At 37.1% G+C, this 57,671-nt stretch carries 47 protein-coding genes and 1 tRNA gene; 29 read left to right on the top strand and 19 right to left on the bottom strand.

The genetic code is table 11. The features are described 5' to 3' along the window. Window positions 1–216 precede the first annotated feature (216 nt). The 4 genes from rpiB to ACFSQP_RS06670 are packed head-to-tail and all read left to right on the top strand — an operon-like array spanning window position 217 to window position 2,407. Entirely contained in the window at window positions 217–648 is a 432-nt protein-coding gene (gene rpiB / locus ACFSQP_RS06685; protein ID WP_376892658.1) for a ribose 5-phosphate isomerase B, read from the top strand. A gap of 3 nt (window positions 649–651) precedes the next feature. Next, the gene (locus tag ACFSQP_RS06680) at window positions 652–1,560 is read left to right on the top strand and encodes a cation diffusion facilitator family transporter (protein WP_376892656.1); all 909 of its coding nucleotides are present in this window, start codon (window positions 652–654) and stop codon (window positions 1,558–1,560) included. Window positions 1,561–1,564: 4 nt separating this feature from the next. Further along, window positions 1,565–1,960: a hypothetical protein gene (locus ACFSQP_RS06675; protein ID WP_376892654.1), complete on the top strand. Its 396-nt coding sequence runs from the start codon at window positions 1,565–1,567 to the stop codon at window positions 1,958–1,960. A 3-nt stretch (window positions 1,961–1,963) separates the two neighbouring features. Next, window positions 1,964–2,407 (top strand): GNAT family N-acetyltransferase, encoded by a 444-nt coding sequence (locus tag ACFSQP_RS06670; RefSeq protein ID WP_376892653.1) that lies wholly within the window; start codon window positions 1,964–1,966, stop codon window positions 2,405–2,407. Here ACFSQP_RS06670 and ACFSQP_RS06665 read toward each other — a convergent pair. The 6 genes from ACFSQP_RS06665 to ACFSQP_RS06640 all read right to left on the bottom strand — a co-directional run bounded on the left by ACFSQP_RS06665 (window position 2,404) and on the right by ACFSQP_RS06640 (window position 9,744). After that, window positions 2,404–3,252, bottom strand: a complete 849-nt coding sequence (locus ACFSQP_RS06665) for an OmpA family protein (RefSeq protein ID WP_376892652.1) — start codon at window positions 3,250–3,252, stop codon at window positions 2,404–2,406. The genes ACFSQP_RS06670 and ACFSQP_RS06665 overlap by 4 nt on opposite strands. A gap of 35 nt (window positions 3,253–3,287) precedes the next feature. Beyond that, window positions 3,288–4,922, bottom strand: a complete 1,635-nt coding sequence (locus tag ACFSQP_RS06660) for a S41 family peptidase (protein WP_376892650.1) — start codon at window positions 4,920–4,922, stop codon at window positions 3,288–3,290. Continuing rightward, a complete protein-coding gene (rnpA, locus tag ACFSQP_RS06655; protein ID WP_376892648.1) occupies window positions 4,906–5,307 on the bottom strand; it encodes a ribonuclease P protein component in 402 nt (133 codons plus the stop codon). Before rnpA ends, ACFSQP_RS06660 begins: the two co-directional genes overlap by 17 nt. 79 nt (window positions 5,308–5,386) lie before the next feature. Beyond that, window positions 5,387–7,189 carry a M1 family metallopeptidase gene (locus ACFSQP_RS06650; protein WP_376892647.1) on the bottom strand — a complete coding sequence of 601 codons (1,803 nt, stop codon included), beginning with the start codon at window positions 7,187–7,189 and terminating at the stop codon, window positions 5,387–5,389. Between the two features lie 69 nt (window positions 7,190–7,258). Continuing rightward, window positions 7,259–8,866 (bottom strand): S8 family peptidase, encoded by a 1,608-nt coding sequence (locus ACFSQP_RS06645; RefSeq protein WP_376892645.1) that lies wholly within the window; start codon window positions 8,864–8,866, stop codon window positions 7,259–7,261. A gap of 14 nt (window positions 8,867–8,880) precedes the next feature. Then, window positions 8,881–9,744, bottom strand: coding sequence for an MBL fold metallo-hydrolase (locus ACFSQP_RS06640; protein WP_376892643.1), 864 nt, complete (start codon window positions 9,742–9,744; stop codon window positions 8,881–8,883). Window positions 9,745–10,253: 509 nt separating this feature from the next. Here ACFSQP_RS06640 and ACFSQP_RS06635 point away from each other — a divergent pair. Beyond that, complete coding sequence (locus ACFSQP_RS06635; protein WP_376892641.1) at window positions 10,254–12,119, top strand: cation:proton antiporter; 1,866 nt, start codon at window positions 10,254–10,256, stop codon at window positions 12,117–12,119. Window positions 12,120–12,263: 144 nt separating this feature from the next. Here ACFSQP_RS06635 and lepA read toward each other — a convergent pair whose 3' ends face one another. Continuing rightward, a complete protein-coding gene (gene lepA, locus ACFSQP_RS06630; RefSeq protein WP_376892639.1) occupies window positions 12,264–14,060 on the bottom strand; it encodes a translation elongation factor 4 in 1,797 nt (598 codons plus the stop codon). A 155-nt stretch (window positions 14,061–14,215) separates the two neighbouring features. Here lepA and ACFSQP_RS06625 point away from each other — a divergent pair, with 155 nt between their 5' ends. Genes ACFSQP_RS06625 through argE form a run of 3 tightly spaced genes read left to right on the top strand, consistent with a single transcriptional unit; the run spans window position 14,216 to window position 19,220 of the window. Then, the gene (locus ACFSQP_RS06625; protein WP_376892637.1) at window positions 14,216–16,633 is read left to right on the top strand and encodes an outer membrane beta-barrel family protein; all 2,418 of its coding nucleotides are present in this window, start codon (window positions 14,216–14,218) and stop codon (window positions 16,631–16,633) included. Between the two features lie 8 nt (window positions 16,634–16,641). Further along, entirely contained in the window at window positions 16,642–18,045 is a 1,404-nt protein-coding gene (locus tag ACFSQP_RS06620; RefSeq protein WP_376892635.1) for a YfcC family protein, read from the top strand. Between the two features lie 8 nt (window positions 18,046–18,053). After that, window positions 18,054–19,220 carry an acetylornithine deacetylase gene (gene argE, locus ACFSQP_RS06615; RefSeq protein ID WP_376892633.1) on the top strand — a complete coding sequence of 389 codons (1,167 nt, stop codon included), beginning with the start codon at window positions 18,054–18,056 and terminating at the stop codon, window positions 19,218–19,220. 55 nt (window positions 19,221–19,275) lie between these two features. Here argE and ACFSQP_RS06610 read toward each other — a convergent pair whose 3' ends face one another. After that, window positions 19,276–20,379: a TolB family protein gene (locus ACFSQP_RS06610; protein WP_376892631.1), complete on the bottom strand. Its 1,104-nt coding sequence runs from the start codon at window positions 20,377–20,379 to the stop codon at window positions 19,276–19,278. Window positions 20,380–20,441: 62 nt separating this feature from the next. Here ACFSQP_RS06610 and ACFSQP_RS06605 point away from each other — a divergent pair, with 62 nt between their 5' ends. The 3 genes from ACFSQP_RS06605 to dusB are packed head-to-tail and all read left to right on the top strand — an operon-like array spanning window position 20,442 to window position 23,106. Further along, complete coding sequence (locus ACFSQP_RS06605) at window positions 20,442–21,665, top strand: M28 family peptidase (RefSeq protein ID WP_376892629.1); 1,224 nt, start codon at window positions 20,442–20,444, stop codon at window positions 21,663–21,665. 6 nt (window positions 21,666–21,671) lie between these two features. Continuing rightward, window positions 21,672–22,088: a DUF4345 domain-containing protein gene (locus ACFSQP_RS06600; protein WP_376892628.1), complete on the top strand. Its 417-nt coding sequence runs from the start codon at window positions 21,672–21,674 to the stop codon at window positions 22,086–22,088. A 22-nt stretch (window positions 22,089–22,110) separates the two neighbouring features. Beyond that, window positions 22,111–23,106 (top strand): tRNA dihydrouridine synthase DusB, encoded by a 996-nt coding sequence (gene dusB / locus ACFSQP_RS06595; protein WP_376892626.1) that lies wholly within the window; start codon window positions 22,111–22,113, stop codon window positions 23,104–23,106. Window positions 23,107–23,128: 22 nt separating this feature from the next. Here dusB and ACFSQP_RS06590 read toward each other — a convergent pair whose 3' ends face one another. Together ACFSQP_RS06590 and rbfA are read right to left on the bottom strand one after the other, a co-directional pair. Next, entirely contained in the window at window positions 23,129–24,337 is a 1,209-nt protein-coding gene (locus tag ACFSQP_RS06590; protein ID WP_376892624.1) for an ABC transporter permease, read from the bottom strand. A gap of 72 nt (window positions 24,338–24,409) precedes the next feature. After that, entirely contained in the window at window positions 24,410–24,805 is a 396-nt protein-coding gene (gene rbfA / locus ACFSQP_RS06585; protein ID WP_376892622.1) for a 30S ribosome-binding factor RbfA, read from the bottom strand. 93 nt (window positions 24,806–24,898) lie between these two features. On the opposite strand from rbfA, the gene mce reads away from it, so the two are divergent. From mce to ACFSQP_RS06570, 3 genes are all read left to right on the top strand, one after another. Further along, window positions 24,899–25,303 (top strand): methylmalonyl-CoA epimerase, encoded by a 405-nt coding sequence (gene mce / locus ACFSQP_RS06580; protein WP_376892620.1) that lies wholly within the window; start codon window positions 24,899–24,901, stop codon window positions 25,301–25,303. A gap of 83 nt (window positions 25,304–25,386) precedes the next feature. Continuing rightward, a tRNA-Ile gene (locus tag ACFSQP_RS06575) sits at window positions 25,387–25,460 on the top strand. 372 nt (window positions 25,461–25,832) lie between these two features. Beyond that, complete coding sequence (locus ACFSQP_RS06570) at window positions 25,833–27,134, top strand: GAF domain-containing sensor histidine kinase (protein ID WP_376892618.1); 1,302 nt, start codon at window positions 25,833–25,835, stop codon at window positions 27,132–27,134. Between the two features lie 117 nt (window positions 27,135–27,251). Here the strand turns inward: ACFSQP_RS06570 and ACFSQP_RS06565 are convergent, their stop codons facing one another. Further along, complete coding sequence (locus ACFSQP_RS06565) at window positions 27,252–27,770, bottom strand: hypothetical protein (protein WP_376892616.1); 519 nt, start codon at window positions 27,768–27,770, stop codon at window positions 27,252–27,254. A gap of 474 nt (window positions 27,771–28,244) precedes the next feature. Here ACFSQP_RS06565 and ACFSQP_RS06560 point away from each other — a divergent pair, with 474 nt between their 5' ends. The 4 genes from ACFSQP_RS06560 to ACFSQP_RS06545 all read left to right on the top strand — a co-directional run bounded on the left by ACFSQP_RS06560 (window position 28,245) and on the right by ACFSQP_RS06545 (window position 37,937). Beyond that, window positions 28,245–33,170: a translocation/assembly module TamB domain-containing protein gene (locus tag ACFSQP_RS06560; protein WP_376892614.1), complete on the top strand. Its 4,926-nt coding sequence runs from the start codon at window positions 28,245–28,247 to the stop codon at window positions 33,168–33,170. Between the two features lie 46 nt (window positions 33,171–33,216). Then, the gene (gene tamL, locus ACFSQP_RS06555) at window positions 33,217–35,520 is read left to right on the top strand and encodes a translocation and assembly module lipoprotein TamL (protein ID WP_376892612.1); all 2,304 of its coding nucleotides are present in this window, start codon (window positions 33,217–33,219) and stop codon (window positions 35,518–35,520) included. A gap of 124 nt (window positions 35,521–35,644) precedes the next feature. Further along, window positions 35,645–37,516 carry an OmpA family protein gene (locus tag ACFSQP_RS06550; RefSeq protein ID WP_376892610.1) on the top strand — a complete coding sequence of 624 codons (1,872 nt, stop codon included), beginning with the start codon at window positions 35,645–35,647 and terminating at the stop codon, window positions 37,514–37,516. A gap of 214 nt (window positions 37,517–37,730) precedes the next feature. Then, window positions 37,731–37,937, top strand: coding sequence for a hypothetical protein (locus ACFSQP_RS06545; protein WP_376892608.1), 207 nt, complete (start codon window positions 37,731–37,733; stop codon window positions 37,935–37,937). Here the strand turns inward: ACFSQP_RS06545 and ACFSQP_RS06540 are convergent, their stop codons facing one another. Then, window positions 37,938–38,528, bottom strand: a complete 591-nt coding sequence (locus ACFSQP_RS06540; protein ID WP_376892607.1) for a riboflavin synthase — start codon at window positions 38,526–38,528, stop codon at window positions 37,938–37,940. A 60-nt stretch (window positions 38,529–38,588) separates the two neighbouring features. On the opposite strand from ACFSQP_RS06540, the gene pdxA reads away from it, so the two are divergent. The 10 genes from pdxA (at window position 38,589) to ACFSQP_RS06490 (ending at window position 48,858) form a co-directional block, all read left to right on the top strand. Next, window positions 38,589–39,635 carry a 4-hydroxythreonine-4-phosphate dehydrogenase PdxA gene (gene pdxA / locus ACFSQP_RS06535; RefSeq protein WP_376892606.1) on the top strand — a complete coding sequence of 349 codons (1,047 nt, stop codon included), beginning with the start codon at window positions 38,589–38,591 and terminating at the stop codon, window positions 39,633–39,635. A gap of 72 nt (window positions 39,636–39,707) precedes the next feature. Beyond that, the gene (locus ACFSQP_RS06530) at window positions 39,708–40,247 is read left to right on the top strand and encodes a YceD family protein (RefSeq protein WP_376892605.1); all 540 of its coding nucleotides are present in this window, start codon (window positions 39,708–39,710) and stop codon (window positions 40,245–40,247) included. Window positions 40,248–40,255: 8 nt separating this feature from the next. Beyond that, window positions 40,256–40,459 carry a 50S ribosomal protein L32 gene (gene rpmF / locus ACFSQP_RS06525; RefSeq protein ID WP_376892604.1) on the top strand — a complete coding sequence of 68 codons (204 nt, stop codon included), beginning with the start codon at window positions 40,256–40,258 and terminating at the stop codon, window positions 40,457–40,459. Between the two features lie 179 nt (window positions 40,460–40,638). After that, on the top strand, window positions 40,639–41,634 hold the full coding sequence (locus ACFSQP_RS06520; protein ID WP_376892603.1) for a beta-ketoacyl-ACP synthase III: 996 nt from the start codon (window positions 40,639–40,641) through the stop codon (window positions 41,632–41,634). 31 nt (window positions 41,635–41,665) lie between these two features. Further along, complete coding sequence (gene accB, locus ACFSQP_RS06515) at window positions 41,666–42,157, top strand: acetyl-CoA carboxylase biotin carboxyl carrier protein (RefSeq protein ID WP_376892602.1); 492 nt, start codon at window positions 41,666–41,668, stop codon at window positions 42,155–42,157. A gap of 90 nt (window positions 42,158–42,247) precedes the next feature. Further along, the gene (accC, locus tag ACFSQP_RS06510) at window positions 42,248–43,600 is read left to right on the top strand and encodes an acetyl-CoA carboxylase biotin carboxylase subunit (RefSeq protein WP_376892601.1); all 1,353 of its coding nucleotides are present in this window, start codon (window positions 42,248–42,250) and stop codon (window positions 43,598–43,600) included. Window positions 43,601–43,830: 230 nt separating this feature from the next. Then, window positions 43,831–46,503 (top strand): zinc-dependent metalloprotease, encoded by a 2,673-nt coding sequence (locus ACFSQP_RS06505; RefSeq protein WP_376892600.1) that lies wholly within the window; start codon window positions 43,831–43,833, stop codon window positions 46,501–46,503. Window positions 46,504–46,575: 72 nt separating this feature from the next. After that, window positions 46,576–47,706, top strand: a complete 1,131-nt coding sequence (locus ACFSQP_RS06500) for an NAD(P)/FAD-dependent oxidoreductase (protein WP_376892599.1) — start codon at window positions 46,576–46,578, stop codon at window positions 47,704–47,706. 1 nt (window position 47,707) lies between these two features. Beyond that, window positions 47,708–48,394 (top strand): monofunctional biosynthetic peptidoglycan transglycosylase, encoded by a 687-nt coding sequence (gene mtgA, locus ACFSQP_RS06495; protein WP_376892598.1) that lies wholly within the window; start codon window positions 47,708–47,710, stop codon window positions 48,392–48,394. Next, window positions 48,343–48,858: a hypothetical protein gene (locus ACFSQP_RS06490; protein ID WP_376892597.1), complete on the top strand. Its 516-nt coding sequence runs from the start codon at window positions 48,343–48,345 to the stop codon at window positions 48,856–48,858. The genes mtgA and ACFSQP_RS06490 overlap by 52 nt, the downstream gene beginning before the upstream one ends. Here ACFSQP_RS06490 and ACFSQP_RS06485 read toward each other — a convergent pair. The 7 genes from ACFSQP_RS06485 to ACFSQP_RS06455 form a co-directional block, all read right to left on the bottom strand. Then, entirely contained in the window at window positions 48,848–49,762 is a 915-nt protein-coding gene (locus ACFSQP_RS06485) for an ABC transporter ATP-binding protein (protein WP_376892596.1), read from the bottom strand. The two genes, ACFSQP_RS06490 and ACFSQP_RS06485, sit on opposite strands and share 11 nt — an antisense overlap. A gap of 70 nt (window positions 49,763–49,832) precedes the next feature. Next, complete coding sequence (locus ACFSQP_RS06480) at window positions 49,833–51,890, bottom strand: FG-GAP-like repeat-containing protein (RefSeq protein WP_376892595.1); 2,058 nt, start codon at window positions 51,888–51,890, stop codon at window positions 49,833–49,835. 43 nt (window positions 51,891–51,933) lie between these two features. Continuing rightward, window positions 51,934–53,298, bottom strand: coding sequence for an SO2930 family diheme c-type cytochrome (locus ACFSQP_RS06475; RefSeq protein WP_376892594.1), 1,365 nt, complete (start codon window positions 53,296–53,298; stop codon window positions 51,934–51,936). A 90-nt stretch (window positions 53,299–53,388) separates the two neighbouring features. Then, complete coding sequence (locus ACFSQP_RS06470) at window positions 53,389–54,378, bottom strand: aspartate-semialdehyde dehydrogenase (RefSeq protein ID WP_376892593.1); 990 nt, start codon at window positions 54,376–54,378, stop codon at window positions 53,389–53,391. A 121-nt stretch (window positions 54,379–54,499) separates the two neighbouring features. Beyond that, the gene (gene mscL / locus ACFSQP_RS06465) at window positions 54,500–54,904 is read right to left on the bottom strand and encodes a large-conductance mechanosensitive channel protein MscL (RefSeq protein ID WP_376892592.1); all 405 of its coding nucleotides are present in this window, start codon (window positions 54,902–54,904) and stop codon (window positions 54,500–54,502) included. 74 nt (window positions 54,905–54,978) lie between these two features. Next, a complete protein-coding gene (alr, locus tag ACFSQP_RS06460; protein WP_376892591.1) occupies window positions 54,979–56,085 on the bottom strand; it encodes an alanine racemase in 1,107 nt (368 codons plus the stop codon). Continuing rightward, a complete protein-coding gene (locus tag ACFSQP_RS06455; protein ID WP_376892590.1) occupies window positions 56,069–56,725 on the bottom strand; it encodes a thymidine kinase in 657 nt (218 codons plus the stop codon). The genes alr and ACFSQP_RS06455 overlap by 17 nt, the downstream gene beginning before the upstream one ends. Before the next feature lie 103 nt (window positions 56,726–56,828). Between ACFSQP_RS06455 and ACFSQP_RS06450 the strand changes: the two genes are divergently transcribed. Continuing rightward, the gene (locus tag ACFSQP_RS06450) at window positions 56,829–57,563 is read left to right on the top strand and encodes a hypothetical protein (protein WP_376892589.1); all 735 of its coding nucleotides are present in this window, start codon (window positions 56,829–56,831) and stop codon (window positions 57,561–57,563) included. The last annotated feature ends 108 nt before the right edge of the window (window positions 57,564–57,671 follow it).

Raw genomic sequence — 57,671 nt, 5'->3', positions numbered from 1 at the left:
ATTTAGGCAGGAGGTGTTTGCTACTTGGTATTATGTTTAAATTGAATAAATAAGTTAGGTTTTAAAACAGTTGGTTATTTTAAAAGCATTTAGTTAACCAAACGAAGCATTTTTTAAACCAATTGGAATGACATATGGTAGCCGTTTCAAGTTAAAAACTTTTAAAAAGAACTGGTATTATTTTTTTACCTTTAACAGCATTAAAATATATTGAACATGAAACTATCTATTGGCAACGATCATGCTGGAACCGATTATAAATTTGCCATTCAAAAACATTTGGAAAAAAAGGGTTATCACGTAATTAACCACGGAACAAACACAACAGAAAGTGTAGATTATCCAGATTTTATACATCCTGTTGCCAACGATGTGGCGAGCAAGCAAGCAGATTTTGGTATTATTATTTGCGGGAGCGGAAATGGAGCAAACATGACTGCTAATAAGCATCAAGCAGTAAGATCTGCCCTTTGCTGGACTGCAGAGATAACAGCTTTAGCACGACAACATAACGATGCTAATATTTTAAGTATTCCAGCACGGTTTACATCGGTACAACAAGCTATTAATATGGTAGATACATTTCTAGAAACACCTTTTGAAGGTGGCAGACATCAAAATCGTGTAGCTAAAATTCCTAACTCATAAATTATGACGGCTGTGCGTGGTGGTAACCACTTACACCATTTAAAAAGTAGGCGGTTAGTTTACGCTATTTTTATAAATTTAGTTATTACCGTTGCGCAGGTAATTGGTGGCTTAATTTCTGGTAGTTTATCTTTATTAAGCGATGCGCTTCATAATTTTACCGATGTTATTTCGTTAATAATTAGTTATGTAGCCACTAAATTGGTTACAAAATGGGCCTCAAAAAATAAAACTTTTGGATTTAAACGTGCCGAAATTTTAGCGGCATTTATAAACGCAGCTAGCTTGGTGGTTATTGCTGTCCTTTTAATAATTGAAGCGGTAAAGCGTTTTTTTAATCCACAAATTATAAATTCGGAAGTAGTTATATGGTTGGCTATTGTGGCTATTATAGGAAACGGATTTTCCGTTTTATTATTAAAAAAAGATGCCCAATCAAATTTAAATATGGCCTCGGCATACAGTCATTTATTAACAGACCTGTTAGCAAGTGTTGCCGTATTAGTTGGTGGTTTGTTTATGGCTGTTTACCAGGTGTATTGGGTAGATAGTGTATTAACTTTTTTAATTGCCTTATATTTAATTGTTGTTGGGTTTAATTTATTAAAGCGTTCCACTACCATGCTTATGTTGTTTACACCTAGTCATATTAATATTGAAATGGTGGTTGCCATGGTAAACAACATACCAGATGTTAAAAAACTACATCATGTGCATATTTGGAGCTTAAATGAAAACGAAGTGCATTTAGAAGCGCATTTAGATGTTGTAAGAAACATGTCTGTAAGCGAATTTAATAACCTGTTAACAACCATTGAAACCCAACTTTTAAATGAATTTGGTATAAACCATGTTACCATTCAACCGGAATTTAATAAAATGGATTCCAAAGCCATTATTGTACAAGATTAAACAGATGAAACAGATTGTTATTTTATTTTTAGTAATGGGCTTAAGTGTATCCTGTTCCCATACTACCGAACAGCTTATAGACCAGGCATTTCCCAAACCAAAAACCTTACAAATTGGTATAAAAAATAATACACTATTTCCTTTTTTACGAACCGAAGTAACCACTACGGCAGGTACTATTGTGTTCCAACAAATTCCTGCAAACAGTTATTCGGAATTTTACGAGATTCCCGAGCTTTTTTCTGAAGCGCCCATTCAAGTTCAAATGCCAGATAACTACTATTCTTATGAGGTTTTAAATTACGATGTTTCAACACGCGTTACGGAGGGCATTTATTACTTTGAAGTATCTGTTAAATTACCAGAAAACACCTTGTTAATAACCCGAAAATCTTTATAACTAATGATAAGTATACAAATTAAATCCTTTAGTGAATTAACCTTGCATGAGTTATATACCATTTTACAACTGCGTGCAGAGGTGTTTGTTTTAGAACAAACCTGTTTATACCAAGATATAGACGGCCATGATGCGGATGGATTACATATTTTAGGTTTTAAAAATAATGAAATAGTGGCCTATGCACGGGCGTTTAAGTCTGGTATATATTTTAAAGAAGCCAGTATTGGAAGAGTTTTAGTTAAAAAAAGCGAACGAAAACACCATTATGGTTATGTTATTATGGAGGCTGCAATTGGCGTTTTAGAGAAAACCCATAAAGAGGCACAAATTAAAATTTCTGCTCAAACCTATTTACAGCATTTTTATGCTAAATTAGGATTTCGGGCTATTGGCACTAGTTATTTAGAAGATGGTATTCCACATATTGCTATGGTAAAACCTTAATTCTGGCCACCCACGTAGGTTAATAAAATTTCTACCCGACGGTCGTATTTAGCCTCGCCTCCTAACGGAAAACGGCCGCGCATACCAACATATTTCATGCGTTTTTTATCGATACCTTTTCGGGCTAAATAATTATAAATGTATTCGGCTCGGGCTACAGATAGGTTTTGCTTGTTGGTACGTCTATCCACCGCGTCGCGTTTTCTTTGTGTGCAGCAAACATGTCCTTGAATGGTAAAGTAAATATCATCGCGTTCCAGTAGGGTTTGGGCAATTTCTTCTAAAGTGGGTTTGGATTCTGGTAGCAGTATGCTGTAACCGGTTTTAAATAAAATATTTTCTAGTAAAAATTTATCGCCAGCCTTTACGTCGCCTTTTAGTGTTTCGGCAACTGTTTTTTTTTTTGGTTTTATTAATTCCGATTCTTTTCGCGGTGGTGAATAGGGTTTTACACGAATTTCTACTTTACGGTTTAAACCTCTAACTTTGGCAATACTTTCGCTTTCCATTACTTTTAAAAGCACTTCTCCTTTGCCATCTACATTACTAATTTTAGATTCGTCGAATTCGTTGTTTGAAAAAATAGCTTTTATAGAATTGGCACGGTATTGCGATAGTTTTAAATTATAGGAGTCGCTGCCCGTATCGTCTGTAAACCCATAGATTGAAATTTTTTCAATATCCATAGATTCTATTTCCGAAAGAAAGAGTAAAAGTCTGCTTTCTTCGGTGGGTAACACAACATATTCATCGGTTTCAAAAAATACAACATGTCGGAGCTCTTCCTCTTGTGAAAAAACCCAGTTTAAGCTAATAAAAAAAAGGATAAGAAATCTTGTTCTCATTATTTACAGGGCAAATGGTCTTCAATATATTAATTTTATTTTAAAAACCCATAATATGTGCCTGGTTTTGAAAGGATTTCTGCTGCTTTTTGAATTTCTTTATTGGTTTCTTTGTTGTAATTATATAAACCTTCTCGGTATACGTAGCGTTTTATAATTTCGTCTGTTAGTAGTGTTAAAATTTCGGTCTTATTATCCTCTATTGCCTGTTTTTTGGCAAGTTTAATACTATTTAATAGTGTATTATAATCGGCGCTAATGCGCGTATCTATTTGTTCTTTTTCGGCAGTTTTTAAGACCTTTTCTAACTCTTTTTCAGTTTCGGTGTGGTAACTAAAATTATGGGTGTTTAAATAGTTTTTAAAGTCTTCAAAATCGGCTTCAGTTAGTTTAAAATTCTGAATATTTAAATCAGGGTGTTTGTAGTAATACGAAGTGGCGTAATTAAAAATTAAAAAATCGTTTTGAATTGCTTTGGTTATCAAATTGTTTTTATTGGTGGCTAAAACGGCATCTGGTAACACGCCGCCCCCGTCAAAAACCTCGCGACCATTTTTTGTTTTGAAGGCGTTGTATTTAGTCTTATCTATACGTACGGCATTGCCTTTTTCGTCTCTATGCAAATAATCTAAAGCTTGTATGCAGCGTCCAGAGGGTGTATAGTAACGCGAAATAGTAATTTTAAGTTGTGTCCCGTAGGACAAAGGTTTAGGACGTTGTACCAGCCCTTTACCAAAGCTTCTGGCACCTACAATAACAGCCCGATCTAGATCTTGTAAAGCCCCAGCAACAATTTCGCTAGCCGAGGCGCTACTGCCATTTATAAGTATAACCAATGGTATGTTGGTGTCTACCGGTTCTTTTTGTGTATAGTATTCCCGATCGTATTTTTGAACTTTGGATTTTGTGGTAACCACTAACTGGCCTTTTGGTATAAATAGGTTAACCACATTTACAGCCTCAACTAATAAACCGCCAGGGTTGCCGCGCAAGTCTAATATAATATTTTCGGCGCCTTGTGCTTTTAAATCGCGTAGTGCATAACTGGTTTGCTGCGATGCTTTATTGTTAAATTTATCGAGTACAATATAGCCAGTTTTAGCGTTTACCATAGAAAAATAAGGAACCGCATCGATATCTATTTCGGAGCGGGTAATTTTGGTAGTATATTCTTTTCCTTGCCTTAAATAGGTAACGTTTACCTCCGATCCGGTGGTACCTTTAAGTAAGTTCCCGGCATCGTCCTTGTAATTAGAAATAAGGGTATTTTCAACTTTTATAATTTCATCGCCTGCTTTTAAACCCGCTTTATCCGCCGGATAATTTTTATAGGGTTCAATAATAACCAGCTTGTCTTTCATGGTGCGAACATTAGCGCCAATACCCGTGTAATCGCCTGTGCGTCTTATTTTTTCGGCCTCTACATCCTGTTCGTTGTAAAATTGTGTGTAGGGATCTAAATCTTTGAGCATACTTTTTATGGCGGTATCCATTAATTCGGCTGGATTGGTTTCGTCTACATAATTCATATTGACTTCTTTGTAGAGCGTTGTAAATATTTCAATTTGCTTGGCTATTTCAAAAAAATCGTTTTTAAAAGCGGATCCTGTTACAAAAACAATACCAACAAAAATGGGGATTAATAGCTGTTTTTTAAGTATTTTTTTCATCTGAAGTGGCTTTATGTGTGGCATTTATAAACTTGTTAAAAAGTTTGTTCATGGCTTGTTCCATTTGGAGGTACGTGGGCTTTTTGTTTCCAATGTACAAAATCATAAACGCATGAGGTGTTGTTAAGTTGTTAAAATACGTACTTTTATTTAAGCGGTAAGCTTCGCGCATGAGGCGTTTTATTCGGATGCGTTGCACGGCTTTTTTAAAGTATCTTTTAGATACGGAAACGCCTGTTTTTACAGGTGTATTGGCTTCGTTTAAACTAGTAGGTAAATACACCAAACGCAACGGATAGGCCGAAACGGTTTGCCCTTCTGTAAAGAGTTTATTAATTAGTTTTTTACTTTTTAATTTTTCGTGTTTATTAAAACGTCTATCCATGGGTATTTAAAGTTACAAAATAAGCATAAAAAAAGCTGCTTTCCATACAGAAGCAGCTTTTTAGTTTGGTATATGGCTGTTATTGTTCCATTTTATTATTGTCTCTGTTTACGTCTGCCATCCATTTATTGGGATCTATTTCAACAGATTTTATGTCTTTCGACACGTTAAAGGTGTAGGTAGGATAAGCCCATGCCCAATCGGAAATAATGGTTGCTTCGGTTGGTTTTTCACCGCGCATCATTTGTAAAGGGATGTAAAAATCTTCTGTACTCCCATCGGTATACGTTACTGTTAAATCTATTGGCATTGGCATAAGTGCTATTCGTTCCAGAGTAATGGTTTTGTTGTCGATACTTTTTACCGCATAATCTATGGTATTTGTAGTTTGTGCAAAATCTACTAAATACCAATTTAGTTGTAAATTACTTACTTTCTCTGCTGTACGGATAATATCCAGTGGTGTTGGGTGTTTAAATTTAAAATCGTTGTAGAATTTTTTAAGGGTTGTTTTTAAATTTTCTTCACCAATAATATAACCTAATTGGGATAAAAACACCGAGCCTTTGCTGTAAGCTGCAATACCGTAAGCCTGATTAAATTCGTAGCGATCGGAATGCGTAGTTAGGGGTTGTTCTTTACCAGATTTAGCTAGAAATATGTAGTTTCTGTAGGCGCCAGCGTTAGGCTGTTCTTTGCCTTCGTTCATAACTTCATTCATAGCGTAATCGCTAATATAGCTGGTAAAACCCTCGTCCATCCATTCGTGTTTAGATTCGTTGGTAGCTAGGATAAACTGAAACCATTTATGTGCTAGTTCGTGAGCGGTAACACCTACTAAACTTCCAAAGGATCGGTTGCCTGTTATAAGTGTTCCCATGCCGTATTCCATACCACCATCGCCGCCTTGCATAACGGAATACTGCTTGTACGGATAAGGACCTAAATGGCTGCTAAAATACTCCATTAAAGCCACGGTTTTAGGTTGTAGTTGTTTCCAAAATTCTAATTTTTCGGCATCTAGGTTTTTTTTGTAGTAAAAATGCAACATAGGTCCGTTTGGTACCTGCATGGTATCGTGAATATAATCTGGATCGGCAGCCCAAAAGAAATCGTGAACTTGTGGTGCTATGAAGTGAATGGTTTTTTTGTTTCCTTTAATTTTTACATCGGGTTGTTGGTAACCGGTTCCACCTACAACGTAATCTTTATCGATGGTAAGTTTTACGTCAAAATCGCCCCAAACGCCGTGAAACTCTCTACCTATATATGGATCGGCGTGCCAACCTTCAAAGTCGTATTCGGCTAATTTTGGGTACCACTGTGTCATGGATAAGGCAACACCTTCGGCACTATTGCGTCCGGAACGGCGAATTTGAACTGGTACTTGGGCATCAAAAACCATGTTAAAGGTTACCGATTCGCCTGGTTGAATAGGTGAAGCTAAATCTACTTCTAAAATAGTTCCTACGGTTTCATAGTGTAGTTTTTTCCCATTTTGCTTTAAAGACGTTACGTTTATATAGCCAATTTCGTCTGGTTTTAATTTACTAATCCGGTCGCCTACACGTCGGTCTGGATCGGCAATAGTGCGGGAGCGCACGTCCATTTCGCTTCCTGGTTGAAAGGCGTTAAAGTATAAATGGTAGAACACACGATTTAATACATCTGGTGAGTTATTGGTGTACACTAATGTTTGTTTTCCTTTGTATTGATAGGTGTTAACATCCATATCAATTTCCATTTTATAATCCACATGTTGTTGCCAGTAATACGGATTTGTAGTACTAGTAGTACTTGGGTTTTGTGCTGATAACGTATTGGTTACAAAGCAAGTAAGTAACAAGGTTATACAGCAAACTGAAAATACGTGTTTTTTCATGGTAGTAACATTTAAGTAAAAAAAATCTCATCGGATTAGCGATGAGATTTTTTTTGATTATTGTTTAAATTATTTCATTTGGCTAGCCATAATTAATGCATTGTAAGCATTGGCTATTTTACCTGATTTTGTTAACTCGCTAAATGGTCTTACATCTTCAGCGTTACCACCAACAATTACATCTGTTTTTATTGGTAGTCCAGAATCTAGAATGATTTGTTTAACCTGTGCGGCAGATAATTTTGGATAGTATGAGCGAATTAAAGCTGCAATACCGGCAACAGCTGGTGCTGCCATAGAGGTACCACCTTTGGTATCGTATTCGTTTTCTGGTGTTGCTGCGTATATTTTGGCACCTGGTGCAAAAATATCGACGTTTACTTTACCGTAGTTAGAAAAACCAGCAAGCATTCCTGCGCCGTATTCTGGTTCTAGAGCACCAACGGTAATAAAGGTGTTGGAAACTTCAGGACCTGTACCAATGGCATCGTTAGGGAAGACATCTTTTTTATCGATATCAATACCTTCATTTCCTGCTGCATTTATAAATAACACATCGTTATCGCTGGCGTATTTAATAGCATCGCGTACCCACTGGCTGTGTGGCGAATAGTATTTTCCAAAACTTCCATTAATAATGTGTGCACCGTTATCTACAGCATACCGAATAGCTAAAGCAATATCTTTATCGTACTCATCGCCATTTGGTACAGCACGCAAGCTCATAAGTTGTGCATTATTAGCAACACCGTTTGGTCCTAAACCATTGTTGCGCTCTGCTAAAATAATAGCAGCAACGTGGGTACCGTGGCTTTCCCCTTTTTCAGACGGCATTACGTTTCCATTGCCGTAACCTGTGTCTGTTAAATCGTCTGGATCATCGCCAGTTGTACGTCCTTTTAAGTCTTTGTTTAGGTTTACATTAACTTGGTCAGTAAAATAATCTACACCACGTTTTACAGCTTTTAATGCGGCTTCAGAGCTTTCTAAACCGTTGGCGTACATATTTTGTAACATGGCAGCGGCTTGTTTCACATCTGCTTGATCGGTTTCAATGGCAGCTACTTCTTCTTTAGTATAATCTTCTTTGCCTAAATGCTTGGCAATGGTTTCGTCTGAAGTTTTTACCATTTGGTAAATTTGCTCATAACGTTGTTTGTTAGCTAAAGCTTCTTGGTATTTTTCTTCGTATTCTGCCAGAGCAGCTTCGTATTGTGGATTGGATTTATCGCCTTTTACAATAATTCTAACAAATTCTAATTGCTCATCGTAGGCATCGCCTAAGAAGTTCCAACCGTGAATATCGTCAATATAGCCATTGTTATCATCGTCAATACCGTTTCCTGGAATTTCATCGGTGTTGGTCCATAATACATTTTGTAAATCTTGGTGTTCTATATCTATTCCAGAATCAATAACCGCTACTATAACGGTTTGTCCTTTTTTATCTTTAATTATTTCGGCGTAGGCTTTATCAACACTCATGCCAGGAATGGTATCTTTAATAAGATCCAAATGACCCCAATTTTGTTTTTCGGCTTCTGTTAAGTCACTAACCTTTAAAGGTATGGAATCAACGTTCTCTATAGGTGTGGATAGCACCTGCGAACCACTACCGCAGCTTGTCAATACGGCAGCAATACTTGCTGTAAATACGAACGATTTAATAAGTTTCATTGTAGTATAAATATTTAGTTAAAAATTTCATTGCAGGAAAACACGTTTTTTAAACGAACGCCTTTTTCTGTGTTTTGTACGGTTATAATTTCGTTATGAGCGTCGTGCTCCAAAAATAGGTAATAATTATTATCTGCTGCCATTTTTAGAAATTTTTCTTTTTCATCTAATGTCAGCAGTGGTCTTGTATCGTAACCCATTACAAAGGGTAACGGAAGGTGTCCTGCGGTTGGTAATAAGTCGGCCATAAAGCAAATGGTTTTTCCGTTGTACTGAATCATTGGAATCATTTGTTTGTCTGTATGTCCGTTGGCAAAAAAGATATCGAAACCTAATTTGGATTTTCTTAAAATATCGCCTTGAATAGGGAGTTCTGTAAACGTTAATTGCCCACTGGTTTTCATGGGCATAATATTTTCTTCTAAAAACGACGCTTTTTCACGTCTGTTGGGTTGTGTGGCCCAGTTCCAATGATCTAAATTGCTCCAAAAATGGGCGTTTTTAAATGCGGGTTCATAGCCTGTTCTATCTTTATTCCACTGGATACTGCCCCCACAATGATCAAAATGTAAGTGAGTCATAAACACATCGGTAATATCGTCTCGGTGAAAACCATTTGCTTTTAGCGATGCGTCAATGGAGTCATTTCCCCAGAGATAATAATAGCCAAAAAATTTATCGCTTTGCTTATTACCCATTCCTGTGTCTATTAAAATAAGTCTGTTACCATCTTCAATAAGCAAACACCGCGCCGCAATATCAATCATATTATTAGCGTCTGCCGGGTTGGTTTTTTGCCAAAGCGATTTGGGTACCACGCCAAACATGGCGCCACCATCTAGTTTAAAATTTCCGGAGTTTATAGGATATAGTTTCATATTGTATGCAAATTACAAATTCAGTCCATATTCCAATCAAATAGATACGGATATTAGAAATTTTTTAACATTTGTAATTTATTCTAAACTTAGGGCTCGGTAAGTGGTTGTTTTTGCCTGTTAAAAATGGGCGTTAATTGGATGGAAACTTCACGAAACAAGTATGTTAAACAACAAATTTAATATTTACAAGTGGTACTAACTTTTACAAATAGTCCTAATTGGTAAGCTTTTACATTACATAGCGAATAGAAACAAACTATTTTTAAAAGCGATGGTTACTGGTGGTTGCTTCCTTACAGCTAGTTAATTTTTTTTAATTTAGCGTGCATTACAAATATAAAAGTGGTTTAATTTTAAATTAGGTTAGCCACATGCGGGTGCTCTTAAAATAAAACACGGTTTAAAAGAAACTTACTTTGGTATTACAAAAATCTTAAACTTGTTTTTTGTAGGTTGCACAGAAAAGCTATTAATTTTTAATAGCTCATGTACAAACACAACATGTTATGATTGAATTAGCAGGAATTATTATACTAGGCATATTAGCACAATGGGTGGCATGGCGCCTAAAAATACCGGCCATACTCCCGCTTATTTTAATAGGCCTATTGGTGGGGCCTATTGCAGCCGAATTTTTATCGGCCGACGGCACGAAATGGATTGAACCTATTTGGAATGGCGAAAAAGGTCTTTTTCCAGGCGATGGCCTTTACTATTTTGTATCTCTGGCCATTAGTGTTATTTTATTTGAAGGCGGATTAACACTAAAACGGGACGAAATAAGAAATGTAGGCCCTGTTATTACCAAACTTATTACGCTAGGTTCTGTTATTACCTTTTTTGGAGCAGCAATTGCCGCACGATACATTTTTTATTTAAGTTGGGAGGTATGTTTTTTGTTTTCGGCTCTCATTATTGTTACTGGGCCAACGGTAATAACACCTATTTTAAGAAACATTCCGTTAAAACAGGATTTATCTGCTGTGTTAAAATGGGAAGGTATTTTAATAGATCCTATTGGTGCTTTGGTGGCTGTTTTGGTATTCGAGTTTATTAGTGTTGGCGGCGATAGTGGTTTTACACGAACGGCTTTTATGGAGTTTGGTAAAATTATTCTTTTTGGTACCACCTTCGGATTTACTTTTGCCCATGCTTTAAAATTTGTTATCAATAAAAATTTAATTCCGCATTACCTTTTAAATGTGGTGTCCTTATCTACTGTGCTACTGGTTTTTGTAGAATCGGATGTGTTTGCACACGAATCGGGTTTATTAGCTGTAGTTGTTATGGGTATGGTTTTAGGAAACAGTAAACTTCAAAACCGCAAAGAGTTATTATATTTTAAGGAATCCTTGAGTGTTTTACTTATTTCAATTCTTTTTATTCTTTTAGCCGCCAATATTAGTGTGGCAGACTTAATGCTTCTTTACAATTGGAATACGGTTGTGTTGTTTGCTATTGTGGTGTTTGTAATCAGACCGCTAGCGGTATTTTTAAGCACAACAGGCTCCAAGCTAAAAACGCCTGAAAAGTTGTTTATTAGTTGGGTAGGGCCACGCGGAATTGTAGCAGCAGGTATTGCGTCGCTTTTTGGAACAAAACTGATGAAGCAAGGCGTAGAAGGTGCCGAGTATATTACGCCTTTGGTGTTTATGATTGTGTTAGGAACCGTCCTCTTAAATGCTACTACGGCGCGTTTTGTAGCTAAATTACTGGGTGTATTTTTAACTAACAGTGAAGGTATTTTAATAATTGGTGCCTCAAAATTTGCCCGTGTTATTGGTCATTATTTAGAGCGTAATGGCAGGCATGTGGTGCTTATAGACAATAACCAGAGTAATATTAACAAGTGCAAAGAACTAGGGTTGGAGGCTTTAAATGTGAATATTTATTCCGAAAACTTAAGTGATAATATTGAGTTGAATGATGTGGGCTATGTTATGGCCATGACGGCAAATTCCGATATTAACAAATATGCTATTGATAAATTTACCAAAGAATTTGGCGAAAATGGTAGTTTTAGATTAGTAACTAATGAAGAAACTTTGAACGATGAAAAACGCCCTAACGAAGTGCTTTTTTCCAATACAGACGATTATAGCTCGCTAATTTCGGTTACCAATAAGCATCCATCTGTTCAGGAAATAGCTTTAGAAAGTCCAGCGCATTTTGAAAAACTTATTGAAATAACTAAAAACGATAAGGAAATTATTCCGTTGTTTTTAAAAGATGAGGATGGCGATTTAAGCATTATTTCTGCTAATAACAACCATGCAGACAGTATAAAATCTGGTTGGTTTTTGGTGTATTTAGGCAAGCCTTTTGATGTGGAAGATGTGGCCAAAGAAGTTCTAAAAAACACCCAAGCTTAAGCTAATTAGCAACTACAATAGCTTAAATTTTTAAGAGTAAAGCTACTACTTTATATATCTATGCCCACTTGTGTTTAAGTGGGCATAGGTGTTTTTTTACTGGTGTTACTGTATTAGGTTTTGGCGTTAAAGCAAGAGCTTGTTCTAGTCGTTTAATTTTAAAACGGCCATAAAGGCTTGCTGTGGAATTTCTACATTTCCAACTTGGCGCATTTTTTTCTTACCTTTTTTCTGCTTTTCTAATAATTTACGTTTTCTGGAAATATCGCCCCCATAACATTTAGCGGTTACATCTTTTCGGAGTGCTTTTATGGTTTCGCGGGCAATAATTTTGGCACCAATAGCAGCCTGAATAGGAATATCAAACTGTTGTCTTGGTATTAATTCGCGTAATTTTTCGGTAATTTTTTTACCAATGGTGTAGGCGTTATCGGCGTGAATTAATGCCGAAAGGGCATCAACAGGTTGCGCATTAAGTAAAATATCTACACGTACCAATTTAGAGGCCCGCATGCCAATAGGCGCATAATCGAAAGACGCATAGCCTTTAGATACCGTTTTTAAGCGGTCGTAAAAATCGAAAACTATTTCTGCCAAGGGCATATCAAAAGTGAGTTCTACACGCTCTGTAGTTAAATAGGTTTGGTTGGTAATAATACCGCGTTTGTCTATACACAACGACATAACATTGCCCACAAATTCGGATTTTGTAATAATGGTAGCCTTAATATAAGGCTCTTCCACTCGGTTTAAAGAAGATGGTTCTGGTAAATCGCTTGGATTGTTAACAATTACTGGTGTTTCCGGATGTTTGTTTGTAAATGCATGATAGGAAACGTTAGGGACGGTTGTTATAACCGTCATATCGAACTCGCGTTCTAAACGTTCTTGAATAATTTCTAAATGTAGCATGCCTAAAAAGCCACATCGAAAACCAAAACCTAAAGCAGCTGAACTTTCTGGTGTAAACACCAACGAGGCATCGTTAAGCTGGAGCTTTTCCATGGACGACCTTAAATCTTCATAGTCTTCTGTATCTACCGGATAAATACCAGCAAAAACCATTGGTTTAACATCTTCAAAGCCACTAATGGCGTTTACTGTAGGGTTTTTAGCATCGGTAATGGTATCACCTACTTTTACTTCTTTAGCTTCTTTAATACCGGTAATTAAATAACCTACATCGCCAGCTTTAATTTCCGTTCGTGGAAATTGTTTTAAGCGAAGGGTACCTACCTCATCGGCGTTATACGTTTTTCCGGTAGCAATAAATTTAATGTGTTGGCCTTTTTTTATGGAACCGTTAATTACGCGAAAATAGGTTTCAACGCCGCGAAACGGATTGTAAACAGAATCGAAAATAAGGGCTTGTAAAGGTTCGTTTACGTTTCCTGTTGGAGCAGGAACACGTTCTATAATGGCATTAAGGATTTCTTCTATACCAATGCCTGTTTTAGCACTAGCAGGAATAATATCGTCTGGATCGCAGCCAAGTAAATCGACTATATCATCTTTAACTTCTTCAGGATTAGCACTAGGCAAATCTATTTTATTTAAAACGGGAATAATTTCTAAATCGTTTTCTAATGCCAGGTATAAATTAGAAATAGTTTGGGCCTGAATACTTTGTGCCGCGTCTACAATAAGTAAGGCGCCTTCGCAAGCAGCAATGGACCGCGATACTTCGTAGGAAAAATCGACATGCCCCGGTGTGTCAATTAAGTTTAAAACGTAATTTTCACCTTTGTAAATATAATCCATTTGAATAGCGTGCGACTTAATGGTAATTCCGCGTTCGCGTTCCAAGTCCATGCTATCTAATAGTTGGTTTTGTTTCTCCCTATCGGTTACCGACCCAGTAAACTCTAACAGTCTGTCTGCCAGCGTACTTTTTCCGTGATCGATGTGTGCAATAATGCAAAAATTTCTGATGTGCTTCATATCCTGATGTCTAGCATAATAACTATAATGCAAATATAATTGTTTTCTAGCGCTTTAAATATTTCTAACAAATAATCTTAATTTTATTTATTTACGGGAAAACCGTAATTACGAGTAAAAAACAATCGATATATTGCAAAACAAAAATTTTATTCATGAATGTCAAGCATTTATACAGTCTAATTTGCTTCAGTTTATTGGTTTCAAACACCGTAGTATCTCAAAATTTTTCGGTATCCGGAAAACTCACAGATTTACAAAAAAATCCAATTGCCTACGCCAATATTGTATTGTTATCTACGCCAGATTCTTTGGCGGTTACCGGCACATCTTCTCTAGAAACAGGTCTTTTTTCTATTAAAAATATTGCACCAAACAACTATGTTTTAAAAATTAGTTTTGTGGGATTTAAAGATGTAATGCTTCCCATTTCTGTTACAAATTCAGAATTAACTTTAGAGGCTATAACCATGGAAGAAGTGGCAGAAGCCTTAAATGAGGTGGCTTTAATTGCTAAAAAACCCACCTTGAAAAAAGAAGTAGACAGGTTGGTTTTTAATGTTGCTAATACGGCCTTAAGTGAAGGAAACATGGCCGATGTTTTAAAAAATACGCCTAGCGTTTTAATTTTAAACAACAGTTTAACCGTTCGTAACGCAACACCAACCGTTTATATTAACGACCGAAAAATACACCTTACCGATGCCGAATTATTACAACTTTTAGAGGGCACACCAGCAAATTCTATAAAATCTGTTGAGGTCATTACCAATCCACCTGCAAAATACGATGCAGATGCCGGTGTGGTTTTAAATATAATTATGAGTAAAAATTTAGCAACGGGGTACAACGGTACTGTTTTTGGAAATTACACGCAAGGTACCTACGCACGTTACGATGCCGGAATTTCTAATTTTTATAAAACAAAAAAAATAAATCTGTTTGCTAGTTACAACTACCAAGATGCCAAAGTAGCACGGGCCAGTGATGAAAACGTGAATTTTAAAGATAATTTGGGTGTTACCGAACGCTTATTTTCAGATTTCGACCGCACGACATGGTCGCAAACCCATACCTTAAATACCAATTTAGATTATTTTATTAACGATACCCATACTATTGGGTTTTCGGCCAATTTATTGTACGTACCTGAATTTAAATACATAACAAAAGGATCTTCGGAGGTGTTTAATGCCACTTACAACAAGTTGTACGATTTTAATAATATTAACAACTCCAACGACGATAAATATAACTTGGGCTTCGATTTAGATTACGATATTAATTTTGAAAGCGGTAGTAGTTTATCATTTAACACCCACTTAACAACTTACGATTATCACCGCGACCAGCATGTGCGAAGTACTTATTTTAACAGCAACAATGCTTTCGATTTTCTTAATCTATTCAATACAACTTCCGACCAAAACACCTTAATAAACACAGGTCAAATGGATTATAGTTTGCCCTTAAGCGAAACAGCCTCCTTTGCAGCAGGAGCTAAAGTTTCGTTTATTAAAACAGATAGCAAGCTAAATCAGTTTAACCTTAATAGTGCTTTATCTGTTTTTGATAGTGCTAATTCCAATGCTTTTAAATACAATGAAAGTATTTACGCTGCTTATGCTAGTTTCGATAAATCTTGGGAAAAATGGCAATTAAGTTTTGGTTTGCGGGTAGAACAAACAGACACAAAAGGAAAAGATTTTAGCAGCAGTATTACCAATAAACAAGATTATTTTGACTGGTTTCCGACGGCCAATATAAGCTATCAGGTTTCAAAAAAAATTAATATTTACACCAATTTTAAGCGCAGTATAGAGCGTCCAGATTTTCAATCGCTTAACCCATTTAAGTTTTATTTAAACGACAATACTATTGTAACTGGAAACCCAAACTTACAACCCGCTATTACAAATCATGCTGTTATTGGCGTGTCTTTAAACGAAAGCTTTTTTGTTGAAGCCTATTATAAAGATATTGAATCCAGCTTTACAGAATTACCGTTGCAAGATAATGTAAACAACTTGCTTGTTTTTACACCTACTAATTTGGTTAAAACAGTCGATTTTGGCTTCGATTTTGTGGCAATTTTTGATGTGTTACCAAACTGGAATGTGTATGCGGTAACATCGTTTTTAAACTGGTCCGATAAGGCAACTATAAACAATATGCTTTTGGAGCGTGACACTTGGTCCAATTACTCCGTTTTAAGTAACGATTTTACGTTTTTAGAAGACAATAGTTTAACGGCTAATTTCTCGTTAGTTTATATAAGCGAATACCAGCAAGGTTTTCAAACCATAGACACCCGATTAATAAGCGATTTAACCCTAAAAAAAACCATTCTCAACAACAGGGGAGCCCTAACATTAGCTTTTGCCGATTTATTTAACACACAGGATTATACAGTAACATCGCGGTATTTAAATCAGGATAATTCTAGATTTTTAAATCAAGACAACAGGTATATTAAGCTTGGTTTTTCGTATAAATTTGGAAATACAGGATTAAACACCAACCAACGCACCAACGATTTAGATGAGCGTAACCGTTTGGAAAAAAGTAATTAAAAATAAATATGGGAAATTATAAGGTGCGCAAAAAAGCGTGGTATGCGCGTATCCCTCATGCGCTTACCATGTTATTTGCCATTATAATTATAGTTAGTGTACTAACTTATATACTACCAGCGGGCACTTACGATCGGGTAGTGGTGGATGGAAGAAAATCTGTAATACCCAATTCCTACCAAGCAATTCCAGCCACGCCTATTGGTATTTTAGACATGTTTAAAGCTATTCCGCTGGGTTTTAAAGCGGCAGTAGATATTATTTTTGTGGTATTTGCTGGCGCAATTATGTTTGGTTTTATGGAAAAGTCCAAAGCGGTTGAAAATGCGGTTGGTACTTTGGTTAAACATTTAGGCCTTAAAAACAAACAAATTATAATTGTACTTGTTACGTTTATTTATGGTTTTTTAGGTATTGCTGTAGGCTACGAAAATAATATTGCCATGATTCCAATTGCGGCTATATTGAGTTTGGCTTTGGGTGGCGATTTAATTTTAGCGGCAGGAATTTCCATAGGTGCCATGACAATTGGTTTTGGGTTATCACCTATAAACCCGTATACGGTAGGCACCGGACACAAATTAGCGGAGTTGCCTATGTTTTCTGGTGCTTTGTTACGTGCCGTACTGTGTTTTGTAGCCTTAAGTACTATGGCCTATTACAACGTAAGGTATTTTAAAAAAATAAGGAAATATCCCGAAAAAAGTTTGGGAAAAGAACTGGATATTACGGGTTTAGCGCTGTCTAAACCTATAAAAGCTTACCGTATTTCTGTTAATAACGGCTTGGTGTTAGCTGTTTTTTTTAGTGGTTTAGCTGTTATGTTATACGGCGTATTTCGTTTAAAATGGTATTTAAATGAATTGTCTGCCGTTTTTTTAATGATTGGTTTACTGTGTGGATTGGTATCTAAAATGAAAGCACAAATTATGAGCGAAACCGTTTTAAAAGCGGTGTCTGTAGCAGCACCTGGTGCTTTTATGGTAGGTTTTGCCGCTTCTATAAAAGTACTTATGGAAATGGGTCAGATTTCCGATACCATTTCGTACCATGTATCATTAGTATTACAAAACTTGCCTGTGTATGCTTCGGCCATAACCATGACATTATCACAAACGCTTATAAACTTTTTTATTCCATCTGGTAGTGGTCAAGCTTTAGCCACCCTACCAATTATGCTGCCTTTAGGCGAATCGGTGGGGTTAACAAAACAAATAACTATTTTAGCCTTTCAAATTGGCGATGGTTTGTCTAATTTAATCAATCCTACTTTAGGAGGTTTAATGGCTATGTTAAGTATGTGCCGTGTACCGCTGGATAGGTGGTTGCGTTTTATTTTTCCTATGTTTGTTTTGCTGCTTATTATGGCTTTTGTAACACTTATGGTGGCCGTAGCTATTAATTATAATTAAGTGTAATCATGACTGTTGAACAAATTTTATCAAAATTAGTAGCCTTTCCAGTTCTTGGAGGTCAAAGTAATTTAAGTATCATTCATTGGATAAAAAACTATATAGAATCCCATAGTATAACCACCACTTTAGTACCCAACCAAGCTGGAACTAAAGCGTCTTTACATTGTAGAATTGGTCCGCCAGTAAGCGGTGGCGTTATTTTATCGGGTCATACAGATGTGGTTCCCGTTGAAGGACAAGCATGGCAAACAAATCCTTTTGAACTAACGGATAAGGGTAATGGAAAACTATATGCAAGAGGAGCCTGCGATATGAAAGGCTTTATAGCATGCTGCTTGGCTACCCTCCCTGCTATGGTAGCAGCCAACCTAAAAAAACCAATTTATTTTGCCTTTTCCTATGACGAAGAGGTGGGGTGTTTAGCTGGCTCCGAATTGGCAACCGCTTTAAAAAGCCACTACACCGAAACACCTAAATATGCTATTATTGGCGAACCATCTATGATGGAACCCATTGTAGGACAAAAAGGAATTAATATTTTAAAAACCACTGTAAACGGCTCGGCTGGACATAGCAGCCGGATAAAACAAGAGGTAAGTGCTATTCATGAAACCATGCGTTTAATAGGGTGGTTGGAGCAAAAAATGAACCGGTTAATTAAGGATGGGCGTTTGGACAACCGCTTTCAACCGCCACATTCTTCCATCCATGTTGGTATGGTAAACGGTGGCATTGCGCCAAATATAATTGCAGATAACGCCTTTTTTTATTGGGATGTTCGTACCATCCCCATGGATAATATACAAACTATAGTTAGTGAGTTTGAAGCTTTTTGTCGCCAACGCGAAGAAGACATCAGACCCCAATTTCCAAATTTTAAAATAGAAACAAAAGAAAATCATCCGGCAGTACCGCATTTAGATACTAAAGCAGATGCCGATATTGTAACACTTTTAAAACGTATTTCTGGTAATTCTAAATTGAATACAGTAGCCTATGCAGCCGAAGCAGGGCAATTTGCAAATGAAGGTTTCCAAACCGCTATTTGCGGACCTGGATCTATAGAACAGGCCCACAGAGCTAATGAATTTATTACCAAAGATGAACTAAACAAAGGTGTTAGAATGTTAGAAAAACTAATTTCTGAACTATCTGACTCCAATTTTAAATAATTAAACATGGTATTCCGTTAGCTTTAATGGCTACAAATGCAGCATAGCTATCCTGTTAATCTTGCCATTCTGCAATAAACAAGTTGGTATCTCTTCCACCGCCATTATTTCTATTAGACGAGAAAATAAGTTTTTTACCATCGTTAGAAAATACGGGAAAGGCATCAAAGGTTTCGCTATGTGTTATACGCTTTAAATTTTTCCCATCAATATCAATCATATATAAATTAAACGGAAAACCGCGTTCGGACTCAAAATTAGAAGAGAATAAAACTTTCTCGCCGCTTGGGTGAAAAAACGGACTCCAATTGGCATTTCCTAAATTGGTTAGTTGGCGTAAATCGCTACCATCGGCATTACAAATATATAATTCCATTTCAGTTGGTTGCACCAAACCTTCAGCTAGTAAATCCTTGTATTCTTTAATTTCTTCCTCTGTTTTTGGCCTAGACGAACGGAAAATAAGTTTGGTACCATCTGGCGAGAAAAAGGCACCGCCATCATACCCTAGTTCAAAGGTAATTTGCTTCACATCACTTCCATCAATATTCATGGTGTATAATTCCAAATCGCCACTTCTATCAGAGGTAAATACAATTTTATCACCTTTTGGCGAAACCGTAGGCTCGGCATCATAGCCTTTTTCATTGGTTAATTGTGCGGTTATATTGCCTTCTAAATCGGCTACAAAAATATCGTAGGTATCATAAATTGGCCAAATATACTTGCCGTTTTTACGCAAGGGAGTTTCGGGGCATTCTTCCCCTCCTAAATGGGTGGATGCATAAATAATATGTTTGTTATCTGGTAAAAAATAGGCACAGGTTGTACGGCCTTTTCCAGTACTTACCATTGGAGGTATATTGTCCTTAAAAATTTCATCAGCGTTCATTAAAAACATCTGATCGCATTTTACATCCCAAGCTGTATTATTGGATTGAAATACCAATTGCTTATCATCAAAACTCCAATAGGCTTCGGCATTATCGCCACCAAAGGTTATTTGTTTTAGGCTTTTAAAGTGTTTTTCCTCTGGATAAATTAAAGAATCTACCCAGGTTGTTGCGCCAGACTCTGCGTCGGGATTGGTATGTTTGTCCGATTTACAGGAAACGGATAATAGGACAACCAACAGGCTGCTATAAATTAAAGGTTTCATTATAAGTTGTTATTAAAAAGTGACAATAATTACGTAATTTGCTCAAAAATAACATTATTAATATGAAGAAAATAGCCTTAATTATACTTTTTATTTCATTTATAGCGTGTAAACAAGAGGACACTTACAAAAACAAAATAAAAGAGGATGTAGCATTTTTGTCCGATGACGCTTTGGAAGGCCGAAAAACAGGGACACAAGGCGAAAAAAAGGCTGCTGCTTATATAGTTGAGCGTTTTAAAGAACTGGGTATAGCTGGAAAAGGTACCGATAACTACTACCAAAGTTTTACGTTTACCCCAAAAACCAATCCGCATGAATCTGTTTCCTATACTACAAACAATCAGGATAGTACCATAACAGGTATAAACGTATTAGCTTATATAGATAATCAGGCTGCCAATACTGTAATAATTGGCGCTCATTACGACCATTTGGGCTATGGTGGCGAGGGGTCTTTGTATAAGGGCGAAAAGGCCATACACAATGGCGCAGACGATAATGCTAGCGGTGTAGCGGTAATGCTGGATTTAGCAGCAAAATTAAAAGGTGTTAATACAGCCAATAATTATTTATTTATGGCTTTTTCTGGTGAAGAAATGGGCTTATTGGGTTCTAATTACTTTGCTAAAAACCCAACTATTGATAGTAAAGCCGTAAGTTATATGATAAATATGGATATGGTTGGTCGCTTAAAACAGGATAGCACGTTGGCTGTTTATGGCACCGGAACCTCACCTGTGTTTAAACAGGTTTTAAGCGCACATAACGATAAATTTAAGTTGGTTGAAAACGAATCTGGTGTGGGCCCAAGCGATCATACGTCGTTTTATTTAATTGATATTCCTGTTTTGCACTTTTTTACTGGCCAGCATGAGGATTACCACAAACCTAGTGATGATGCAGACAAGCTAAATTATACGGGCATGGAAACTATTTCATCTTATATTTTTGATGTTATTTCCGATTTGGATGATAATGGAAAATTAGCTTTCCGAAAAACTAAAAACGAAAGCGAAGAATCGCCGCGGTTTCGCGTTGGTTTAGGCGTTGTTCCAGATTATTTATACGATGGGGAGGGCATGCGAATTGATGGCGTAAGCGAAGATAAACCCGCACAAAAAGCTGGTTTGGAAAAAGGTGATGTGGTGGTTAAACTTGGTGATAGTACCGTTACGAATATGATGAGTTATATGCGCGCTTTGTCGGTTTTTGATACTGGCGATAGTACAAAAGTTACGGTAAAAAGAAACGGCAAACCTTTGGAAGTAACTATTAACTTTTAATATGTTATGCCTATAAATAAACAGGAATTTACAAGCAAAATACATTTAATTATATCGGTTTGTATCGTGCTGCCTGTGGCGTTGGTTTACGGATTTAAACCTGCTTTATTATTTAATATTCATATAAACACCACAGACGCACACCATTTTTTTAAAGCTGTTATGGGGCTGTACATAGGGTTTTCTGTACTTTGGTTGCTTGGTATTTTTAACAAAACCTATTTAAAAATGGCTTTAGTATCCAATTGTATATTTATGTTTGGAATAGGTTTTGGGCGTCTTTTGGGGTATATTCTAGAGGGTACACCCACGGTAATTTATCAAATTGGTTTGGTAGGCGAGTTGCTTCTAGCCTGTTATGGTTTTTGGGTACTACAAAGGCATACAGTTAAAAAAGAGATTTCTAATAATAAAAAATCGTAATTTTGCGCAAAATAAAAAGCAATTGGTTAAAATAGGTAACATAGAACTTCCTGACTTTCCGCTACTATTAGCACCTATGGAAGATGTAAGCGACCCGCCATTTCGCGCTTTATGCAAAGAGCAAGGCGCTGATGTGGTATACACAGAATTTATTTCCAGCGAAGGTTTAATTCGCGATGCGGCCAAAAGCGTTATGAAATTAGATATTTACGAACGCGAGCGGCCAGTAGGTATTCAAATATTTGGTGCCAATTTGGAGAGCATGTTGCAAACCATTGATATTGTTGAAAAATCCAATCCCGATATTATAGATATTAATTTTGGGTGTCCTGTAAAAAAAGTGGTAAGCAAAGGTGCTGGCGCTGGTATATTGAAAGATATCTGCCTAATGGAACAACTAACCGCCGAAATGGTTAAACGTACCAATTTACCGGTTACTGTAAAAACACGTTTGGGCTGGGACCATGACTCTATTCGTATTTTAGAAGTAGCCGAAAGACTTCAGGATGTGGGCTGTAAAGCCATTTCTATTCATGGCAGAACGCGGGCCCAAATGTATAAAGGTGAAGCAGATTGGCGCCCCATTGCCGAAGTTAAAAACAACCCCCGAATGCATATCCCTGTTTTTGGTAACGGCGATGTAGATACGCCCGAACGTGCTATGGAAATGCGCGATGTGTACGGACTAGATGGCTGTATGATTGGTCGGGCTACCATTGGAAACCCTTGGTTTTTTAAACAAGTAAAACATTTTTTTAAAACAGGAGAACATCTAGACCCCATTTCATTGGAGGAGCGGGTAGAAGCAGCCAGACGCCACTTGCAAATGGCTATTGATTGGAAAGGTGAAAAATTAGGTGTTTTTGAAACACGCCGGCATTATACAAACTATTTTAAGGGTATTCCCAACTTTAAAGAGTACCGTATGAAAATGGTTACCAGCGATAGCGCAGTAGATGTATTTGCAGCTTTTGATGAGGTTTTAGATAAATTTTCTGATTACCAATTTGCACAATAACTGCTTGGCTTTTTAGGTAATTTTAAGCAGTTTGAATTAACTTTTTGCTAATACGTGTTGATGCTACTTTAGAAGCTAAAATACCTAAAACCGAAATGGTTATAAAAACAATTAAAAAGTTTTCGATATTTAAGCCCATAGGGTAGGGTAGCGTTGGTGTAATTTTTATAAACCCAAAACTTATTTGTAATTGCACCAATACATAACCAATAACTAAACCCACAAAACCACCAAAAACAGTCATTAAGGACCCTTGAAGAAAAAAAATGGTTCTTATATCTTTTACCGTAGCACCTAAATTATAAAGGGTAAATAGATTCTTTTTTTTATCTAGAATAATCATAATAATGGTGCCAACAACGTTAAACAAAGCAATTATTAATATTAAAGTAAAAATAAGGTAAACGGCTAGGTATTCGGTATTTAGCATTTTATACAGCGCATCGTTAAGTTGTTCTCGGTTTTTTAAGACTACTTTGTCTCCTAGTATAGCAGTAATTGCTTCCCTAACGGTTTCTTCCGAGGCATCGTTACTTATCTTAAACTCTAATGCTGTTACCTCCTGACTCTGAAAATTTAATAAATGTCTGGCCATGGCAATAGGTGCATAAACATACTTATTGTTGGCTGTTTCGTTAACATCAAAAATACCTACGTTTATAGCTTTTAAACTGGTAAAGGCCTGCTTTATGTTGGTAATTTGCCCTTTGCCAGGTTTGGGTACAAATAATTCAACAGCCTTCCCATAGTCCATTACCCCAATATTTAGTCTGTTGGCAATACCCCAACCTGTAACAATTTGGTTGCTATTGTTTGAAAACCAACTACCTAACGGAATAACAGAATCAATGGCTGTAACCGCAACATAATTGGTATCTACGCCTTTTATAAAACCGTTGGGATAATTTTTATCATCAAAAGCTATAAAAACACGCTCTTCAACTATTTGTGCAAACGAAACAATATCTGGATGTTTATTCAGGGCGTTTATATCTTCGGTGGTTAGCATAAACGATTTCCCAACTGCAGCTTCTGCCTTTAAATCAGGATCTATTATAGAGGTAAATTTCAGTGTAAAATCCTTCAAGCCAGCAAAACCGGACAAAACAATAAATAAGGATAAAGCCCCCAATACAACACTTGCAGCGGCAATACCGGTAATAACATTAATAGCGTTGTTACTGCTTTTTGAAAGTAAATACCGCTTGGCTATGTAAAGGGAAAAATTCATAATTTACCTAGCTAATAGGCTCATATAATTTCGGATAAGACTTATGTGTGTTCAGTGCGTGTTGTAATTTCCTTACGATTTTTTTCGCTTCTCCAGTAAATTTGGATCTTGAATAGGATTTTCTGTTCTTTTCAACGATTTTTCAATACCGTCAATATATTCTAATGAGTCGTCTATAAAAAATTCTAATTGCGGCATACGTCGTAATTGGTGTCGGGTACGCTGGGCCAGTTCGTGTTTAATAAGTGGCGCATTGGAACGAATGCCTACCAATAACTCCTTACCTTTATTGTTAGGAAAAATGCTTAAATATACTTTTGCAACAAGCAAATCTGCTGTAACTTTTACTTTCGAAACGGATATTAAAACACCTTGCATGCCACCATATATAGCTGCTTTTTGTAGTATTTCAACCAAATCGCGTTGTAAAACCGATCCTATTTTTTTTTGTCTTTGAGTTTCTTCCATGGTACAAAAATACGCATATTTAAAGATTATTGTATTTTTGAAGGTACTAAAATATGTTTAATTAAAACAGACGAAACCTTTTAAAAGTTATATATGAACAAAATAGAACACATTGGTATTGCGGTAAAAAATTTGGCAGATGCCAATAACCTATTTAAAAAACTCTTTAATGCACCGCATTATAAAATTGAAACAGTGGCAAGCGAAGGCGTAAATACATCATTCTTTAAGGTGGGTAGCAATAAGGTGGAGTTACTGGAAGCTACCAACCCCGAAAGTCCCATTGCAAAATTTATTGAAAAGCGCGGCGAAGGCATTCACCACATAGCTTTTGATGTTGATGATATTGCATCGGAACTTGTACGACTGGAACAAGAAGGCTTTACCGTATTAAATAAAACGCCTAAAAAAGGAGCCGATAATAAAATGGTGGCGTTTTTACATCCAAAATCTACAAATGGAGTACTTATTGAGTTGTGTCAAGATATAAAGGAATAAAAATACTTTGAGAGTAAAAAAATATGTAGTAATATTGCACTCTCTTTACAAAAAGAGGGTAATGAATTAGCCTAGCGCTAATGGGTCCTATAACTCAGTTGGTTAGAGTATCTGACTCATAATCAGAAAGTCCCTGGTTCGAGCCCAGGTGGGACCACTTTTAAAATCAAGCACTTACAAATTTATTGTAGGTGCTTTTTTATTTTGCCTAAAACATATTGCTAATAAATAGTAAATTTGAAGTGTGTAATTAAAATTATCACAAAGTGCCGTACTATGTTTTTTGCCCCAAACCTATGTTAGCAACTGTAATTATTGGTAAAAATGTATTTTAATGTATTGGTAATGTAATATTTATTAAATATGTGGTATTTAAACCGTTTACGCATCCAATTACATTTTTTTTTGAGTATATTCTGCAGGGCTTAATAACTACCAGTGCGTTTATAAACGCTTGTTTAGTGCAAGAAATGCCTGCGCAGATAGTTATTAGCACGAAAAAAACTATTAAAATGGATCCATTTAGTATATGAAACAGGAAGAGAAAGATAGAATTATTGAGAGGCAGCTGCGTTTTCAAGATTTATTAATTAGTATTTCTACCAAGTATATTAATTCAGATTTATCGGATATCGATACCATTATAAATGCGTCTTTAAAAAAAATTGGGCAATTTGTTGGTTCAGATAGAAGTTATATTTTTTCATACGATTTTAATACCAATACCACCTCCAACACATACGAGTGGTGTGCAGAAGGTGTATCGTCGGAGATGCACAACTTACAAAATGTTCCCATAGATTACATTCCACAGTGGTTGGAAGCGCATAAAAAAGGTGAAGCGTTTTACATTGAAAATGTTAGTTTATTGCCCAAAGACGGTCCACATGGTTTACGCGGTATTTTAGAACCACAGGGCGTAAAAAGTTTATTAGCTATTCCGAAGTTTAAAAACAACCAGCTTATTGGTTTTGTGGGTTTTGATGCTGTAAAAACCTTAAAACCTTATACTGAAAACGAAAAAAACATCCTCTTTGTTTTTGCCAATATGCTGGTTAATGTTATGCAACGAAAGGAACACGAGGACCAAATAAAAGCTCAAGAAAAGAAAAAAGAAGAACTACTAATCCATTTATCGCGCCAAAATGAACAACTTAACGAGTACGCACACGCGGTTTCGCACGATTTAAAGGCGCCCTTGGTAAGTATTCATACCTTGATTACGTGGTTTATGGACGACAAAAAGGCCCAATTAAATAAAACCGATTTGGAACAGCTAAATCTGGTGTTATTTAATGTGGAAAAAATGGATTTCTTAATAGAAGGTATTCTGGATTATTCCACTATCGACAGACTGGAAACACCAGACACAAAAATTAATACCAATGCCATTGTAAACGAAATTGTAAAAACACTTTTAATACCCCGCCACATACAAATTAAAATACAAGAAAATTTACCTAATATTTATGCCAACACATGGCGCATTAAACAGGTATTTCAGAACTTAATTCACAATGCTTTAAAATATTCCGATAAAGAAAAGGGTATAATTGAAATAGGCTGTGTTGAAAAAAAAGACCATTACGAGTTTTTTGTAAAGGATAATGGCATTGGAATACATGCACAGTATTTCGATAAAATATTTAAAGTGTTTACCAAACTGGAAAGCAAAAGTACCTCTTCTGGCATTGGGCTTTCTATTGTTAAAAAAATAATTACCTACTATCAGGGTGAAATTTGGCTAGAAAGTCAAGAAGGTGTTGGTACTACTTTTTATTTTACATTCCTAAAGAATAACCAATTGCCCAGTGTGCCTAATAAATTGTAAACAAAAGAACTAGCTGTTTACACGTTTTTTTAAAGCTACAATACCAGAAGGTTTTGTTGGCTAATTAGGCAAAACGTTTAGCAATTAGCCTCATAAATGCTTGTAAATAAATAAGCCTTATGTAGTGTCTCGAAATCCTTTTACAAAACCTACGCTAAAATCTATACACCATGCTAGGGTTAAAAACAACATCCAAACTATAAAAACAGTTAATCGCCAAAACAACTTAAGAATACCAATAGCTGCCAAGGTTCCCATATAAATAAGCTGTAGTGTAGCAGCATTTTTTCCACGAATCTGTACACCTGCTAATTTAAAACTAGAATAATTGGGCTTTAGTAAGTTATAAGAACCTCGGTTGTTTTTTATAGAAGTGCTCATGCCACTTTTCGATATGTTAAAGCGAAAAGGGCCGCTAGCATACCTACCTATAAACTGAAAGTTTCCACGCTGAAAACCCATACGCGCACCTTTAAACAAGCGCTTATGTAGGCGCACGCCATGATTGGTGTTTATTGTGGCTGCATACCCTTTACCCGAAAAAGTTTTGGTTGCCGATAGGCCTCCAGTCCTAGAAACACGTACATGTTTTCCTTTGTATTCTATTCGTTTTTGAGGTTTTTTTGAAGCGGACATGGGGCTGAAACGTATTTAAAAAATTTGTTTAAACTTACAGCTATTAAACAAGAGGCCTCTTAAAATACTATTTTTTGTGTCCAATACCAAATACCTTGGTAAAACAAGGTTTTTTGCTGGACACCTTCTTTATAAAACACCAAATTTCGCGTTGGCAATTATGCGCTAACCGTTGGGCAATTTTCTAGACAAAAGACATAAATAATACCTGTGATGTTAATAGTTTTAATTACTTTACTGTATGAATTATTTATATATTTATTAAAGTGCATAAACAAGCTTTAAAATAATAAATTTGTATTTCGAAAATCCTTTTTTTAATACAAGGAACACCACAACATGCCACAGAAATCAGTAAATAAAACCCTTGGGTTAACAATTCTTAAAATAGTCGGCCGGATTGTTTTAGCTCTTCTTTTACTGTTTTTTTTAATAATTCTTTTCGTTCGTAGTCCGTGGGGGCAAAATATAATAGTGAACAAAGCGGTTACCTTTATAGCCAATAAAACGGAAACAAAGCTAGCTGTTGAAAAACTATTTATAACATTCGATGGCGATGTGCAACTGGATAATTTATATCTAGAAGACAAGCAAGGCGATACCTTAATTTACTCTAAATCCTTGGAAGTAAACGTGCCCATTTGGGCGCTTGTTAGAGGAAACGGAATAGGGGTAGATGCTTTAAAGTGGGACGGGTTGCGCGCCAATATTATTCGGAAAGATACTGTTAACGGATTTAACTTTCAGTTTTTAATTAATGCTTTTTCAACGCCTAGTGCCAACACACCTCAACAAGCAACAGCTAACGCCAAACCTCTAAACCTAATTTTAGGTTCTATGCGTTTTAAACATTTTGATGTGGTTTACAACGATGCCGTAACCGGAATAAATAGCCGAATAAAATTTGATGAACTGGTTGCCAATATGGAGGAAACCAACCTAGAGTCGCTAACCTTTCAGGCGTCTAAACTAGCGTTAACCAATAGTCAGATTACATTTTTAGAAACCCATAAAACAGTACCCAACACCAACGAAACGAGTGCGTTACCACTGTTAGGTGTAAAAAAACTGACACTTAACCATGTTTCGGCTTTTTACAAAAGCATTCCAAATGGTATAGATGTAAATGCGAATATTAGTCGGTTTTCTGCCAAAATACCTTCAATAAACTTAACCAATCGGCAGTTTCTTTTGGATGCGGTTCAGCTTAACAATTCAAAAATAACGCTTAATACGCAATTGGCGGCTAATGAATTAGGTAAAGAGACCCAAACACAAACCGATGCTTCTTTATGGCCAAACATGCAGTTGGAGGTAGGTCGCTTACAGTTGGAAAACAATAGTTTTAAATTTACAACAAATAATCAGGTTCCTAAAGCAGGTGTTTTTAACCCGCTTGCATTGGATTTTTCAGATATTCAGCTCAACGCACAATCTATTTTGCTCCAAGATAAAAAGGCGCAATTACAGCTTAATCAGGCTTCTTTTAACGAAATATCGGGACTTAAATTAAAAAATCTGATAGCCCATTTACAGGTTTCCGACACGGATTTAAACCTTGAAAAACTGGAACTTGCTTTAAATAAAAATTTATTAGAAGGAAATGTACAAGTGCATTATCCTGCTTTACAAACAGCAGTTTCAAGTCCAGAACAGGCTCAAATTGTAGCAAATTTTCCAACATGGCGCATAGCGCTTCAAGATTTGTTTTTACTGCAGCCAAGCTTACAACAAAATACCTATCTAAATCAATTGAGCAAGCATAACATTAGCGGTAAAATAAAAGTAAAGGGAAACCTAGCAGATATAACATTTAAAACGTTTCTCCTAAACTGGCATGAAACTAATGTGGCAGCAACAGGTACTTTAAAAAACATAACCAATCCAGACCAACTAGCTTTTAATATTACCGCGTTTTCGGCAGAAACAAAACGGGATGATGTAACACCGTTTATAAATTCGGATAGTCTAGAAATTTATTTACCCAACCAAATACGTGTTAAAGGCGATGTAGTTGGTAATTTAAATAGGATGGCGGGCCAAGTGCATTTAACAAGCTCGCAGGGCAGTGCTTCTGTAAAAGGGCGGTTTGAAAACACAGATGTTTTAGCCTTTAATGCCCAAGTATCTGTAGCGGATTTCGACCTGAACAGTTTATTGCAAAACAAGGATCTAGGGCGTTTAAATATGCATGCAGAAGCCCAAGGAACTGGTGCCAATATAAATAGTTTGGATGCCAAACTTACCGCAACAATAGATAGTTTTAACTATAAAAACTATCCTATAAAAAATGTAGTTTTAAATGGCGCTGTTAAAAACGGCACGGGGCAAATTACATCTAACTACCAGGATAAAAATTTAAATGCCGAATTAGTAACTACAGTTGTTTTAGATTCGGTGGCTCCTCAAGCCACAGCCCAAGTTAAAATTATTGGCGCCGATTTACAAGCACTCGGAATTCTAAATCGGGATATAAAAACGGCCATGGATATTCAAGCAGATTTTTCAGGTAATACCAAACATTTTAATCTGGAAACGGTTATAAACGACGGCATTTTTGTTTACGATAATAAAAGCTATTTATTAGGTAAACTCACTGCATCTGCCTACGTTAGGCCAGATACCACGGCCGTAACACTTAACAACAAAATGGCAGATATGGTATTGCAATCTAATGCCTATCCAGAGGATATTTTGGCGGCGTTAAGGCATCATGTTTCGGGGTATTTTTTTAATCGCTATAAGTCGGATAGAGACAGTTTGGCTAGCCCCGTAAATTTAAAGTTGCAGGGTAAAATAAGCAAATCGCCTATTTTAAACGAAGTGTTTTTTGTTAATTTAGTAGATTTAGACACCATAGATGTTGCTGTAAACTTTAATGAAGCAGCCCGAAAATTAGATGCCTCCGTTACCGTACCTTATATAAACTACAACAATCTGGAAGTTGATAATTTGGCGTTTACCATGAACTCCAATTCAGATGCTTTTAATTTTAATCTTGGCTTTAACGAGGTTACAGCAGGACCGTTAAATATTCAAAAAACACTATTTTCTGGAAACCAAACCAGTTCGGGTTTAATGTTGGAGTTTACAGCTTATCAAAACAAGGCAATATTAACACAGGTGTTTAGTAAAATAACAGGAACCCCAGATGCCTTTAAGTTTCAGGTGCAACCAGATAATTTAATTATTAATAAAACACAGTGGCAGGTTCCCGATAGCAATGAAATGCTTGTGTACGATGACAAATTGGCGTTTAATGATTTCAAGTTTACAAAAGGTAATCAGGCATTCGAAATAACCGATAAACTACCCAATAACAATAAAGATCATATTGCGGTAAACTTTAAAAACTTTAAACTTCACGAATTTTTAAGCTATTTAAATGCAGAAGAAAAGTTAGCCTCGGGTAGCTTAAATGGCGACTTAATTTTGGAGGAGCCTTTTGAGGATACCGGCATATTGGCAGATTTAAATATAGCCGACTTTCATATTGTAGATGTTAATGTTGGGGGTTTAACAGTAAACGCCAAATCTTTAGGTGGCGAACGTTACGATTTTCACGCACACCTAAAAGGCGGAGAAATAGATTTAGACCTGTCTGGCGATTACTTGGCAACGCCGGTAGGCGCAAATTTAGACCTAAATTTGGATATTAATAGGTTTAACATGACAGCTTTAACTGCTTTTACCGATGGCGAACTAACCGAAACCTCTGGTTATTTTTCGGGTCGTTTTGATGTGTCTGGCACCACCAGAGACCCCGAGTTTACCGGCAATATTCAATTTAATAAAGCCCAGTTTAAAGTGGCCAAGTTTAATGCTGCTTTTAGTTTAAAAGAAGAAACCATTACCGTTAATAACGCCGGAATTACTATGGATAATTTTACCATAACCGATGCTAATGGCAATCTGTTTAAAATGACTGGAAAAATTGGTACCCAATCCTATGTTAATCCAAGTTTTAATTTAAACGTAACTGCAAACGACTTTCAGGTACTAAATGCCACCAAAGAAGATAACGATTTTCTGTACGGTAAGGCTGGTTTTAACGGGACGGCTCAAATAACTGGAAACTTACTGGTGCCAAAAATAAAAATGAATATGGAAGTTACACCCAATACCAACGTAACCTATGTGTTGCCTTCTGCAGCCTTAAATGTAGAGGAACGCGATGGTGTTGTGGAATTTGTTAACCGAAATAACCCCAATGCTATTTTAACCCGAACTAAAGAGCGCACAGCCACAGTAAAAGGACTCGATATTGCAGCGCAAATAAAGGTAAATAAAGAAACGGCCGTTACCTTAATTTTAGATAAAGAAACAGGCGATAATTTTAAGGTTTCTGGAGCAGGCGATTTTAATGTAAGCATGAATCCTAACGGAAACTTAAGACTGTCGGGAATTTATGAAGTAGCTTCTGGACACTACGAATTAAATTTATACAAAATTGTAAACCGAAAATTTAGCTTGGTTCCCGGTAGCCGAGTTTCTTGGTCTGGCGACCCTTTTGATGCAAAACTAGATGTAAAAGCAAAATACGAGGTTGAAACATCGGCCTCATCGTTAATGGCACCGGTTTACTCCGGAAGCGACCCAGCTATTAAAGGAAAATTTCGCCAAGTGTTACCATTTTATGTGTATCTAAATATTAATGGCCAACTACTGGAGCCCGAAATAGCCTTTAGTTTGGACATGCCCGAAGAAAAACAAGGCGCCGTTGGTGGACAGGTTTTTGGTCGTATTCAACAACTAAATAATCAGGAGGACGAATTAAACAGACAGGTGTTTTCCCTACTAGTTTTAAACCGGTTTTATCCAGATCCAGGCAGCGATGGCAGTTCTGGCGGTGTGGCTTCTATTGCCAGAAATAACTTAAACGATGCCGTTGCAGATCAGTTAAATATGTTTTCAGATAAATTATTGGGTAGCACAGGTTTCGAACTGGATTTTGGCTTAAATAGTTATACGGATTACCAAGGTAATTCGCCCAAGCAGCGGACTCAATTGGATATTGCTGCACAAAAAAAATTGTTCGACGACAGGCTCATTGTGCGCGTTGGTAGCGAGGTAGATATTGAAGGAAGCAGTTCTACCGGCGAAGACGCACCTATTATTGGCAATGTAAGTATCGAGTACTTATTAACAGAAAGTGGCCGATACCGCTTAAGGGGTTTTAGTAGAAATGAATTTGAAAATGTAATAGACGGCCAAACGGTAGTAAGTGGAATTGCCCTAATATTTACGCAGGAATTTAACAAATATAACGAACTTTGGGATGCGCTTTTTAAATCTGAAACCAAATCTGAAAAAGAGGCCAAAGAACAAAAAGAACAAAAAAAACAAGCAGCAAAAACAAAAGCTAACAACGCTAAAACCAACACCGAGTCTCGTAACTAAAGTAACCGTAACATTGGGTATTATTGCGTAAATAACAAGACTGAATATGAAGGGCCTAACCTGTAAAACTAGAAACTTGAAAACCAATCCAACGCAACTAATTATATATTGGTTCCTTTTAGGAAGTTTTTACTCATGCAGTATTACAAAATATATTCCAGAGAATGAACGGCTTTACACAGGCGCTAACCTAACCATCCAGTCGGAGGCGAGTATTGAAAACAAAGCCGATTTAAAAACCGATTTACAGGCTGTTTTAAAACCTCAACCAAATTCAAAAATTTTAGGTATGCACCTGGGGCTGTACTACTACTATAAAAATCAAACCGAAAAACCCGGATTTATAAACAAATGGTTATACAAAAAAATAGGCGAAGAACCCATTTACCAATCGGATGTAGAAACCTACGAGGTGGAAGATTTATTGCTAAACAGACTGGAAAATAAAGGTTTCTTTTATGGTCGCGCAACTGCTGTTTTTGAAGAAACAGATAAAAAAGCGGCGGTAACCTACAACATAAATGTGCCCAAACCTTACAGAATGGAGCAGTATAAACTAGATACCATGCCCACAAGTATTGGGAAAAGTATTGAAGCCTTAATGCCGGAAACTGTTTTTGAAAAAAATATGCGTTTCGATTTAAATAGGATGAAACAGGAACGAAATCGCATAGATAAAGGTTTAAAACAAAAAGGATATTACAACTTTAATGATAGCTTTTTAATATTTCAGGCAGATACTAACAATTACACTAACAAACAATTCGATTTATTTCTGAAACTAAAAAACGATGTACCTCAAAAAAGCATCATTCCATATAAGCTATCAACAATAAATATTTATCCAACCTACCGCGTATCAGATTCGGTATCGGCGCAAACTACCAGCTACAACAATAAGCAGTATATTCAAGAAGAAGAATTTTTTAAACCGGCCTATCTAGACCCGTTTATTACCCTAGAAACAAACCAGTTTTTTAATCCAGCCGACTCCCGAAATACAGCCAGGCGCTTATCTACAATTGGGGCGTATAAATATGTAAACATTCAGTACCAAGAACTAGATAGCTTAGCCGCCGATGGTTCAGGACTATTGGAAGCCAATATATTTTTATCGCCATTAAATAAGCGAGCCTTAAGAGCCGAACTGCAGGTGGTAACCAAATCTAATAATTTTGCAGGACCCGCCTTTAGTTTAACCTTAAGCAACAGAAACCTATTTGGCGGCGGCGAAACTTTTAATATTACGCCCAAAATAGGATACGAAAAACAGCTAGGAGGCAAACAAAATTCAGGAAACAGCAGTTTGGAGCTAGGCATACAAAACGAATTAATTTTTCCGAGAGTGCTGTTTCCAATTAAAATTAACGACGATTTTTTTAAGTATTCCATTCCTAAAACAAAAACCTCCTTAAGTGTCGATTACTTAAAGCGAAGCAATTTATACACGCTGTTGTCAGGAACAGCTTTATTTGGTTACTTATGGGATGCCAATAGGTATGTAACACACGAAATTAATCCTATTTCTTTAAACTACACCGAGTTATTAAATAATACACCCGAGTTTGAGGCTATTTTAGAAAATGATCCCTTTTTAAGACGCAGTTTCGACCAACAGTTTATTGCGGGTTTAACCTATGGTTTTACCTACAATGAAATGATTGACACCCAAAAAAAGCATCAGTTATTTTTTAATTTCACATTAGATTTGGCTGGAAGCACCATTGGCCTATTTGGTAAAGACCAAGGGCCAGAAAAGCCCAAAACCTTTTTAGGTTTTGAATATGCACAGTACGCCAAAGCAGATATAGATTTTCATTACCATTTTAATTTTGGCAACGAAAAAGTTATCGCAGCACGTTTATTTGGCGGTTATGGTTTGGCTTTCGGAAATTCGGATGTGGTTCCATTTGTAAAACAGTATTATTCTGGCGGTCCTTACAGTGTTCGTGCTTTTAATATTAGGTCCTTGGGGCCAGGTACTTACAATTCGGACACCTCCCAAAATAGCGTCTTTTTCGATAAAACAGGAAATATTAGGCTAGAGGCTAATTTAGAATACCGATTTCCTATTATATCTTTTCTTAAAGGGGCTGTTTTTGCAGATGCTGGTAATATTTGGAATTCCAAAGAAAACCCTATTTATAATGGTGCCGATAAGTTTGATGGCAATTTTTTATCCGAATTGGGTATGGGAGCGGGAATAGGTTTGCGTGTGGATATTCAAAGTTTTGTTATTCGGTTCGATTTGGCAGCACCGTTTCACGACCCAGCTCTTCCTAAAGGAAAACGATTTGATTTTGATGTTAGTGAACCAATTCTAAATTTTGCTATTGGGTATCCATTTTAGTTCTATTAATTGAAATATAATAGTAAATTGTAGCTTTAATTTTAGAAACAAAAAAATAGTTGGTATGTAAACCGTTGCCTAAATGTAACATCCAATCTAATTTGTTCGAAAAAAACACACACTAATGAAAAATCTATTTACCGCATTAAGTATCATACTAGTCATTACTGGAGGCTTTTCGCAAAATGAAAAATCGGAACAAGCAGACAAGTTATTTCAATCCTATCAATATGTAGATGCTATAGATGCCTATTTAAAGCTAGTAAAAAATAACGAAGCAGATACCTATGTGTATAACCAATTGGCAGATAGTTATTATTATGTTTTTAATATGGACGAAGCGGTAAAATGGTATGCTAAAGCTATAAAAAACACGCAAAACGCTGAAACGTATTACCGCTACGCGCAAGCTTTAAGAACGCAAGGCGCTTACGAAGAGGCTAACAAGCAAATGGCGGTTTTTGCACAACAAAACCCAACAGATCCCCGGGCAATAGCTTATTTAGAAAATCCAAACAATACACCCAAACTTGCCGATAGTTCTAAATTGTTTGAAGTTACCGAAACAACAGTTAATAGTCCCAACCAAACCGATTTTGGTCCGGTGCTTTCCAATACCAATATACTGTACTTTACCAGCACCCGTAACACGCGCAAAAAAGAGGACCAATGGACTAATACACCATACTTAGACATGTATCAATCGCAACGCGATGCCAACGGACAATGGTCTGAACCAGAACCTGTAAATGCGTTAAACACACCTTACCACGACGGACCTTTAACGATAAGTGAAGACGGCACGGTTATGATTTTTTCCAGAGATGGGCACAGCGAAAAATCGTTTAAAAAGCTGGAAAATAAAAACATAAAACTAGCACAACAAGGTTTATACAAAGCAACATTAGTAAATGGTAAATGGACTAATATTGAGGCATTGCCCTTTAATAGTAACGACTATTCAGTAACGCATCCTAGTTTAAGTAGCGACGGAAAAACCTTGTATTTTGCATCCAATATGCCAGGCGGATTGGGCGATACCGATATTTGGAAAGTAAGCATAAACGGCAATAATTATGGTGAACCAATTAATTTGGGAAAACAGGTAAATACAGCCGGTAAAGAAGGGTTTCCGTTTATAAGTAACAACCATATTTTATATTTCGCTTCCAGCGGAAGAGCTGGGTACGGCGGTTTAGATGTGTTTAAAACAGACCTAAACACAACTGAAAAAGCGGTTAATTTAGGCACCGGCATTAACACTGAAAAGGACGATTTTTCATTCAGTTTTAATACCAAATACCATGTTGGTTTCTTGGCTTCAAACAGGTCTGGTGTTGATAATATTTATATGGCTACACCAATTTGTCAGTTTAAAACCATTGTTATGGTTACAGATGCCACTACCAACCAACCAATTAAAGGCGCTGTCGTGTCTGTTTTAGATCGGCAACAAAATACCATAGCGAAACAAAAAACAAAAGCCAAGGGGGAAATTGATTTTGATGTAACATGCAATCCCGATTATATTATAAACGTGGCAAAAGCAAAATACAATACAGCTTCCGTACAAGTGGGTACCCCCGAAAACAATAAAACAGTGGTTCAGGTAGCGCTTATGCCAATAAGCACGTTAATAACAGACACTGAAGTAAAGCTAAATAATATATTCTTCGAATTCGACAAAAGTAATATTACCCAGCAGGGCGCCCTTGAACTAAATAAATTAGTAGCTGTAATGAAGGACTATCCAGATATGCAAATTTTAATCCGATCGCATACAGATTCTAAAGGAAATGCAGATTATAATTTAAAATTATCCGACAGGCGTGCCCAAGCTACCATGCAATATGTAATTTCTAAAGGTATCAATAAAGACAGGTTGGCTGCAGTAGGTTTGGGAAGTAGCGAGCCAAAAGTTAATTGTGCTCCCAATTGTACAGATGTGGAAGATGCGCAAAATAGGCGTTCGGAGTTTTTAATTGTTAAAAAGTAGCGTTAAGCATGCTTTTAGTTTACAATGTGGCGGTTTTAGCAATTAAATATAAGGAAATGGTAGTTTAATAAGATTAGTAAAATAGGTAGTTTAAAAAAGTGGTTATCGTTTTTTAAATATAATTTATGTATTTTGTCGAAAAAATATGCTTTTCACGGATGATTTTTAAAAATTTATATCGTTTAGACCATCTTTTTCTTACTTTTGTTTCAGCATGACAGTATTAACTTACAAATTATTGGCCTTACTTAATGTTATCTTATTAAGTATGGCTTATTTTATTCAAGATCCGCCACAGCCGCAACCTCCAGGACCGCCGCCACCTCCGGGATTACCCATAGATGGTGGTGTTATTATTGGGTTACTATTTGGACTCGTTTTTGGGGTGTCGCGCCTTGTAAAGGCTGGTAAAAAAGACTAGCTAGTTTTGCTGTTCAAATAGGCGTTTTACATATTTGCCAATAACATCAAATTCTAAATTAACCACGGTTCCCACTTTAAACGTATTAAAGTTTGTATGTTCGTACGTATAGGGAATTATTGCAACACTAAAACTATTTTTTTTGGAGTTAACAACCGTTAGGCTAACACCATTAATGGTTACAGAACCTTTTTCTATGGTTATATTGTTTAGTGTAGCGTCGTATTCAAAACTAAAAATCCAACTACCTTCCGTTTCTTCAACATGTGTGCATACAGCTGTTTGGTCTACATGACCCTGCACCATATGGCCATCTAGTCGGGCACCAAGTTTCATGGCGCGTTCTAAATTTACGTTATCGCCTACTTGCAATGCTGAAATATTGGTTTTTTTTATAGTTTCATCAATAGCTGTTACGGTGTAATCATTACCGTTTATAGCCACAACAGTTAAACAAATACCATTATGAGCCACACTCTGGTCTATTTTTAGCTCCGGTGTAATTTTAGCTTTAACAGTAATGTGTAAATTTTGCGCTTCTTTTTCTAGTTTTTGTATAGTGCCAATATCTTCTATGATGCCAGTAAACATAAGTACGGATTATTTGGTTAAATTTGCAATGCAAAATTACAAACAAAAGTTAGTTAATACATGAGGAAAGCAGAAAATGTTATTGTTGGTATCTCCATAGGAGATTTGAATGGTGTGGGTGGCGAAATAATTTTGAAAACATTGGAAGATGATAGAATACTGGAGCTTTTTACGCCCGTAATTTTTGCCTCGGCTAAAACCATTACGTTTTTAAAAAATCATTTTAATTTAACGCTTAATTTTAACGGTATTTCCAATGCTAATCAAATTATTACGGGCAAAATTAACGTGGTTAATGTTTGGAACGATCGGGTAAATATACATTTTGGCGAGGAAGATCCTGCTATTGGGCAATACGCTATTAAATCCTTATTTGCAGCAACCAAAGCGCTAAAGGAAGATGCTATAGATGTGCTAGTAACGGCGCCTATTAACAAACACACCATCCAGTCCGATGATTTTAAATTTCCAGGTCATACAGATTATTTGGCACAAGAGTTAGGTGGGCACAGTCTTATGTTTATGGTTAATAACACCTTGCGTATTGGTTTACTAACAGACCATGTGCCTGTTAAGGATGTAGCCAGTTGCATTACGCCAGAGCTTATTAAGGATAAAGTACAAACGGTTTATAAAAGTTTGCAACAAGATTTTAATATTAGACGTCCTAAAATTGCTATGCTTGGCATAAATCCGCATACAGGCGACCATGGCGTAATAGGTACCGAAGACGATACCATTATGCGCCCAACCTTGCAAGCCATAAACGACACCGGTAAATTGGTGTACGGACCCTACGCAGCCGATAGTTTTTTTGGATCGGGAAATTACAAAAATTTTGACGCTATTATTGCTGCCTACCACGACCAAGGTTTAATACCTTTTAAAACCCTGTCCTTTGGCAATGGGGTAAATTATACAGCTGGTTTATCTAAAATTAGAACATCGCCAGATCATGGTACCGCATTTGAAATAGCTGGTAAGGGGCAAGCAGATAATAACTCCTTTAAAGAAGCTATTTTTTTAGCTTTAAAATTGTATCAAAATAGAATGGAGTATGCGGAATTAACTAAAAACCCACTAGTTACACCACAAAAAAAGATATAAACAAAAAAATGTTTATAAGTGTTATAAGCTAAATAATTTTTATATATTTGCAGGCTCAAAATAGATGTGATAATGAGGGAATTGAAAACATTTACCATACCATTTGTAGGGTTGAAGTTAGGAAAGCATCAGTTTGAGTATAAAATAGACAAAGCGTTCTTTGATTTTTTTGACTATCAAGACTTTGAAACTGTAGATGTGTTGGTTAACCTAGAGTTAAACAAAAAAACAACACTGTTAGAGTTGCATTTTCAAATTTCTGGCCACGTAGGCGTTTCTTGCGATGTAACCAACGAGCCTTACAACCAACCGTTAGAAAACACTTTCGATTTGGTGGTAAAGTTTGGCGAAGCCTACAACGACGAAGAAATAGATTTGCTTGTAATACCACACGGCGAATATGAAATTAACGTGCAACAGTATATATATGAAACCATTATACTAGCTGTGCCAACAAAATTAACGCATCCTGGTTTAGAAGACGGTACGTTGCAGTCCGAAATTCTTGATAAGTTAGAAGAATTAAGTCCAAAAGAAAACAAAGAAAAAAAAGATAACGAGGAAATAGACCCCCGTTGGAATACACTAAAGAAACTATTAACGGATAAATAACAATAACAATGGCACATCCTAAAAGAAAAATCTCAAGAACTAGAAGAGATAAAAGAAGAACCCATTACAAAGCAGTTGCACCACAAATAGCAACGTGTCCAACAACGGGTGAGGCGCACTTATACCACAGAGCGCACTGGTTTGAGGGTAAACTATACTACAGAGGTCAAGTTCTAATTGATAACTCGGTTGCAGAAGAAAACGCAGCATAATTACTATGCATGCATACAAGAAAACGCTCATTATTGAGCGTTTTTTTTATGATAAATTTTTATAGAAGCCAAAAACCACTTAATTTGCATTAAATTACACCTAATAAGGCAGGCTGTCTGTTATATAATTTTTCAGAATAAGTTGGTTTTAATGGGTTTAGCTAAATAATTTAGACGGTATGAGTAAAATCTCAGCAGCCATTACGGCTGTAGGCGCTTATGTGCCAGAATATGTGTTAACAAATCAAATTCTAGAAACATTAGTTGACACAAATGATGAATGGATTACCTCAAGAACAGGTATTAAAGAACGAAGAATTTTAAAAGAAGAAGGGCTGGGAACTTCTTTTTTAGCTATAAATGCAGCTAAAAATCTTCTGGAAAAAACAGGTTTGGATCCTAAAGAAATAGATTTAGTTATTGTTGCCACTGCCACACCAGATATGAAAGCAGCTGCAACCGCCGCATATACAGCAACCCAAATAGGCGCTGTAAATGCCTTTTCATACGATTTGGAAGCAGCCTGCTCTAGCTTTTTGTTTGGCATGTCCACCGCAGCAAGCTATATAGAGTCTGGACGTTACAAAAAAGTACTACTAATAGGAGCCGACAAAAACTCCTCGATGATAGATTATACAGACCGTGCAACCTGTATTATTTTTGGAGACGGCGCCGGTGCCGTGCTATTTGAACCAAACACGGAAAATCTTGGTTTACAGGACGAATATTTAAGAAGCGACGGTATAGGCAGAGAATACCTGCGGGCCACGCATGGCGGGTCCTGCTATCCGGTTACACCAGAAGCCATAAAAGAAGGCAAACAATATATTTTCCAAGACGGTAAAACAGTATTCAAAAATGCGGTATTTAATATGGCCGATGTGGTTGTAAAAATCATGGAGCGCAACAACCTAACCAACGATACCATATCTTGGATGGCGGCGCATCAGGCAAATAAACGCATTGTAGATGCTACCGCAAACAGAATTAACCTTGACGAACACAAGGTAATGATGAACATAGAAAAATATGGTAATACAACTTCGGCTACGCTACCATTATTGTTAAACGATTACGAATCGCAATTAAAAAAAGGCGATAACATTATATTTGCTGCTTTTGGTGGCGGATTCACTTGGGGCTCCATTTACTTAAAATGGGCCTATAACGCTTAATTAATAAATTAAAACTAAAATCTAAAGACTTATGGATTTAAAAGATATTCAAAATTTAATAAAATTTGTAGCAAAGTCAGGTGCTAGTGAGGTAAAATTAGAAACCGACGACGTTAAGATTACGATTAAAACGGGTAGCGACGAAAAATCGGAAACAACTACTTACGTACAACAAATACCTGTTGGAGCTCCCGTAGCTCAAGCCCCAGCAGCACCTGCTCCAGCACCTGCTGCGCCGGCGCCTGCAGCACCTGCCGCCGAAACAACAGCGGAAGATTCTAAATACATTACCGTAAAATCGCCAATTATTGGAACGCTTTACAGAAAACCAGCACCAGATAAACCAGTGTTTGTGGAAGTAGGCCAAACTATTAAAGAAGGCGACGTGCTGTGTATAATAGAAGCCATGAAACTGTTTAATGAAATTGAATCGGAGGTATCTGGTAAAATAGTAAAAGTATTAGTAGACGATTCATCGCCAGTTGAATTCGATCAACCATTGTTTTTAGTCGATCCATCATAATCTAAAGTTTAAAGTTTAACTCTAAAGTTCTTCAAAGGTTTACAAGAACTTTAAACACATAAACCCAAGACTTATAAACGCTATAGAATTATGTTTAAAAAAATATTAGTTGCCAACAGGGGCGAAATAGCCTTACGTGTTATTAGAACCTGTAAAGAAATGGGCATAAAAACGGTGGCTGTTTACTCCACAGCAGATGCCGAGAGTTTACACGTAAAATTTGCAGACGAAGCCGTTTGTATTGGTCCGCCGCCAAGTTCGGAATCGTATTTAAAAATGTCCAATATTATTGCGGCTGCAGAAATTACCAATGCAGATGCCATACACCCGGGCTACGGATTTCTTTCGGAAAATGCTAAATTTTCAAAAATTTGCGAAGAGCACGATATTAAGTTTATTGGCGCCTCCGCAGAAATGATAAACCGCATGGGCGACAAGTCCAATGCAAAAGCTACCATGCTAGAAGCTGGCGTACCATGTGTACCAGGTAGTGAAGGTATTATTGAAGACTACGAAACCTGCGAAAAACTAGCCGAAGATATTGGCTATCCAGTTATGCTAAAGGCATCGGCTGGTGGCGGTGGAAAAGGTATGCGTGCCGTTTGGAAAAAAGAGGACCTAAAGGATGCCTGGGAATCTGCCAGACAAGAATCTAAAGCAGCTTTTGGAAATAATGATATGTACATGGAAAAACTCATTGAAGAGCCAAGGCATATTGAAATTCAAGTGGTGGGCGATTCTACTGGAAAAGCGTGTCATTTATCTGAACGCGACTGCTCTGTTCAGCGCCGCCATCAAAAATTAACCGAAGAGGTGCCGTCACCATTCATGACCAACGCCTTGCGTAAAAAAATGGGTGACGCTGCAGTTAAAGCAGCAGAATACATTAAATATGAAGGCGCTGGTACTGTAGAGTTTTTGGTAGATAAACACCGAAACTTTTACTTCATGGAAATGAATACCCGTATCCAGGTAGAACATCCTATTACAGAACAGGTAATTGATTTCGATTTGATAAGAGAGCAAATTTTAGTGGCAGCTGGTGTTCCTATTTCAGGTAAAAATTACACACCTAAATTACACTCTATAGAATGCCGAATTAATGCCGAAGATCCTTATAACGATTTTAGGCCGTCGCCGGGGCGCATAACAACACTGCATGCACCAGGTGGACACGGTGTTCGGTTGGATACCCACGTGTACGCCGGTTATGTTATTCCGCCCTATTACGATTCCATGATTGCCAAGTTAATTACCACAGCGCAAACACGAGAAGAGGCCATTAATAAAATGAAGCGCGCCTTAGATGAGTTTGTTATTGAAGGTATAAAAACCACAATTCCATTTCACAGACAATTAATGGATCATCCAGATTATCTAGCCGGAAATTACACCACAAAATTTATGGAAGACTTTGTTATGGAAAAAATACATGACAAATAATAGTTACAAAAAGCTCTGAAAACATATTCAGAGCTTTTTTTTTAACATTCTTTATCTGGGTTGTATTAAAAACAACAAGCCTTGCAACTTTAAACGCGGATTATATGTGGCTCATAAAAACAGTAATTTTTCGAGCTATTTGTTAAAATTCATAAGATATTCTTCAAGCTGTGACTTATATCTATTTAATATGTTATTTTAGCCATATTAAAATATTAAAGTTACTATCTATGAAAAAAATTGTACGCAACGTATTAGCAGCTGCAATGCTTGTGTTTTGCTTAACAGGCTACAGTCAATCTCCACATTTTAAAGAGGTTTCTGCAAGCCAAACTAAGGGTTTTGCAATTAATTCATCTTACACGTTCGAGTTAAATGAATTAATGAACTACTTAGGTAACGCTAAACCACGAGGAACGGCAGACGCAACAACTCAAAATTTGGTTTTAGAATTACCAGATTTAAATGGAAAAATGGAACGTTTTGCTATTCAGGAAGCTTCAGTAATGGCACCAGCATTACAAGCGCAATATCCAGAAATTCGTTCTTATGTAGGATATGGTATAGATACACCATCTTCGTATTTAAGATTTAGTATCTCTCCTTACAAAGGCATGTATGGTATCGTGCTTTCCGGTGAAGAAGGAAAAGGGATAGTTATCGAGCCAGTTCAAGATAATGTTTCAGCAATAGTTATTAGTAAAAAAGAAGGGTCAAATTCAAAAACACAAAGTTTTGAGTGTACGACACCCGATTTGTTAACTGAAGAGGTTTTAGACGATATTGCTAGTGTTTCTAGAACGAGTACAAACGGCATTTTACATACCTTCGATTTGGCCATGTCTGTAACAGGTGAATATGCTACTTTCCACGGTGGAACCTTACCATTGGTAAACGCAGCAATTGTAAACACCATGACAGCTGTAAACGCTGTTTTCGAAAACGAGTTTAACGTAACCATGGTTTTAGTTGCTAACAATGACGCTGTTGTTTTTTTAAACCCAAATACCGATCCTTACAGTAGCACATCGGATAATAACTACAATGGTGTTTTACAAAGCACTTTGGATGCTAACATTGGTAATGCCAATTACGATGTAGGTCATTTAATGGCGGGCATTGGAAACAACGGTAACGCAGGTTGTATTGGTTGTATTTGTGTTTCAGGATTAAAGGGAAGCGGTTATACAACAAGTACCAACCCAGTTGGTGTGAATTTTGATATCGATTTTGTAGCGCACGAGTTTGGTCACCAGTTTGGTGCACGTCATACCTTTACATTCCAATCGGAAGGTGCTGGTATTGCACAAATGGAACCTGGTAGTGGCTCTACTATAATGAGTTATGCGGGTATTACCGGATCATTTGATGTTCAGCCATTTGTAGATCCTTATTTCCATGCTATATCTATTCAGCAAGTTAATCTTCACGTACTTACACGCACCTGCGATGTAGAAACAGATACAGGTAACAATATGCCAGTAGCTAGTGCCGGACCAAATATTACCTTACCAAAAGGCACACCTTTCAGGTTAACAGGTTCTGCTACAGATGCCGATTCGGCAGATAACTTAACTTACTGCTGGGAACAATTTGACGAAAATGATGGCCAAACAGCTTTTCCTAGTCCAACATCTACCAACAGTAATGAACCGCTTGTAAGATCGTACTTACCAACATCTAACCCTACCAGAACAATCCCTTTAATGGCCGATTTAGTGCAGTCGGGTGTGAATGGTACACTTTACGAAAAAATTCCAACGGTAGGCAGAACGGCCGACTTCAGACTAACTGTTAGAGATAACCGAGTTGGTGGCGGCGGTACGGATTCCGATAACATGGTTGTAACCTGGAGTAATGCAGCAGGTCCGTTTGTGGTTACCTCTCAAAACACTCAAAATATCAGCTGGACTCAAAATTCTACCGAAACAATTACTTGGAATGTAGCGGGTACCACTGGTAACGGCATAAACGCAGCTAATGTTAATATTTTACTTTCTACAGATGGTGGATTAACTTACCCAACTGTATTGGCTTCTAATGTGGCTAACGATGGTAGTCATGATATTACTGTACCAGACGTTGTGGCTCCATTTTGCCGTGTTATGGTAGAAGCTGCAGGAGGTTCATTCTTTAACATAAATAGTACAACCTTTGCTATTGGAACTACTGTTACAGAAGTTTGTAACGACTACGCATCTGGCAACCTTAATTTGGCTATTCCAGACGGGGTAGGTACATCTTCACCAGGACAAGGACCACCAATTTTTAGTAATATAACAGTAACCGAAGATGTAATAATTAATAATAACCTAACCGTTAGCGTAGATATTTCGCATACATACCTAGGCGATTTTATAATTCAATTACAACACCCTAATGGTGAAGCGTTTGTTAACTTATATTCTGCAGACTGCGCTAATAACCAAAATATAAGTGTTACTTTCGATCCAAATGGACCAGCCTTACAATGTGCTTCTCCAACAACAGGAACCTATGCGCCAGTGAACTCCATGGATGTTTTTAACGGCCTTAGTTCTGCAGGAGAATGGACTATTGCTATTGCAGATTTTTTCCAAGGTGATACAGGAACTTTAAATAACTGGAGTATTGAAATTTGTACTACCTCATTAAGTACAGATGACGTGGATGCATTAAGTAATTTAACTGTATTCCCAAACCCTAATACAGGCGATTTTAATGTGAAGTTTAACCCAACGTCTAATAACGATATTACTATTGAAGTATTAGATATTAGAGGAAGAAAAGTGTTTAGCAATACCTATAACAGTGCAGGCACATTTAACCAAAGTATTTCATTAAATAATGCTCAAGCTGGATTATACTTATTAAATATATCTGAAGGTTCTAAAAAAGTAACCAAGAAAATTATTATCGAGTAAAATCAGTTTTAAAACTTTAAAAGCCCCTATTATAGGGGCTTTTTTTGTTATATTCGGTAATAATTTTTAACTATGAATTTATCGTTTTGGGAAGTACAATCGTGGTTACGTAAGGTAAATTTTACCATTGTTGGTAGTGGAATTGTAGGCTTAAGTTGTGCTTTAAAACTAAAAGAAAAATTTCCGAAAGCCAATATTTTGGTTTTAGAACGCGGCATGCTACCTCAGGGTGCCAGTACTAAAAATGCTGGTTTTGCTTGCTTTGGTAGCTTAAGTGAAATATTAGACGATTTAGAAACGCACTCCGAAACAGCCGCAGTAAACCTTATAACAAAACGCTTAAAAGGACTTGATGCCTTGCGTCAAAATGTTCCCGATAGTGTTATGCACTTTCAACAATTGGGTGGTTATGAAGTTTTCACCAACGACACAGAACCTTTATACAACAAATGTCTGTCGCAAATAGATACAATTAACAACTTGCTGTTTCCCCTTTTTAAAAAACCTGTTTTTACGCTAAAAACCAATACCTTTGGTTTTAAAAACACAGTTAATAATTTAATTTTTAATCCTTTTGAAGGCCAAATTGATACGGGCCGCATGATGGCTGCCCTGCTTAAAAAGGCGCAAATAGCCGGCATAAATATATTAAACAATGTTCCTGTAAACGGGTTTACCGAACTTGCAGATGGCGTAGCGGTACACACGGAAAATTTCACGTTTAATACAAACAAACTTTTTATAGCAACCAATGGCTTTGCATCCGAGCTCCTAAACGAGGCTGTAAAACCGGCAAGGGCTCAAGTGCTTATAACCAAACCTATTCCAAATTTAGCTATTTCTGGAACCTTTCATTTGGATAGAGGTTTTTATTATTTCCGAAATGTGCAAAACCGAATTTTACTTGGCGGTGGGCGGAATTTAGATTTTGATGCTGAAGAAACCACGGAAATGGGCGTTAGTTCTATCATTCAAAGCAAGCTAGAGGAACTTTTACATACTATTATTTTACCTAATACACCTTTTGAAATAGCGCAACGTTGGAGCGGTATTATGGGAGTAGGCAGCGGCACTGCTGCAGGTTTAAAGGAGCCTTGCGTAAAACAAGTGTCTAATCATGTGTTTTGCGGCGTACGGTTAGGCGGTATGGGAGTGGCTATAGGAAGTACAGTTGGACAGGAATTAGCAGAATTATTACAATAACATGTTTCGCAAATTTTTTAAAGTTGTTTTTAAGGTGTTAGGGTGGTTTATAGTACTTTCCGTAGTCTTTGTATGGGTGTATAAATGGGTGCCCGTGTACGTAACACCATTAATGGTTATTAGGGCTGCAGAAGATTTCAAAAAAGGTGAACAGGTGGCCTGGCAACACCAATGGGTGCCGCTTCAAGAAATTTCTACCAATTTACAGTTAGCCGTTATTTGTAGCGAGGATCAAAATTTTTTAACGCATCATGGTTTCGATTTAAAGGCTATTGAAAAAGCTTTCGAAAATAATAAAACAGGAAAACGCCTAAAAGGCGGAAGCACCATTAGTCAGCAAACCGCCAAAAACGTGTTTTTATGGCCCAATAGAAGTTGGCTACGAAAAGGGTTGGAGACCTATTTTACGTTTCTAATTGAACTATTTTGGAGTAAAGAGCGCATTATGGAGGTGTATTTAAATAGTATCGAAATGGGGCCTAGGGTTTATGGTGCGCAAGCGGCTTCAAAATATTGGTATAATAAAGTGGCTTTAAAACTTACAATGCCCGAAGCAGCTTCTATTGCTGCCATTTTACCCAATCCTATTAAATACAAGGCGCAGCCCGCTAGTAAGTATATAGCTGGAAGAAAACAGTGGATTGTAAAACAAATGGGCTATTTTGGAACACTAAACTACAAGCCATAAAAAATAAAATAAATAATAGTATTAAAACACAGTTGTATACTGCTTGTGTGGCGGCTTTACAAGTTAAATTGCGAAGTGTTCAGAACCAAATTTCTGATATTCAGGAAGCGCTAACAAGCGAAACAAAAAATTCAGCGGGCGATAAGCACGAAACAGGCCGCGCCATGCTCCAGTTGGAGCGCGAAAAAGTTGGCGTCCAGCTTATGGGGCTTCAAAAACAGCAAAACACCTTGACTAAAATTAACTGCACACACAGCTCCAAAACTGTGTGTTTAGGTAGTGTCGTATATACTTCAAATCATCATTATTTTATAGCTATTAGCGCAGGCGCCATTAACGTTAATAATACCTTGTTTTATGCTATTTCGCCAAGTACGCCCATGGGCAAACTATTATTAGGAAAAGAAGTTGGTGGGCGCATTACATTTCAGGGTAATACCTTTACAATTCAGACTATTCTGTAATAATTTCAAGAAAAACATAGTCGTTTGGCGCAAGATGTGTTGCATGTTCAAATAAAATGGGCGTATTATTAAACTGGGCCTCAATTAGGTAATAGGCACCTTTAAAATAGGCTTGTTTTACACAAACTCGCATGTCCGAATGCGCTACTACTTGCAGTTGGTGTGCGTAAACATACTGTTTATTAATCTTGTTAAATTCGCCAAAAAAAGCAGCAATTAGGTCGCTTTTCGGATTGTTATACAAATTTATAGGCTGGCCTTTTGCTGCAATAGTTTGGTTGTTTAATACCACCATATTATCTGCAAATCCTAAAACATCATCTCTGTCGTGGGTGGCTACAACACAGGTTATGCCTTCTTTTTTTAAAAACCTAAAAATACGTCGTCTTAAACGTTGTTTTTGATAATTATCAATATGGCTAAAAGGTTCGTCTAGTAATAATATTTCGGGTTTTTGAGCCAAGGCTCTGGCCAATGCGACACGTTGTTTTTGGCCTCCGCTTAAAAGTTTAACTTTGGTTTTAGCAAATGTGTGTAATTCTACTAAATCTAGAAGTTCGTTTATACGTGCCTGTTTTTTTTCGGGATAAAAATTAGATAGGTGTTTCCCTATATTTTCTGATACTGTGGTGTAGGGCATTAAATCGAACTCTTGAGCCACATATTTCATAAAATCGTAACCCACTACTAAATTGTATTTGGGACCTAAAATTTCGGTGTTTTTCCAAAATATAGTACCAGAATTGGCGTCAAATTCACCATACAGTAATTTTAGCAAGGTGCTTTTGCCCGATCCACTTTCTCCTATAACAGCAAGGTGTTCGCCGGCTTTAGCCTGCAGTGTAATAGCTTTTAAAATAGGTGTTTGTTGGTATGAAAACGATAAATTAGTAACCTGTAACATCCTACAAAAATACAGTAAAAAAAATCGCCTCTTGATAGGAGAGGCGATTTTATATGGCGTGTTATACGTATTACTCTTTTAAGAACTTTCTGCTTATTTGGCGGCCATTAGATTCTAGACGTAAAATATAAAATCCAGATGGTAGTTTTGACACATTTAATGCATTTTCTTGCAATTTAGTGTTTAAAACTTTTTTTCCATTTACATCAAAAACGGTAGCAATTTTACCAATTAAGCTTACTGGAGCAGAAACAAACAAGGTTTCTGCTACCGGATTAGGGTGAATTTTTAAAGTGTCAAGAGTATTATCGGCAACGGTTAATGCTTCTCCTTCTGTAATGCACAGTTTCTGATTAATGCCAGGGTTTTCAATATTATCAACAACGCCTGAAGGCCAATAAATAATTATATTGTTAATGGTTGTTTCTGATCCTAGACCAAAATGTGTGTTTAAGGTACTCATAAATCGAAATCCTTCACCACTGCGTACATCGCGAATTTGGACGCCAGAAGGTGTGTGCAACTCCACGCGCGCGCCAATACCGTTTATATTGCTAAAACCTTCGGTACCAATGGTACAAATACTAATCCAGTTATTAGCGTTGCCATCGTTCATATACACGGTGCCTTCGTCAAAACTATCTATAAAACCATCGTTATTTAAATCGCCAAAAGAGCCATTACCACCAGGAAATACATTTTCTATTAAGAAAAAGGTTAAATCGCCATTTCCAAATAAAATATTACCATTGGAAGCAATATCTAAATACCCGTCATTATCAAAGTCATAGGTTACATTTTCAATGCCCGTATCGGTTAAAATATTTACACCAGAGGAGGCGGTAACATCGGTAAAGCTAACTGTGGTGTTGCCGTTGGTATCTACGCTTAAATCATTCCGCAACATTTTGTGTGTGCCAGAGCTAGCACCAACAAATACATCCATATCGCCATCGTTGTCAAAATCGCCCCAGGCAGCAGACCATGTTTGCATTGGGTCGGCTAAATTTAATTGGGCAGCAACTTCGGTATACGTACCATCGCCATTATTTTTATGCATTTCGTTTAAACGTCGTGCTACTTCGCCGCCACATTTAGCAATAAACATATCTTGATTGCGGTCGTTGTCATAATCTATCCAAATAGACCCATAATTTCCACCTGAAGGGTATAACCCAAGTCCTGTTGGTACACCTTCAGAGTCTTCGCCTTGGTAAAAGGTTAAGTTGCCCGCACCGTCGTTAATATAATATACGTTAGGCTCTACATCATGACAAACAAAGGCGTCCAAATGGCCATCGTTATTAATATCTATAAAGTTAGAGCGCTGCGAAAACACGTACTCGGAACCAGATACTTCGGTAAAACTACCATCGCCATTAGAGCGCATAAAGGTAACGCCATTTCCACCACCATATAATAAGTCGGTAAAACCATCGGCATTATAATCGGCTGCCGATAAACTCCATGACGGGGTAAAGTTTGCCGAGGTGGTTTCAATATTTATTTCTTGGAATCCTCCGGATGCTTGTTGTTCAAAAATATTGATGTTGGTGTTGTTTACTGAAACGATATCGTCTAAATGATCCCCATTCATATCAACAATAGCACGGTTAGAACCCGTTGTTGCCAAATTGCTCGTGCTAAAATTTACAGGTGGTGGTGGTGGTGGTTCGCTTTCTGAAATTTGAAAATCGAAACCGCTAGCATTCCAACGGTTATCGAAAGCTATATAATAAGTTTCGCCAGCTGCGGCGTAAACAGATACAATGGATAAGAAACCGGTTCCGCTATCGTCATCGCCTCCTTCGCAAACAAGTGCTGCACAGGTACCACTGTAAATGTGCACACGTGTATCGCCTCCCGAGTTTTGGTCTAAATCTGTTGAAACCGTTAAATAGGTATCTGACGACGGTGTGTAAGTGAACCACTCGCCTAAAGACGCTACAACGGTGCTCCCGTCGCAAATTAAATTAGGTGCTTGGCTGCCATCAATACTAGCTACGGAATAAATGCCCGGTTGTGTTAGAGCAGAAGCCGTCTCTGCTTCAACACAAGTATTGGAACTTGTTTGCGCAAAGGCAGTTGCTGCAGATAGGCAGATAAGGAAAAGTAGTTTTGTTTTCATAAGTGTTGTTTTTATTATTTAGTTTTAAGGGGCCATTTTTTTGTTAGTCGCAGCGGTTTGTTAGGCTATTAATCCAGTCTTCAATTAAAGCTACCCCTTCCGTATGCTGCAAAGTACGCCCAATTATAGGCATGCGGTATTGTTCTTCAACAGAGCTCATTCTGAAAAAGGCTACCGAAGCGCTTGGATTGCCTGGACTTATAATATGTGTATAAGCACTTCCAATATTTGTGTCTGGTTCCACACAAATACCTAAATTACTATCTAGTTCTGTTTCGTTAAAGGCAAAGCGCATGGGGCGGTACTCGCAATAACTTTCTTCAGAATGGCAATGCGCACAATTAATATCTATATAGGACCGTGCACGAAGTTCCAGGGGCTCAAGGGTATCATCCCAGGCTACGGTTGAATTTATGGAGCCCGGATAATTGGGGTCTAAATACCCAGATTCGGCCCATTTTTGTAGCTGGTTAGCGGTGCCGTCTGCATAGGTATAATTCTTGTTTAAGTTTTGAGGCTTGGGCCCTATTGGTATGGGCGTGCCAAATTTGTTATGGCAGGTAAAGCATTCTGCTCGAGATGGTACCCTATAGTCTACACTTTTTGTGGTTCCTGCCTCGCTCCAATTAATATTTACAACAGCGCCTTCGTTGCTAAAGGTGGCGTCTGTTTGCTCCTCATTCCAAATGTATTTAGCAAACTCCCATCCCGATTCGGTAAAATACATAAGTCGGGTTTCAATAATTTTAGTAGCGTTGTTTGGGAGTACGTTGTCGTAATAAAAGCTTTTAATTAGAAAAGCACCAACGGGAAAATCTAAAGGTGTAAAATCCGAATTATAGGTTGCTTTTGTTCCGTTTGGCATCCAAACAAATCGTTTTTTGTGTGCGTAATCACTAAATAAAGGCGAATTTAAATCGTATGGCACGACCCCGGATACGGGCTCTAAATTTTTTAATTCGCCTTTAAAGAAATTATAATCAGATAATTTTGGATATGGTAATGCCTCTGGGTTGTATACAACCGGCGTTGGCGGTAAAATAGTAACCGTTACAGTTTCTGTAGCACAGGTATTATTGGTGGTACAAATGGTATAAACAAAGCTGTCTGTTCCTGTAAAATTACCGGTAGCTGTAAACCGAACAATATCGTCCTTGGGGTTGTTGGGCGTGTTGTTATTAAGGATGCTTACCGAACCATGATTGGGGTTGGTAAGGCGTAAGGTGCCGGTTTCGGGAATGTTGGCATCGTTTGCAAATAACGATATATCCACATAACTGTTTTGATAAACTTGCACAGCATCTGGGTTGGTTTGTATTTGTAAAGGCACATATTCGGTGTCTTCAGAACTACAACCTAGCAATAATATAAAGCAAATAAGGTGTAGGTAATCGTATTTTCTTTTCATAATTAGCTATAAAACAGGTAGCAATTTATGAAAAAAAATCACAAATAATTGCCTATTATGTAAAAAACACTATCTGGTATTGTATTTTAATTACACCAAGGTGTTTTTTAGTAGGTATTCTGCAATTTGAACGGTATTTGTTGCAGCGCCTTTTCGGAGATTATCGGCAACTATCCACATATTTAAAGAATTGGCTTGCGATTCGTCTCGGCGTATTCTTCCTACAAAAACGGCATCTTTTCCTTGCGCATAAATAGGCATGGGGTAGGTATTGACATCGGTATTATCTTGTAAAATAACACCTTCGGTTTCCTTTAAAAGTTGTCTGATATCCGTTAACGTAAAGTCGTTTTCAAAGGCCACATTAACCGATTCGCTGTGCCCCCCCGAGGTGGGAATTCTTACAGCTGTTGCTGTTACGGCTATTGAGGCATCGTTTAAAATTTTTTGGGTTTCGCGCACCAGTTTCATTTCTTCTTTGGTGTAGCCATTGTCTTCAAAAACATCGCAATGAGGCAACGCATTTTTATGAATTGGATACGGATAAGCCATAGCGCCTTGTATACCAGCCATTTCATTTTCCAGCTGTTGTACAGCTTTTAAGCCAGTTCCAGTAATAGATTGGTATGTAGAAACCACTACACGCTTTATGCGGTATTTATGATGAAGTGGCGCTAAAACCAATACCATTTGGATGGTAGAGCAGTTGGGATTGGCAATAATTTTGTCCTGGGCTGTTAGTAGGTGCGCATTAATTTCTGGCACAATAAGTTTAACAGCTTGGTCCATGCGCCAGGCCGATGAGTTATCAATTACCGTGGTGCCTCTGGCAGCAAATTTTGGCGCCCAAAGTTTGGAGGTTTCACCACCCGCCGAAAACAAGGCAATGTCTGGTTTTTCCGCCAAAGCTGTTTCCAAATTAACTACTTTACAGGATTTGCCGTTAAACAGAACCTCTTTTCCTACCGATTTTTCTGAAGCAACCGGAATTAAGGTGCTTACTGGAAATTGGCGTTCCTGTAAAACTTGTAACATAACCTGACCAACCATACCTGTGGCACCAACAATTGCAACTTTCATAAAAGGATATTTTTTACAAAACTAACTAATAATAGGCGCTTTTATTTTAATTAAAGCATAAAAAAACCACTTCTTAATAGAAGTGGTTTAGGGTTAGAATATACAGTGTAGCGGTTACTACTTATTGTTTTTTTAATAAATCGCGTATTTCTTGAAGTAGCTCGATATCTGTTGGTCCTTTGGGCGCAGCAGGAGCTGGTTTTTCTTTTTTCTTTAACGCGTTAATACCTTTTATAAGCAAAAACATAACAAATGCCACTATTATAAAATCGATAACATTGGTTAAAAACTCGCCATATAAAACGGCTACTTCGTCTATTTTTTCGCCAGTTTCGGTTACTGTTTCAGGGGTTATAACGTATTTTAAGTCTTTAAAATCCGATTTAAAAATAAGACCTATTAATGGCGAAACAATACCGCCGGTTAAAGAGGACACTACTTTGTTAAAGGCAGCACCCATTACAAAGGCAACGGCAATATCTACCAGATTGCCTTTCATGGCAAATGTTTTAAATTCTTTTAGCATGTTAAAATGTTTTTGGTTAGTTACTAGCATTCTAAATTAAAAAAAAGATGGAAAAATGATACAAAAGCACGCTATTATTTTAGAAAAACACGTTTTACACGTTGGGAAATAGCCGTTATAATTTCGTAGGAAATGCTATTTACGCCTTGTGCAAAACTATGAGCCGTATGTGCTTGGTTGAATACAATAACTTCGTCGCCTTCTTGGCAGGAAATACCTGTAATATCAATCATAATCATGTCCATACACACGTTTCCAATTATGGGCGCGGGTTTATTGTTTACAAATACGCAAGCCTTGCCATTGCCGTATTGCCTTCCAATACCGTCTGCATGACCAATAGGAATGGTGGCGGTTGTTGTTTTTTTTGAAGCTATAAAAGCACGATTATAACCAACACTAGCACCTTTAGGTATGGTATGAATTTGAGAAATAATTGTTTTTAAACTCGCTATGGGTTTAAAATGAACATCCTCTTTTTCCGAATTGCCAAAGCCATATAAACCAATACCCGAACGAACCATATCAAAATGAGCTTCTGGGTAATTTAAAATACCAGAGGTATTACACAAATGCAGCATTGGTTTGTAGCCAATGGCAGCTGTAAAGGTTTCAGAAATACTTGTAAAGGTTTTAATTTGGTTGTTGGTAAATAATTTTTCGCGTAAGTCTTCGCTTGCAGCCAAATGCGAAAAAATAGATTTAGCTATTACACTTTCGGTCTTTTTTAAACTTGTTACAACGCTAGCAACGTCTTGAGGGTCAAAACCTAAACGATTTAAGCCTGTGTTAAATTTAATATGAACGGGGTAGTGGTGTTGTTTTTCAGCTTCGGCAACGGCTATAAATTCGCGTAACACAAAATGGCTGTACAAACTAGGTTCTAAACAACGGGCAATAAGTGTTTTAAAATTGGCCGATTGTGGATGTAGTACCAAAATAGGGGTTTTTATGCCAGCATCGCGCAAGGCCACACCTTCTTGGGTATAGGCTACGGCAAAATAATCTACCTCTAGGTTTTCTAAATAGCGGGCTATTTCAGCGGCATCATTACCATAAGCAAAGGCTTTTACAACTGCTAAAACTTTGGTGTTGGGCTGTACCCGTGTTTTTAAATATTGGAAATTGTGCTTTAAGGCCTTTAGGTCTATTTCAAGAACGGTTTCATGCACTTGTTCCATGGGTGTCTTTGGTGTTATTGTCTGGTGTTTCGGTATTTTTTAAGGCAGCATGTCGTGCTCTATCGCGTTGCATACACTTAAAGTAGGCTGCCCGGCTTAAGGGTTCGTATTCTTCAACTTCGCCAAGTAACACTAAATCGTCGCTTGGCGACTTTCGGTAACTGTACTGGGCTAAATTTCCTGTTTTTGTACATATTGCATGTACTTTTGTAACGTATTCTGCAGTTGCCATTAAATAGGGCATGGGTCCAAATGGATTCCCCTTAAAATCCATGTCCAGTCCGGCAACAATAACCCGAATACCTTTATTAGCTAAAGCGTTGCAAACACTTACAATTTCGTTGTCGAAAAATTGGGCCTCGTCTATGCCAACCACATCGCAACCATCTGCCAAAATAGGAATGTTGGCGGCGGCAGGAACGGGCGTGGATCTAATTTCATTCGCATCGTGCGACACCACCATCTCTTCGTTATAACGGGTATCTACGGTAGGTTTAAAAATTTCTACGCGTTGTTTTGCAAACTGTGCACGCTTAAGCCTACGTATTAATTCTTCCGTTTTACCAGAAAACATGGATCCGCAGATAACTTCTATCCAGCCAAATTGTTCTTTATGATTTACTGTATTTTCGAGAAACATTTTGTAATTTTAACACTAAAACAAACAGATTGCTCGTTTTGTATAAAGGTGGCGTAAATTTATTAAAAATTAAAAGCATAAATAGGCTTAAAGGTAAAAAGTTATGAAGAAGAAATTAGAAGCTGAATTAATGAGTATTGCTCACAGCATACTGAAGTTAAAAGGAAAAGATGACATTAATAAAATGCATGCCGAAGTGGCTAAACTTTATGAAAAACTAACGGTTTTGAAATTTGCAAGAGAAAATTTTGATGAAGATATTCCAACCATTGGTAACGATTCTTCGTTTTTTGACATGCTTGATGTGGCTTTTAATAATAAGGTTAGCGATACCATTGAGTTTGAAAATAAAACCTATATTAATGTAGACGATTCGGACCAAGAAGAAATTATGGAGCCTGCTATCGAGAAAATTAAAGACATGGTAGCGCAAATGCCTCAAGAAACCCAAGCCATGGATACACTAATAGAAACCGTGGTAAGCTCGAAAACAAAGGTGCATAAAACACATCTGGACGATATTACAGCTGGCTTTGATGCAGAACCGATTTTTGAACCGGTTAAAAAAACCGATGCAACCGAGAAAAAAACCTTAAACGATAAACTTAATAAAGGTTTGGTTATTGGCCTAAACGATAAAATTGCGTTTATAAAACACTTGTTTAATGGTGCTGCAGACGATTACAATCGGGTAATATCGCAAGTAAATACATTGGACTCTTTGGAGGAAGCAGAACATTTAATTCTTAATATTGTAAAACCAGATTACAATAACTGGGACGGAAAAACCGATTTTGAAGCGCGTTTTATGGAACTTATTGCGCGAAAATTTAACTAAAAAAGCCGGTTCCTAAATGTTGCCTATTTAATGCAAAATACCTTTGCAACTAAAATAAAGCACCTACTTAATAATGGTGCTTTATTTTAGTTGAAACCTTTGTATGTT

Source organism: Bizionia sediminis (assembly GCF_042684585.1).
Classification (GTDB): domain Bacteria; phylum Bacteroidota; class Bacteroidia; order Flavobacteriales; family Flavobacteriaceae; genus Algorimicrobium; species Algorimicrobium sediminis.
The sequence above is the reverse complement of the archived record's forward strand: the minus strand, read 5'-3'. Positions and strand labels throughout refer to the sequence as shown.

Excerpts from the sequence above, each read along its gene's own strand:
- rpiB (WP_376892658.1), top strand. The coding sequence starts at position 217 with ATGAAACTATCTATTGGCAACGATCATGCTGGAACCGATTATAAATTT.
- ACFSQP_RS06680 (WP_376892656.1), top strand. The coding sequence starts at position 652 with ATGACGGCTGTGCGTGGTGGTAACCACTTACACCATTTAAAAAGTAGG.
- ACFSQP_RS06675 (WP_376892654.1), top strand. The coding sequence starts at position 1,565 with ATGAAACAGATTGTTATTTTATTTTTAGTAATGGGCTTAAGTGTATCC.
- ACFSQP_RS06670 (WP_376892653.1), top strand. The coding sequence starts at position 1,964 with ATGATAAGTATACAAATTAAATCCTTTAGTGAATTAACCTTGCATGAG.
- ACFSQP_RS06665 (WP_376892652.1), bottom strand. The coding sequence starts at position 3,252 with ATGAGAACAAGATTTCTTATCCTTTTTTTTATTAGCTTAAACTGGGTT.
- ACFSQP_RS06660 (WP_376892650.1), bottom strand. The coding sequence starts at position 4,922 with ATGAAAAAAATACTTAAAAAACAGCTATTAATCCCCATTTTTGTTGGT.
- rnpA (WP_376892648.1), bottom strand. The coding sequence starts at position 5,307 with ATGGATAGACGTTTTAATAAACACGAAAAATTAAAAAGTAAAAAACTA.
- ACFSQP_RS06650 (WP_376892647.1), bottom strand. The coding sequence starts at position 7,189 with ATGAAAAAACACGTATTTTCAGTTTGCTGTATAACCTTGTTACTTACT.
- ACFSQP_RS06645 (WP_376892645.1), bottom strand. The coding sequence starts at position 8,866 with ATGAAACTTATTAAATCGTTCGTATTTACAGCAAGTATTGCTGCCGTA.
- ACFSQP_RS06640 (WP_376892643.1), bottom strand. The coding sequence starts at position 9,744 with ATGAAACTATATCCTATAAACTCCGGAAATTTTAAACTAGATGGTGGC.
- ACFSQP_RS06635 (WP_376892641.1), top strand. The coding sequence starts at position 10,254 with ATGATTGAATTAGCAGGAATTATTATACTAGGCATATTAGCACAATGG.
- lepA (WP_376892639.1), bottom strand. The coding sequence starts at position 14,060 with ATGAAGCACATCAGAAATTTTTGCATTATTGCACACATCGATCACGGA.
- ACFSQP_RS06625 (WP_376892637.1), top strand. The coding sequence starts at position 14,216 with ATGAATGTCAAGCATTTATACAGTCTAATTTGCTTCAGTTTATTGGTT.
- ACFSQP_RS06620 (WP_376892635.1), top strand. The coding sequence starts at position 16,642 with ATGGGAAATTATAAGGTGCGCAAAAAAGCGTGGTATGCGCGTATCCCT.
- argE (WP_376892633.1), top strand. The coding sequence starts at position 18,054 with ATGACTGTTGAACAAATTTTATCAAAATTAGTAGCCTTTCCAGTTCTT.
- ACFSQP_RS06610 (WP_376892631.1), bottom strand. The coding sequence starts at position 20,379 with ATGAAACCTTTAATTTATAGCAGCCTGTTGGTTGTCCTATTATCCGTT.
- ACFSQP_RS06605 (WP_376892629.1), top strand. The coding sequence starts at position 20,442 with ATGAAGAAAATAGCCTTAATTATACTTTTTATTTCATTTATAGCGTGT.
- ACFSQP_RS06600 (WP_376892628.1), top strand. The coding sequence starts at position 21,672 with ATGCCTATAAATAAACAGGAATTTACAAGCAAAATACATTTAATTATA.
- ACFSQP_RS06590 (WP_376892624.1), bottom strand. The coding sequence starts at position 24,337 with ATGAATTTTTCCCTTTACATAGCCAAGCGGTATTTACTTTCAAAAAGC.
- rbfA (WP_376892622.1), bottom strand. The coding sequence starts at position 24,805 with ATGGAAGAAACTCAAAGACAAAAAAAAATAGGATCGGTTTTACAACGC.
- mce (WP_376892620.1), top strand. The coding sequence starts at position 24,899 with ATGAACAAAATAGAACACATTGGTATTGCGGTAAAAAATTTGGCAGAT.
- ACFSQP_RS06570 (WP_376892618.1), top strand. The coding sequence starts at position 25,833 with ATGAAACAGGAAGAGAAAGATAGAATTATTGAGAGGCAGCTGCGTTTT.
- ACFSQP_RS06565 (WP_376892616.1), bottom strand. The coding sequence starts at position 27,770 with ATGTCCGCTTCAAAAAAACCTCAAAAACGAATAGAATACAAAGGAAAA.
- tamL (WP_376892612.1), top strand. The coding sequence starts at position 33,217 with ATGAAGGGCCTAACCTGTAAAACTAGAAACTTGAAAACCAATCCAACG.
- ACFSQP_RS06550 (WP_376892610.1), top strand. The coding sequence starts at position 35,645 with ATGAAAAATCTATTTACCGCATTAAGTATCATACTAGTCATTACTGGA.
- ACFSQP_RS06545 (WP_376892608.1), top strand. The coding sequence starts at position 37,731 with ATGACAGTATTAACTTACAAATTATTGGCCTTACTTAATGTTATCTTA.
- ACFSQP_RS06540 (WP_376892607.1), bottom strand. The coding sequence starts at position 38,528 with ATGTTTACTGGCATCATAGAAGATATTGGCACTATACAAAAACTAGAA.
- pdxA (WP_376892606.1), top strand. The coding sequence starts at position 38,589 with ATGAGGAAAGCAGAAAATGTTATTGTTGGTATCTCCATAGGAGATTTG.
- ACFSQP_RS06530 (WP_376892605.1), top strand. The coding sequence starts at position 39,708 with ATGAGGGAATTGAAAACATTTACCATACCATTTGTAGGGTTGAAGTTA.
- rpmF (WP_376892604.1), top strand. The coding sequence starts at position 40,256 with ATGGCACATCCTAAAAGAAAAATCTCAAGAACTAGAAGAGATAAAAGA.
- ACFSQP_RS06520 (WP_376892603.1), top strand. The coding sequence starts at position 40,639 with ATGAGTAAAATCTCAGCAGCCATTACGGCTGTAGGCGCTTATGTGCCA.
- accB (WP_376892602.1), top strand. The coding sequence starts at position 41,666 with ATGGATTTAAAAGATATTCAAAATTTAATAAAATTTGTAGCAAAGTCA.
- accC (WP_376892601.1), top strand. The coding sequence starts at position 42,248 with ATGTTTAAAAAAATATTAGTTGCCAACAGGGGCGAAATAGCCTTACGT.
- ACFSQP_RS06505 (WP_376892600.1), top strand. The coding sequence starts at position 43,831 with ATGAAAAAAATTGTACGCAACGTATTAGCAGCTGCAATGCTTGTGTTT.
- ACFSQP_RS06500 (WP_376892599.1), top strand. The coding sequence starts at position 46,576 with ATGAATTTATCGTTTTGGGAAGTACAATCGTGGTTACGTAAGGTAAAT.
- mtgA (WP_376892598.1), top strand. The coding sequence starts at position 47,708 with ATGTTTCGCAAATTTTTTAAAGTTGTTTTTAAGGTGTTAGGGTGGTTT.
- ACFSQP_RS06485 (WP_376892596.1), bottom strand. The coding sequence starts at position 49,762 with ATGTTACAGGTTACTAATTTATCGTTTTCATACCAACAAACACCTATT.
- ACFSQP_RS06480 (WP_376892595.1), bottom strand. The coding sequence starts at position 51,890 with ATGAAAACAAAACTACTTTTCCTTATCTGCCTATCTGCAGCAACTGCC.
- ACFSQP_RS06475 (WP_376892594.1), bottom strand. The coding sequence starts at position 53,298 with ATGAAAAGAAAATACGATTACCTACACCTTATTTGCTTTATATTATTG.
- ACFSQP_RS06470 (WP_376892593.1), bottom strand. The coding sequence starts at position 54,378 with ATGAAAGTTGCAATTGTTGGTGCCACAGGTATGGTTGGTCAGGTTATG.
- mscL (WP_376892592.1), bottom strand. The coding sequence starts at position 54,904 with ATGCTAAAAGAATTTAAAACATTTGCCATGAAAGGCAATCTGGTAGAT.
- alr (WP_376892591.1), bottom strand. The coding sequence starts at position 56,085 with ATGGAACAAGTGCATGAAACCGTTCTTGAAATAGACCTAAAGGCCTTA.
- ACFSQP_RS06455 (WP_376892590.1), bottom strand. The coding sequence starts at position 56,725 with ATGTTTCTCGAAAATACAGTAAATCATAAAGAACAATTTGGCTGGATA.
- ACFSQP_RS06450 (WP_376892589.1), top strand. The coding sequence starts at position 56,829 with ATGAAGAAGAAATTAGAAGCTGAATTAATGAGTATTGCTCACAGCATA.